The sequence below is a fragment of the Streptomyces sp. NPDC085866 genome (assembly GCF_044541035.1).
In the GTDB taxonomy this organism is placed as follows: domain Bacteria; phylum Actinomycetota; class Actinomycetes; order Streptomycetales; family Streptomycetaceae; genus Streptomyces.
Genome location: NZ_JBITSQ010000027.1, coordinates 55,229 through 96,010 on the forward strand (window position 1 = coordinate 55,229; position 40,782 = coordinate 96,010).

40 protein-coding genes (1 of these 40 running past the window's edge) are annotated in these 40,782 nt (G+C 70.9%); 27 read left to right on the forward strand and 13 right to left on the reverse strand.

Going from position 1 to position 40,782, the window contains the following annotated elements:
* The 9 genes from panC to ACIF83_RS42875 all read left to right on the forward strand — a co-directional run.
* On the forward strand, nt 1-613 hold the 3' portion of the coding sequence (gene panC, locus ACIF83_RS42835; protein WP_393484535.1) for a pantoate--beta-alanine ligase. 389 nt of this gene lie to the left of the window's left edge; 613 of the gene's 1,002 nt are visible here — the last part of the coding sequence; its start codon lies beyond the left edge, outside the window; its stop codon occupies nt 611-613.
* The gene (locus ACIF83_RS42840) at nt 610-2,337 is read left to right on the forward strand and encodes an L-aspartate oxidase (protein WP_398141354.1); all 1,728 of its coding nucleotides are present in this window, start codon (nt 610-612) and stop codon (nt 2,335-2,337) included. The genes panC and ACIF83_RS42840 overlap by 4 nt, the downstream gene beginning before the upstream one ends.
* Nucleotides 2,334-3,311, forward strand: coding sequence for a carboxylating nicotinate-nucleotide diphosphorylase (nadC, locus tag ACIF83_RS42845; protein WP_393484537.1), 978 nt, complete (start codon nt 2,334-2,336; stop codon nt 3,309-3,311). Before ACIF83_RS42840 ends, nadC begins: the two co-directional genes overlap by 4 nt.
* Before the next feature lie 5 nt (nt 3,312-3,316).
* Entirely contained in the window at nt 3,317-4,114 is a 798-nt protein-coding gene (locus ACIF83_RS42850; protein ID WP_393484538.1) for a type III pantothenate kinase, read from the forward strand.
* 195 nt (nt 4,115-4,309) lie between these two features.
* Entirely contained in the window at nt 4,310-4,981 is a 672-nt protein-coding gene (locus ACIF83_RS42855) for a hypothetical protein (protein WP_399735773.1), read from the forward strand.
* 57 nt (nt 4,982-5,038) lie between these two features.
* Nucleotides 5,039-5,218, forward strand: coding sequence for a hypothetical protein (locus ACIF83_RS42860; RefSeq protein WP_393484539.1), 180 nt, complete (start codon nt 5,039-5,041; stop codon nt 5,216-5,218).
* A gap of 169 nt (nt 5,219-5,387) precedes the next feature.
* Nucleotides 5,388-5,783: a BlaI/MecI/CopY family transcriptional regulator gene (locus ACIF83_RS42865; protein ID WP_386579565.1), complete on the forward strand. Its 396-nt coding sequence runs from the start codon at nt 5,388-5,390 to the stop codon at nt 5,781-5,783.
* 9 nt (nt 5,784-5,792) lie between these two features.
* A complete protein-coding gene (locus ACIF83_RS42870) occupies nt 5,793-6,326 on the forward strand; it encodes an amino-acid N-acetyltransferase (RefSeq protein WP_067006320.1) in 534 nt (177 codons plus the stop codon).
* 203 nt (nt 6,327-6,529) lie between these two features.
* Nucleotides 6,530-6,865, forward strand: coding sequence for an Lsr2 family protein (locus ACIF83_RS42875; protein ID WP_145885753.1), 336 nt, complete (start codon nt 6,530-6,532; stop codon nt 6,863-6,865).
* Here ACIF83_RS42875 and ACIF83_RS42880 read toward each other — a convergent pair.
* A complete protein-coding gene (locus ACIF83_RS42880; RefSeq protein WP_399735742.1) occupies nt 6,844-7,494 on the reverse strand; it encodes an SCO3374 family protein in 651 nt (216 codons plus the stop codon). The genes ACIF83_RS42875 and ACIF83_RS42880 overlap by 22 nt on opposite strands.
* Nucleotides 7,495-7,942: 448 nt before the next feature.
* Between ACIF83_RS42880 and ACIF83_RS42885 the strand changes: the two genes are divergently transcribed.
* Nucleotides 7,943-10,468: an ATP-dependent Clp protease ATP-binding subunit gene (locus ACIF83_RS42885; RefSeq protein WP_393484541.1), complete on the forward strand. Its 2,526-nt coding sequence runs from the start codon at nt 7,943-7,945 to the stop codon at nt 10,466-10,468.
* A gap of 111 nt (nt 10,469-10,579) precedes the next feature.
* Here ACIF83_RS42885 and ACIF83_RS42890 read toward each other — a convergent pair whose 3' ends face one another.
* The gene (locus ACIF83_RS42890) at nt 10,580-11,200 is read right to left on the reverse strand and encodes an HAD family acid phosphatase (protein ID WP_393484542.1); all 621 of its coding nucleotides are present in this window, start codon (nt 11,198-11,200) and stop codon (nt 10,580-10,582) included.
* A gap of 456 nt (nt 11,201-11,656) precedes the next feature.
* Between ACIF83_RS42890 and ACIF83_RS42895 the strand changes: the two genes are divergently transcribed.
* Nucleotides 11,657-12,208 (forward strand): M23 family metallopeptidase, encoded by a 552-nt coding sequence (locus ACIF83_RS42895; RefSeq protein ID WP_393484543.1) that lies wholly within the window; start codon nt 11,657-11,659, stop codon nt 12,206-12,208.
* Between the two features lie 22 nt (nt 12,209-12,230).
* On the opposite strand, the gene ACIF83_RS42900 is transcribed toward ACIF83_RS42895, so the two are convergent.
* Entirely contained in the window at nt 12,231-12,830 is a 600-nt protein-coding gene (locus tag ACIF83_RS42900) for a TetR/AcrR family transcriptional regulator (RefSeq protein ID WP_393484544.1), read from the reverse strand.
* A gap of 122 nt (nt 12,831-12,952) precedes the next feature.
* Between ACIF83_RS42900 and ACIF83_RS42905 the strand changes: the two genes are divergently transcribed.
* The 4 genes from ACIF83_RS42905 (at nt 12,953) to ACIF83_RS42920 (ending at nt 16,518) form a co-directional block, all read left to right on the forward strand.
* Nucleotides 12,953-14,551, forward strand: a complete 1,599-nt coding sequence (locus ACIF83_RS42905) for an MDR family MFS transporter (protein WP_393484545.1) — start codon at nt 12,953-12,955, stop codon at nt 14,549-14,551.
* Nucleotides 14,552-14,738: 187 nt separating this feature from the next.
* On the forward strand, nt 14,739-15,215 hold the full coding sequence (locus ACIF83_RS42910) for a helix-turn-helix transcriptional regulator (protein WP_393484546.1): 477 nt from the start codon (nt 14,739-14,741) through the stop codon (nt 15,213-15,215).
* Nucleotides 15,212-15,646, forward strand: coding sequence for a VOC family protein (locus tag ACIF83_RS42915; protein WP_393484547.1), 435 nt, complete (start codon nt 15,212-15,214; stop codon nt 15,644-15,646). The genes ACIF83_RS42910 and ACIF83_RS42915 overlap by 4 nt, the downstream gene beginning before the upstream one ends.
* A 23-nt stretch (nt 15,647-15,669) precedes the next feature.
* Nucleotides 15,670-16,518: a class I SAM-dependent methyltransferase gene (locus ACIF83_RS42920; RefSeq protein ID WP_393484548.1), complete on the forward strand. Its 849-nt coding sequence runs from the start codon at nt 15,670-15,672 to the stop codon at nt 16,516-16,518.
* A 30-nt stretch (nt 16,519-16,548) separates the two neighbouring features.
* On the opposite strand, the gene cseC is transcribed toward ACIF83_RS42920, so the two are convergent.
* From cseC to ACIF83_RS42945, 5 genes are all read right to left on the reverse strand, one after another.
* Nucleotides 16,549-17,910, reverse strand: coding sequence for a two-component system sensor histidine kinase CseC (cseC, locus tag ACIF83_RS42925; protein WP_393484549.1), 1,362 nt, complete (start codon nt 17,908-17,910; stop codon nt 16,549-16,551).
* A gap of 11 nt (nt 17,911-17,921) precedes the next feature.
* On the reverse strand, nt 17,922-18,623 hold the full coding sequence (gene cseB / locus ACIF83_RS42930; RefSeq protein WP_393484550.1) for a two-component system response regulator CseB: 702 nt from the start codon (nt 18,621-18,623) through the stop codon (nt 17,922-17,924).
* Between the two features lie 41 nt (nt 18,624-18,664).
* Complete coding sequence (locus ACIF83_RS42935; protein WP_393484551.1) at nt 18,665-19,330, reverse strand: hypothetical protein; 666 nt, start codon at nt 19,328-19,330, stop codon at nt 18,665-18,667.
* On the reverse strand, nt 19,318-19,857 hold the full coding sequence (locus ACIF83_RS42940; protein WP_067006350.1) for a SigE family RNA polymerase sigma factor: 540 nt from the start codon (nt 19,855-19,857) through the stop codon (nt 19,318-19,320). The genes ACIF83_RS42935 and ACIF83_RS42940 overlap by 13 nt, the downstream gene beginning before the upstream one ends.
* A gap of 273 nt (nt 19,858-20,130) precedes the next feature.
* Complete coding sequence (locus ACIF83_RS42945; protein WP_393484552.1) at nt 20,131-21,006, reverse strand: A/G-specific adenine glycosylase; 876 nt, start codon at nt 21,004-21,006, stop codon at nt 20,131-20,133.
* A 191-nt stretch (nt 21,007-21,197) separates the two neighbouring features.
* On the opposite strand from ACIF83_RS42945, the gene ACIF83_RS42950 reads away from it, so the two are divergent.
* Nucleotides 21,198-22,004 carry a hypothetical protein gene (locus tag ACIF83_RS42950; RefSeq protein ID WP_393484553.1) on the forward strand — a complete coding sequence of 269 codons (807 nt, stop codon included), beginning with the start codon at nt 21,198-21,200 and terminating at the stop codon, nt 22,002-22,004.
* 228 nt (nt 22,005-22,232) lie between these two features.
* On the opposite strand, the gene disA is transcribed toward ACIF83_RS42950, so the two are convergent.
* Both disA and radA read right to left on the reverse strand, forming a co-directional pair.
* Entirely contained in the window at nt 22,233-23,357 is a 1,125-nt protein-coding gene (disA, locus tag ACIF83_RS42955; RefSeq protein ID WP_393484554.1) for a DNA integrity scanning diadenylate cyclase DisA, read from the reverse strand.
* 81 nt (nt 23,358-23,438) lie between these two features.
* On the reverse strand, nt 23,439-24,848 hold the full coding sequence (gene radA, locus ACIF83_RS42960; protein WP_393484555.1) for a DNA repair protein RadA: 1,410 nt from the start codon (nt 24,846-24,848) through the stop codon (nt 23,439-23,441).
* A gap of 200 nt (nt 24,849-25,048) precedes the next feature.
* Between radA and ACIF83_RS42965 the strand changes: the two genes are divergently transcribed.
* Nucleotides 25,049-26,713 (forward strand): hypothetical protein, encoded by a 1,665-nt coding sequence (locus ACIF83_RS42965; RefSeq protein ID WP_399735754.1) that lies wholly within the window; start codon nt 25,049-25,051, stop codon nt 26,711-26,713.
* Nucleotides 26,714-26,824: 111 nt separating this feature from the next.
* Here the strand turns inward: ACIF83_RS42965 and ACIF83_RS42970 are convergent, their stop codons facing one another.
* Nucleotides 26,825-27,706 (reverse strand): hypothetical protein, encoded by an 882-nt coding sequence (locus ACIF83_RS42970; protein WP_398141359.1) that lies wholly within the window; start codon nt 27,704-27,706, stop codon nt 26,825-26,827.
* Nucleotides 27,707-27,777: 71 nt separating this feature from the next.
* Between ACIF83_RS42970 and ACIF83_RS42975 the strand changes: the two genes are divergently transcribed.
* The 4 genes from ACIF83_RS42975 to ilvD all read left to right on the forward strand — a co-directional run bounded on the left by ACIF83_RS42975 (nt 27,778) and on the right by ilvD (nt 32,291).
* Nucleotides 27,778-28,710, forward strand: a complete 933-nt coding sequence (locus ACIF83_RS42975) for a Ppx/GppA family phosphatase (RefSeq protein ID WP_393484558.1) — start codon at nt 27,778-27,780, stop codon at nt 28,708-28,710.
* Between the two features lie 151 nt (nt 28,711-28,861).
* Entirely contained in the window at nt 28,862-29,674 is an 813-nt protein-coding gene (locus tag ACIF83_RS42980; protein ID WP_399735759.1) for a sugar phosphate isomerase/epimerase family protein, read from the forward strand.
* Nucleotides 29,671-30,276 (forward strand): TetR family transcriptional regulator, encoded by a 606-nt coding sequence (locus ACIF83_RS42985; RefSeq protein WP_386579601.1) that lies wholly within the window; start codon nt 29,671-29,673, stop codon nt 30,274-30,276. The genes ACIF83_RS42980 and ACIF83_RS42985 overlap by 4 nt, the downstream gene beginning before the upstream one ends.
* Before the next feature lie 161 nt (nt 30,277-30,437).
* Nucleotides 30,438-32,291, forward strand: coding sequence for a dihydroxy-acid dehydratase (ilvD, locus tag ACIF83_RS42990; protein ID WP_393484560.1), 1,854 nt, complete (start codon nt 30,438-30,440; stop codon nt 32,289-32,291).
* 53 nt (nt 32,292-32,344) lie between these two features.
* Here ilvD and ACIF83_RS42995 read toward each other — a convergent pair whose 3' ends face one another.
* Nucleotides 32,345-34,474 (reverse strand): serine/threonine-protein kinase, encoded by a 2,130-nt coding sequence (locus ACIF83_RS42995; protein WP_399735763.1) that lies wholly within the window; start codon nt 34,472-34,474, stop codon nt 32,345-32,347.
* 181 nt (nt 34,475-34,655) lie between these two features.
* On the opposite strand from ACIF83_RS42995, the gene ACIF83_RS43000 reads away from it, so the two are divergent.
* The 6 genes from ACIF83_RS43000 (at nt 34,656) to proC (ending at nt 39,153) form a co-directional block, all read left to right on the forward strand.
* Nucleotides 34,656-34,979 (forward strand): SH3 domain-containing protein, encoded by a 324-nt coding sequence (locus ACIF83_RS43000; protein WP_393484562.1) that lies wholly within the window; start codon nt 34,656-34,658, stop codon nt 34,977-34,979.
* Nucleotides 34,980-35,021: 42 nt separating this feature from the next.
* Nucleotides 35,022-35,540 carry an EamA/RhaT family transporter gene (locus ACIF83_RS43005; RefSeq protein ID WP_393484563.1) on the forward strand — a complete coding sequence of 173 codons (519 nt, stop codon included), beginning with the start codon at nt 35,022-35,024 and terminating at the stop codon, nt 35,538-35,540.
* A gap of 175 nt (nt 35,541-35,715) precedes the next feature.
* Entirely contained in the window at nt 35,716-36,513 is a 798-nt protein-coding gene (locus ACIF83_RS43010; protein ID WP_393484564.1) for a class I SAM-dependent methyltransferase, read from the forward strand.
* Nucleotides 36,514-36,649: 136 nt separating this feature from the next.
* Entirely contained in the window at nt 36,650-37,462 is an 813-nt protein-coding gene (locus ACIF83_RS43015) for an ABC transporter ATP-binding protein (protein WP_399735767.1), read from the forward strand.
* Entirely contained in the window at nt 37,459-38,259 is an 801-nt protein-coding gene (locus ACIF83_RS43020; RefSeq protein ID WP_393484566.1) for an ABC transporter permease, read from the forward strand. Before ACIF83_RS43015 ends, ACIF83_RS43020 begins: the two co-directional genes overlap by 4 nt.
* Before the next feature lie 81 nt (nt 38,260-38,340).
* Entirely contained in the window at nt 38,341-39,153 is an 813-nt protein-coding gene (gene proC / locus ACIF83_RS43025; protein ID WP_393484567.1) for a pyrroline-5-carboxylate reductase, read from the forward strand.
* 46 nt (nt 39,154-39,199) lie between these two features.
* Here the strand turns inward: proC and trpS are convergent, their stop codons facing one another.
* Nucleotides 39,200-40,234, reverse strand: coding sequence for a tryptophan--tRNA ligase (gene trpS, locus ACIF83_RS43030; protein ID WP_393484568.1), 1,035 nt, complete (start codon nt 40,232-40,234; stop codon nt 39,200-39,202).
* Between the last annotated feature and the right edge of the window lie 548 nt (nt 40,235-40,782).

Below are 40,782 nucleotides of genomic sequence, written 5' to 3' on the forward strand. Positions count from 1 at the left end.
CACCGTCGTCGCCAAGCTGCTGCACCTCAGCCGCCCCGACGTGGCCCTGTTCGGGCAGAAGGACGCCCAGCAACTGGCCCTGATCCGGCGCATGGTGCGGGACCTGAACTTCGGCATCGAGATCGTCGCCGTACCGACCGTGCGCGAGGAGGACGGGCTCGCCCTGTCCAGCCGCAACCGCTACCTCTCGCCCGACGAGCGCCGTACCGCCCTCGCCCTGTCCCGCGCGCTGTTCGCCGGCCGCGACCGGCACGCCGCACAGGAGGCGCTGCGCGCGCGGGCCCGCGAAGTGCCCTCCACGCGCGCGCGTGCCGAGGCACTGAGCGCCATAGGGGAGTCCCGAGCGGCGGCCGACGCGCACGCCGTGGCCACCGCCGCGCCCGGCGGTCCGGCGGCCGTCCGCGCGGCCGCCCGCCAGGTCCTGGACGAGGCCGTCCGCCTCGACCCGCCGCTCCAGCTGGACTACCTCGCCCTCGTGGACCCGTCCGACTTCACCGAGATCGGTGATGGCTTCACCGGCGAGGCCGTCCTCGCGGTGGCCGCCCGGGTGGGCACCACCCGGCTGATCGACAACCTCCCTCTCACCTTCGGATCCCTCGGAGCCGCCTCGTGACCAGCACAGGCATACGACTGCACGCGCCCGCACCCGGGTGGTCCATCTCCGCGGACGTGATCGTCGTCGGCTCCGGAGTGGCCGGCCTGACCGCCGCCCTGCGCTGCGAGGCCGCGGGCCTGACGACGGTCGTCGTCACCAAGGCCCGCCTGGACGACGGCTCCACGCGCTGGGCGCAGGGCGGCATCGCCGCCGCCCTCGGCGAGGGCGACACCCCGGAGCAGCACCTCGAGGACACCCTGGTGGCGGGCGCGGGCCTGTGCGACGAGGACGCCGTACGGATCCTCGTCACCGAGGGCCCGGGCGCGGTACGGCGGCTGATCTCCACCGGAGCCCACTTCGACACCGACGACGAGGGCGACATCCAGCTCACCCGTGAGGGCGGCCACCACCGGCGCCGTATCGTGCACGCGGGCGGGGACGCGACCGGCGCGGAGATCTCCCGCGCGCTCGTGGAGGCCGCACGCGCGCGTGGGGTGCGCATGATCGAGAACGCGCTGGTCCTGGACCTGCTCACGGATGCCGAGGGCCGCACCGCGGGCGTCTCCCTGCACGTGATGGGCGAGGGCCAGCACGACGGCGTGGGCGCCGTGCACGCCCCCACGGTCGTCCTCGCCACCGGCGGCATGGGCCAGGTGTTCTCCGCGACCACCAACCCGTCCGTGTCCACCGGCGACGGCGTGGCGCTGGCGCTGCGCGCGGGCGCGGAGGTCAGCGACCTCGAGTTCGTCCAGTTCCACCCGACCGTGCTCTTCCTCGGCCCGGACGCCGAGGGGCAGCAGCCGCTCGTCTCCGAGGCGGTGCGCGGCGAGGGCGCCCACCTGGTCGACGGGGACGGGGTGCGCTTCATGGTCGGGCAGCACGAACTGGCCGAGCTGGCGCCCCGGGACATCGTCGCCAAGGGCATCATGCGGCGGATGCAGGAGCAGGACGCCGAGCACATGTTCCTCGACGCCCGGCACTTCGGCGCCGACATGTGGGAGCACCGCTTCCCGACCATCCTGGCCGCCTGCCGCGCCAACGGCATCGACCCGGTCACCGAGCCCATCCCGATCGCCCCGGCCGCCCACTACGCCTCCGGAGGCGTCCGCACCGACGCGCAGGGGCGGACGACCGTCCCCGGGCTGTACGCGTGCGGCGAGGTCGCCTGCACCGGCGTGCACGGCGCCAACCGGCTCGCCTCCAACTCCCTCCTCGAAGGCCTCGTCTACGCCGAGCGGATCGCCGCCGACATCGCGGCGGCCCACGCCGCGGACGGCCTGCACGCGCGCGTGCCCGAACCGGTCCCGGACCCGGAGCGGCCCGCGTACCCGCTGCTCGCCCCCGAGGCCCGCTTCGCCGTCCAGCGGATCATGACCGAGGGCGCGGGCGTGCTCCGCTCGGCGGAGTCGCTGGACAAGGCCGCGGACCAGCTCCAGCGGCTGCACACCGAGGCCCGCGACGCCCTGGAGGAGAACGGCAAGACCGCCGAGCCGGGCGTCGACACCTGGGAGGCGACCAACCTCCTGTGCGTGGCCCGCGTCCTGGTCGCCGCCGCGCGGCTGCGCGAGGAGACCCGCGGCTGCCACTGGCGCGAGGACCGCGCCGAGCGCGACGACACGAACTGGCGACGCCACATCGTCGTGCGGCTCAATCCCGACCGGTCGCTGGCCGTACGCACCACGGACACCGCAGACTTCCCCCCGACCCGGCAACACCAGCGCCCTCAGGAGCAGAACAAGTGAGCACCGACGACCTTCCCCTCGCCCCGACCGGCGGCTGCGGTGACGGCTGCGCCTGTGGCGCCGAGGGCGACGAGGAGTACCTGGAGTGCGGGCTCGACCCCGCCCTCGCCGAGCTGCTGGCCGCCGCCGGACTCGACCCCGTCGAGGTCGAGGACATCGCGAACGTCGCCATCCAGGAGGACCTGGCCGGCGGCGTGGACGTGACGACCGTCGCGACCATCCCCGAGGAGGCCGTGGCCACCGGCGACTTCACCGCGCGCGAGGCCGGCGTGGCAGCGGGTCTGCGGGTCGCCGAGGCCGTGCTCTCGGTGGTCTGCACGGACGAGTTCGAGGTCGAGCGGCACGTCGAGGACGGCGACCGTGTCGAGGCCGGGCAGAAGCTGCTGTCGGTCACCACGCGCACGCGTGACCTGCTCACCGCCGAGCGCAGCGCCCTCAACCTCATGTGCAGCCTCTCCGGCATCGCGACCGCCACGCGCGCGTGGTCGGACGCGCTGGAGGGCACCAAGGCGCGCGTGCGTGACACCCGCAAGACCACGCCGGGGCTGCGCTCGCTGGAGAAGTTCGCGGTGCGCTGCGGCGGGGGCGTCAACCACCGCATGTCGCTCTCCGACGCCGCCCTGGTGAAGGACAACCACGTGGTGGCCGCCGGCGGCGTCGCCCAGGCCTTCAAGGCCGTACGGGAGGCCTTCCCGGAGGTGCCGATCGAGGTCGAGGTCGACACCCTGCACCAGCTGCGCGAGGTCGTCGAGGCGGGCGCCGACCTGATCCTGCTGGACAACTTCACGCCCGACGAGTGCGCGGAGGCCGTCGGAATCGTCCGCGGGCGGGCCCTGCTGGAGGCCTCCGGGCGGCTCACCCTCGACACCGCGCGCATGTACGCCGACACCGGCGTGGACTTCCTGGCCGTCGGCGCCCTCACCCACTCCTCGCCGATCCTCGACATCGGCCTGGACCTGCGCGAGGCGGAGTAACGGCCATGCTGCTCACGATCGACGTCGGTAACACGCACACCGTGCTCGGCCTGTTCGACGGCGAGGACATCGTCGAGCACTGGCGCATCTCCACGGACGCGCGCCGCACGGCGGACGAGCTGGCGGTGCTGCTCCAGGGTCTGATGGGCATGCACCCGCTGCTCGGTGAGGAGCTGGGCGACGGCATCGACGGCATCGCGATCTGCGCGACCGTGCCGTCGGTGCTGCACGAGCTGCGCGAGGTCACCCGGCGCTACTACGGCGACGTGCCCGCGGTGCTGGTCGAGCCGGGCGTGAAGACGGGCGTGCCGATCCAGTTCGACAACCCCAAGGAGGTCGGCGCCGACCGCATCATCAACGCGGTCGCGGCGAACGAGCTGTACGGCGGCCCGGCGATCGTCGTCGACTTCGGCACGGCGACCACCTTCGACGCGATCTCCGCGCGCGGGGAGTACGTCGGCGGGGTCATCGCCCCCGGCATCGAGATCTCGGTGGAGGCCCTCGGGATCAGGGCCGCGCAGCTGCGGAAGATCGAGGTGGCCCGGCCCAGGAACGTGATCGGCAAGAACACCGTCGAGGCCATGCAGTCGGGCGTCGTGTACGGCTTCGCCGGGCAGGTCGACGGCGTGGTGGGCCGGATGGCCCGGGAGCTGGCCGACGACCCCGAAGACGTCACCGTGATCGCCACGGGCGGCCTCGCGCCGGTGGTGCTGGGCGAGTCCTCGGTGATCGACGAGCACCAGCCGTGGCTGACCCTGATCGGCCTGCGCCTGGTGTACGAACGGAACGTGTCCCGGATGTGAGGCACCGGCGCCCGTGGCGGGCGCCGGCTCTCGCGGGCGCCCGCCCGCCCGGTTGGCACGCGACACGCGCACGGGTGACCCCGGTCGGGGGAAACCCGGCAGCGACACGCGACGACACAGCATTCCGATTCGTCACTTTTGTCCGATTAGCGGTAGCGTCGCCGCATGCCCACGCCATACGGATCCCGCGGCGGCATGGCGTTCGGCGCGGAGGAGCTGCGTGTGCTCCGCCGTGCCCTCGCCCTCGCCCTTCACCCCGGCCGAGCGTCCGCCGAGGACGTCAAGGACTGCTTCCGCCTCGCTGCGTCCCTCGACGAGGCGATGCGCGAGGGGGCCAGGCTGCGCGCCTTCCTGGTGGCCGACCTGGGCCGGTACCGTGCCGCCCTGCCGGGCACCGCCACCGGCTACCTCACCCTGCTCGAGGAGGCGCTGGGCGCCGGGCACCGGCCGACGCCGGACGACCTCGCCGCGCTCCGGGCGCTGCGCGGGAACCCCGTGGCGGCCGTCCTGCTGGACCGCTGCCAGGCGCTCGCCGAGCAGGACGTCCGGGCGCGCTTCGCCCAGGGCGCCCGCAAGGTCCCGGCCCCGGCCGTACCGCCCTCCAGGACGCGCCTGCTGGCCCTTCCCGGCGGCGCGGGCGAGACCCTGGCCGCAGAGGCCGACGACGCGGAGAAGCCCGCCCAGAAGCCCGCACCGAAGCCCGGCAAGACCCCTCCCGCGCGTCCCGCCGAGCGCCCGGCCTCCGAACCGGCCGCCCCGAAGCGCCCCATCCCCACGCCGGGCGAGGTCTTCCCCCGCCGCAAGCCGCCGACACCGCCCGCCGCCCCGGCCGAGACCGCCGCCACGCGGCAGCTCGCCGCCGGCTGAGCGCCGGTTCGCCCACCCCGCCCCTTTCGCCCCGACCCCGCTGGCTACCCTGGAGCCATGGACTACGTCTCCGCGCTCGTGCCCCCGGTCGTCATGGCCGTGTTCTTCATCGGTGTGGTCAGGGTGATCGTGAAGACCCAGGGCGGCGCCGCCAAGGCCAAGGAGGACGCGGCCGTGGACGCCGCCCTCGCGCGCGTGGAAAGCGCACGTCAGGCCTCCGCCGCCGGTGACGCCTGAGCCGTACGGCTCAGGGCGCACGACTCCTCGCACCCCGGTGCTTTCCGAGTCGTGCGCCCTTTTTGTTCGCGTTTGTAACCTAAGCGCACGTCCGGCACGCCATTGACGGGATCTCCCACTATTGTTCTGAACTGTGCCTCGCCCATTGGGAGAACTCGAAGACGCGGTCATGACGCGGGTGTGGAAGTGGAACCGCCCGGTGACCGTTCGGGAAGTCCTGGAAGACCTGCAGCAGGAACGGTCCATCGCGTACACCACCGTGATGACCGTTTTGGACAATCTCCATCAGAAGGGCTGGGTGCGCCGTGAGGCCGAAGGGCGTGCCTATCGATATGAGGCCGTCTCCACCCGAGCCGCCTACGCCGCCGCTCTGATGAACGACGCCTGGTCGCAGAGCGACAACCCCGCCGCGGCTCTCGTCGCCTTCTTCGGGATGATGAGCGAGGAACAGCGCCAGGCCCTCAGGGACGCCGTACGCATCGTCCAGGGTCCGGAAACCCAGGAAGCCCCCCAAGCCCCGCAAGTGGAGAACCCCGGCGCGGCGGGGGAGGCCGCCGGGCGATAGCGTCCGCTCATGTCAGCAGAGCGTCCCGAAGTCACCGCAAAAGCCATCACCGTCCGGCGGGCCCGGACCAGCGATGTCCCGGCCGTGCGCCGCCTCCTCGACGCCTACGTCCGCGACCGTATCCTGCTCGACAAAGCCACGGTGACGCTTTACGAGGACATCCAGGAGTTCTGGGTCGCGGAACGCGACGACAACGCCGAGGTGGTCGGCTGCGGGGCGCTGCACGTCATGTGGGAAGACCTGGCGGAAGTCCGCACTCTCGCGGTGAAGCCCGGCCTCAAGGGCGCCGGTGTCGGTCATCAGTTGCTGGAGAAGTTGGTGGAGACAGCGCGCTGGCTCGGCGTTCGGCGCGTTTTCTGTCTCACCTTCGAAGTGGACTTCTTCGGGAAGCACGGCTTCGTGGAGATCGGGGAGACACCGGTCGACACCGATGTGTACGCGGAGCTGTTGCGTTCCTATGACGAGGGTGTCGCCGAGTTCCTCGGTCTCGAACGAGTGAAACCGAACACCTTGGGCAACAGCCGGATGCTTCTGCATCTGTGATCGTCTTTGCCCCGGTTCCCTATGTCCGAAACGCGCATGTTTCCGGGCCGGGGCGGGCCCCTGGGCCTCTCCCAGGGGTTTGTGTTTTTCCGGCAAAAGCGGTTTGCTTTCCGACGTACTGCAGTACTGCATATAACAGGGGCGGCGAAACGGCGGGCGCCGCACACCCCCTGGCCCTCACGTTATCGATGAAAGGAAATCCGGTGGCACAGAAGGTTCAGGTCCTTCTTGTCGACGACCTCGACGGCGGCGAGGCGGACGAGACCGTGACGTTCGCGCTGGACGGCAAGACGTACGAGATCGATCTCACGACTGCCAATGCGGACAAGCTGCGTGGCCTTCTCGACCCCTATGTGAAGGGTGGTCGGCGTACCGGTGGCCGTGCCTCGGGCGGGCGCGGAAAGACGCGTGCCGCTTCCGGCGGCAGCCAGGACACCGCGCAGATCCGCGCCTGGGCGAAGGACAACGGCTTCGAGGTCAACGACCGCGGCCGCGTTCCCGCGTCCATTCGCGAGGCCTACGAGAAGGCCAACGGCTGATTTCGCCGACAGGCGGGCGGCCGGGCGCTCACGCGCCGCAGCCGGACCCGGTGGCACTGCGCTGCCACCGTGTCCACCAGTCGTACGAGATCGGGGGCGCCTCCCAGGCTCCCCATGGCCGGCAATGCCGGCAGCGAGGCCTCGACCTCGCCCCCCGGCCCGGGGGGCCGCAGCCATACGGCGGCCCCCTGCAGGGAATCTGCGGCGCAGGGCCCGTCGAGAAGCGGCCGAGCCCCGCTCCAGGCCCGCTCGGGCGGAACCGGCGCCTCCATCAGGCCGCCCGCGCCCAGGACCCGAAGGTCCAGCGCCAGCGCCCCCCATTCCAGCCACTCCAGCAGCCCGGGCAGTTCCTCCGCACTGCCGACGGCCAGCAGTAGCCGCATCCGATCGCCCCACAGGGCCACCGGAGAGTCCGGCGCGAGATGCCTGAGCGCCGCGGCTCCCGCCTCGGCCGGCACGTCCAGGACGTCGAACCGCAGCCCCGTGACCAACCGCAGCGGCCGTCCGGGCACGGTCGGCCAGCCCAGATCGTTCTCGTACCAGTGCCGGGCCCGTACTTCCGGGTTCTCCGGAAGGTCGGAGAGCTTCCGGTCGAGCGCTCGGCGAGGAAGGGGGACAGTGGAGGTCATGGAGACCGAGCCAGCCATGCCAAGTGCAACAGCCGAAGCGGGCCACAGGTTACGCTGGGTGCTCTGATCATTGCACAGAGTGCCCAAAAGGGGAGCGTGTGGGGGTCCGGGCAGGCGCAAGGTTGTTCGCCCATAGCGGAGGGAACCGGTGCGCGCGGCATGGAGTGTCAGTCCCTGCGGGTAAGACATGCCTAGTGGGAGGGGGCGACGCGCAGAACGGGCCGTCTCACGTTCGCCATCGGCGTAGTGGCGAGTGGGGTAACTGCCTGGCCTGCGGGAACATCGTCTCGCACCATCGGGTTGGAGCAGATGTCGGCGTTCGGGGTCAGGAGGCCAAGGACGGTGTCGGCAGTTGGAATGAGCGGTCCCCGCTTGCGGGACTAAGCTGCGGAAGGACAGGGAGGGGAAGTTCCCCCCACTGCCTGACCGCTCTGAGGAGCGATTAACGATGTTCGAGAGGTTCACCGACCGCGCGCGGCGGGTTGTCGTCCTGGCTCAGGAAGAAGCCCGGATGCTCAACCACAACTACATCGGCACCGAGCACATCCTCCTGGGTCTCATCCACGAGGGCGAAGGTGTCGCCGCTAAGGCCCTGGAGAGCCTCGGCATTTCGCTTGAGGCGGTCCGCCAGCAGGTGGAGGAGATCATCGGCCAGGGCCAGCAGGCCCCGTCCGGCCACATCCCCTTCACTCCCCGTGCCAAGAAGGTCCTGGAGCTGTCGCTCCGCGAGGCCCTTCAGCTGGGCCACAACTACATCGGCACGGAGCACATCCTGCTCGGCCTGATCCGTGAGGGCGAGGGCGTCGCCGCCCAGGTCCTGGTCAAGCTGGGCGCAGACCTCAACCGGGTGCGGCAGCAGGTCATCCAGCTGCTCTCCGGTTACCAGGGCAAGGAGACCGCCACCGCCGGCGGCCCGGCCGAGGGCACGCCCTCGACCTCCCTCGTCCTGGACCAGTTCGGCCGGAACCTCACCCAGGCAGCTCGTGAGTCCAAGCTCGACCCGGTCATCGGGCGCGAGAAGGAGATCGAGCGGGTCATGCAGGTGCTGTCCCGCCGTACGAAGAACAACCCGGTCCTGATCGGTGAGCCCGGTGTCGGCAAGACCGCCGTCGTCGAGGGCCTCGCCCAGGCCATCGTCAAGGGCGAGGTGCCCGAGACGCTCAAGGACAAGCACCTCTACACGCTGGACCTCGGCGCCCTGGTCGCCGGCTCCCGCTACCGCGGTGACTTCGAGGAGCGCCTGAAGAAGGTGCTCAAGGAGATCCGCACCCGCGGCGACATCATCCTGTTCATCGACGAGCTGCACACGCTGGTCGGTGCGGGTGCCGCCGAGGGCGCCATCGACGCCGCCTCGATCCTGAAGCCGATGCTGGCCCGCGGTGAGCTGCAGACCATCGGTGCGACCACGCTGGACGAGTACCGCAAGCACCTGGAGAAGGACGCGGCCCTGGAGCGCCGCTTCCAGCCCATCCAGGTCGCCGAGCCGTCCCTGCCGCACACGATCGAGATCCTCAAGGGTCTGCGCGACCGGTACGAGGCCCACCACCGCGTCTCCATCACCGACGAGGCGCTGGTCCAGGCCGCCACCCTGGCCGACCGCTACATCTCGGACCGCTTCCTGCCGGACAAGGCGATCGACCTGATCGACGAGGCCGGTTCCCGGATGCGCATCCGCCGGATGACCGCGCCGCCGGACCTGCGCGAGTTCGACGAGAAGATCGCCGCCGTCCGCCGGGACAAGGAGTCCGCGATCGACTCGCAGGACTTCGAGAAGGCCGCCTCCCTGCGCGACAAGGAGAAGCAGCTCCTGGCCGCCAAGGCCAAGCGGGAGAAGGAGTGGAAGGCCGGCGACATGGACGTCGTCGCCGAGGTCGACGGCGAGCTGATCGCCGAGGTCCTCGCCACGGCCACCGGCATCCCGGTCTTCAAGCTGACCGAGGAGGAGTCCAGCCGCCTGCTCCGCATGGAGGAGGAGCTGCACAAGCGGGTCATCGGCCAGAACGACGCCGTCAAGGCGCTGTCGAAGGCGATCCGTCGTACGCGTGCGGGCCTCAAGGACCCGAAGCGTCCCGGTGGTTCGTTCATCTTCGCCGGCCCCTCCGGTGTCGGTAAGACCGAACTGTCCAAGGCGCTCGCCGAGTTCCTCTTCGGTGACGAGGACGCGCTGATCTCCCTCGACATGTCGGAGTTCAGCGAGAAGCACACGGTCTCGCGTCTCTTCGGTTCGCCCCCCGGCTACGTGGGCTACGAAGAGGGCGGCCAGCTGACCGAGAAGGTCCGCCGCAAGCCGTTCTCCGTCGTCCTCTTCGACGAGGTCGAGAAGGCCCACCCGGACATCTTCAACTCGCTGCTGCAGATCCTGGAGGACGGTCGCCTGACCGACTCCCAGGGCCGGGTCGTGGACTTCAAGAACACGGTCATCATCATGACGACCAACCTCGGCACCCGGGACATCTCCAAGGGCTTCAACCTGGGCTTCGCGGCCACGGGTGACACGAAGTCGAACTACGAGCGCATGAAGAACAAGGTCCAGGACGAGCTCAAGCAGCACTTCCGCCCCGAGTTCCTCAACCGCGTCGACGACGTGGTCGTCTTCCCGCAGCTGACGCAGGAGGACATCCTGCGGATCGTCGACCTGATGATCAGCAAGGTGGACGAGCGCCTGAAGGACCGGGACATGGGCATCGAGCTCTCCCAGTCCGCCAAGGAGCTGCTGTCCAAGAAGGGTTACGACCCGGTGCTGGGCGCGCGTCCGCTGCGTCGCACGATCCAGCGCGAGATCGAGGACACGCTCTCGGAGAAGATCCTCTTCGGCGAGCTGCGTCCCGGTCACATCGTGGTCGTGGACACCGAGGGCGAGGGCGACGCCGCCACCTTCACCTTCCGGGGTGAGGAGAAGTCGGCCCTGCCCGACGTCCCGCCGATCGAGCAGGCGGCCGGCGGTGCCGGGCCGAACCTGAGCAAGGACGCGTAAGCGTCACGGTCGACGAAAAGGGGCCGGTGCTTTCGAGCACCGGCCCCTATTCGCATGCACGGACTCCCACGGGGGGAGCACCGAATTCCGGAAGGGCGAATTCCGGACGGGTTACGACAACTGTCCGTTGTAGTCCGGCAGTTTGAACGTCTTCTCGGCGTGGCCGCCCGACAGGTCGGTGGCGCTGTTGCCGACGTTTGCGATGATCGTGTAGCCCTGGTTCTCGATGTCGACGCGCTGGGCGGTCTTGTAGGCGGCGACATCCTTGAAGAGGTCGAACAGGCCGCGGACGTAGAGACCGGAGACGTCGTAGCCGTCGTGCTCCAGGTTGTACTCGGTGGGCCAGTAGATGATGCCCGGGCGAGCCGTGACGAAGAACAGCGAGACGCCGTGCTCCTGGGCGTACTCGGCGACGTTCAGCACCGGCTTGTTGGCCGGCTGCGGGTAGCTGAAGCCGAAGTCGGTCTCCAGCGTGGTGTTGTCGATGTCGAAGACGATCGCCTGCTTCTCACCGGGCTTGGCGGCGGCGATGCGGGCCTTCAGATACGGCAGGGCCTGGTCCATGACCGACTGGCAGTCCTTCTGCCAGGTGGCGTAGTCGACCTTGGCGGCCGTGGCGGAGGCGCTGCTCGTGGTCGCGTCCGCAGCCTCGGCCGGGGCGGCCAGCGCGGTGAGCGCGGCCACGGTGACGGCGGTGGCGGAAATCCGGCGCGCCCAGGGGCGGTTGGTCATCGGTGGGGGTCCTCTCACGTCCGTACGCTGCACGGCCTGAACGGTTGGCTGTCAGGGGCATGATCTGTGGTGAGGGTGGCGCGAGGGGAACCGTAGGGTTACCGGCTGGTAGGTGACTAGGGGTGTGCGTCACATTTCTCGGGTCGGCGGTTTCGATGGCCGGTGATAAGCCGCACAGGCGAAATGTCCGTTACTAACCCACATAGTGGGACTCTCCATTCGGATAAAAAGGGACTTTTGGTCCGGAACCCTGCGTGAAAAACCGATGTCGTCGGGGCTGGTGCCCGGGGGTGGGCGTCCTGTCAAGAAGTGGATGGTTTTCGGTTTATCTACTAGCTTGTGCCGTACATGGGGGGTTTTGAGCTGGGATGGGGCGGTGGGTTACCAATGAGTGGCCAGCCCGGCGAACACCTGAGCGCCGGGCGGCGGTTATGTCCCCGAGCCCACGAGGTCCAGATGATCCAGCGCTTCACGTCCCGTTCTTCCCGTACGTCCTCGCTCCGCACCCGCGTGGCCGTCATGGCTGCCGGAGTGGGCGCCATGGCCGTGCTGGGGACCGGGGTCGCGAGCGCCGCCGCTCCGTCGGCGACCGCCTGGGTCGACCCGGTGAAGAAGTACACGCTCTCCGCCAGCTTCATGCAGGCCGGTAGCCACTGGGTCGCCAAGCACAGCGGCCAGGACTTCGCCGTCCCGAGCGGCACCGAGGTCGTCGCCGCGCACGGCGGCACCGTCGTCAAGGCCGGCCCCAACGGCGCCGGTGACGGCCCCGCCTACGGCAACGCCATCGTCATCAAGCACGGCAACGGCACGTACTCGCAGTACGCCCACCTGTCCCGGATCGACATAAAGATCGGTCAGATCGTCAAGACAGGCCAGCACATCGCCCTCTCGGGCAGCACGGGCAACTCCACCGGCCCGCACCTGCACTTCGAGATCCGTACGACCCCGAACTACGGCTCCGCGGTCGACCCGGTCACCTTCCTGCGCGCCAAGGGCGTGACCGTCTGATCCGGCCCTCCGGGCGGCGGGACTAGATCTCCTTGTGGGCGCCCCGGTGCGCCTGCGTGACGAGGTCCATGGCGACTTCGAGAACGGCCTCGTGCTTCTTCTCGGAGTCGCCTTCCACGTCCTGCATCACGAACATCCCCGCGTGCAGCGTGAACATCGCGCTGATGCAGCGGACCTGCTCCACCAGGGGTGCCTCGGGGTCGATGAAGATCTCCCGGAGGTCGCGCATGCGGTCCTTGAAGGTGTCGCCGATGCGCAGTTCCCGTACCGTCGCCTGGTTCTCCTGCATGAACCGGAAGAGCGGTTCCGCGCCGACCAGGGCCTGGCTGTAGCGCCGCAGGATCTCGTGCTTGGTCTCCAGGGTGTGCGGCTGGCTGCGGCCCCACTCGATCAGGTCCTGGATCGGTTGCGTCAGGTCCTCGAAGAGGCTGACGATGATCTCTTCCTTCGTCTTGAAGTGGTAGTACAGGGCCGCCTTCGTGACGTCGAGATGCTCGGCGATCTCGCGCAGCGAGGTCTTCTCGTAGCCCTGCTCGGCGAAGAGTTCGAGCGCGACGTCCTGGATGCGCTGGCGGGTGTTTCCGCGGCGCTGCTGCTTGGTGCCGTCCATGGTGACGCCCATCCTCGTACTCCTCGCCCCCCGGCGAAAACTTACTTGACGCCCGGCTAGTGACAGGTCTACCTTCCCCAGTGTAGTGAACTAGCCGGGCGGCAAGTAAGTAGCCGTCAGGGGGAGTGGGAGAGATGGCGGACACACAGGCGGCCGTGACGGCTCAGGGGATACCCGATCCACAGGAGAAGCAGCCGAAGAGCGTGCGCGTGGTCCTGCTCGCGCTCATGATCGCGATGATGCTCGCGATGCTCGACAACATGATCGTGGGCACGGCGATGCCGACGATCGTCGGCGAGCTGGGCGGGCTGGAACACCTCTCGTGGGTCGTGACCGGCTACACCCTCGCGACCGCGGCGGCCACCCCGATCTGGGGCAAGCTCGGTGACATGTACGGCCGCAAGGCCACCTTCCTGAGCTCGATCGTGATCTTCCTGATCGGCTCCGCGCTCAGCGGCATGGCCCAGGACATGGGGCAGCTCATCGGCTTCCGCGCGATCCAGGGCCTCGGCGCCGGCGGTCTGATGGTCGGCGTGATGGCGATCATCGGCGACCTGATCCCGCCGCGGGAGCGCGGCAAGTACCAGGGCATGATGGCCGGCGTCATGGCGCTCGCGATGATCGGCGGCCCGCTGGTCGGCGGCACCATCACCGACAACTGGGGCTGGCGCTGGTCCTTCTACATCAACCTGCCTCTCGGCGTGGTCGCGCTGGCGCTGGTCAGTGCCGTGCTGCACCTGCCGAAGAAGCGGGCCAAGGCCGGCATCGACTACCTCGGCGTCGTCCTGCTGACCGTCGGCATCACCTCCATCGTGCTGGTCACCACCTGGGGCGGCACCGAGTACGCCTGGACGTCCGCGCGGATCATGGAGCTGATCGGCATCGGCGTCGCCGCGCTGATCGGGTTCGTGTTCTGGCAGACCAAGGCCGCCGAGCCGGTCGTGCCGCTGCACATCTTCCGCAGCCGCAACTTCACCCTGATGTCCCTCATCGGCTTCATCACCGGCTTCGTGATGTTCGGCGCCACGCTCTTCCTGCCGCTGTACCAGCAGTCGGTGCAGGGCGCCTCCGCGACCAACTCCGGTCTGCTGCTCCTGCCGATGCTCGGCGCGATGCTGGTGACCTCGATGGTCGCCGGCCGGGTCACCACCGGCAGCGGCCGCTACAAGATCTTCCCGATCGTCGGCGGCGCGCTGATGATCGTCGGCCTGTACCTGCTGTCGCTGATGGACACGGACACGACCCGGCTGACCTCCGGCCTCTACATGGCCGTGCTCGGTCTCGGCATGGGCTGCCTGATGCAGGTCACCATGCTGGTAGCGCAGAACAGCGTGGAGATGAAGGACATGGGCGTGGCGTCCTCGTCCACCACCCTGTTCCGTACGCTCGGCTCCTCCTTCGGTGTCGCCATCATGGGCGCCCTGTTCAACCACCGGGTCCAGGACGTCATGGCCGAGCGGGCCGGCGCACTGGGCTCGAAGATCACCGAGAAGTCGGCCCAGCTGGACGCGGCGAGCCTCGCGAAGCTGCCGGCGCCGGCGCGGGAGGCCTACCAGCACGCGGTGTCCGCCGGTACGCACTCGGCGTTCGTGCTGGGCTCGGCGATCGCCGTGATCGTGCTGATCGCCTCCCTGTTCGTGAAGGAGGTGCCGCTCCGGGGCGGCCCGCAGAAGCCGGCTCCTGCGGAGGGCGGCGACGATGCGGTGCCGGCGCCCGTGATCGAGGCGGTGTGAGCCGTCCCTGAGCCGAAGGCCCCCGGTTGGTGTCCGCCCCGGGGGCCTTCGTCGTGTGCGGACCGTCGGCCGGGGGCTACCGCCCGGAGGCCCCCGCTTCGGCCCTGAACGGGCCTCGTCCCCAAACGCCGGACGGGCTGATTTGCCGACCGGCGCCACTGTCAGTCCCCCATGTCACCATCGGCCCATGGACAAGTTCCGCCAGTTGCGCCTGGCCAAGGACGCCATGGACCGTGACTGGGCCGACCCTGCCCTGGACCTGGACGCGGTGGCCGCACATGCCGGGTACTCGCGCTATCACTTCCTGCGCGCCTTCAAGGACGCGTACGGCGAGACGCCCGGGCAGTATCTGACCCACCGCCGGATCGAGCGGGCCGAGGAGATGCTGCGTGGGGCCAACCTCACCGTGACCGAGATCTGCACCCTGGTCGGCTTCAGCAGCCTCGGCACCTTCTCCGCCCGCTTCAAGGCCCGCACCGGGCTCACCCCGAGCGAGTACCGCACGAAGCACGTCGGCCGCGGCGCCTCCCTCATACCCGGCTGCTACGCCATGCTCTGGGCCGGCGGCTTCAACACCGCAACTTCGAAGAAGCGCGCCGAGCCCGCCCCTGCCTACGGTGACGAGCAGGAACAGCAGCCTGCCGACAGGAGAGCAGAGCCATGATCAAGGGCCTGGGCATCACCACCGTGTGGACCTTCGACCAGCAGCGCACGAAGGCCTTCTTCACCGAGAAGCTGGACTTCGAGGTGTGCAGCGACCTGGCCATGGGGGACATGCGCTGGGTCACCGTCGGCGCCAAGGACCAGCCCGGCGTGGAGCTGGCCCTGATGAGCCTGGACGGCCCCGGCCTGGACCCGGAGTCCGCCGAGGCGTTGAAGAAGCTCGTGGCCAAGGGGGTGCTGGGGGCCGGGGCGTTCCACACGGACGACTGCCGCGGGGACTACGAGCGGTTCAAGGGGCGGGGAGTGGAGTTCATCCAGGAGCCGAAGGAACGGCCGTACGGCATCGAGGCGATCTTCCGGGACGACAACGGCAACTGGTACTCGCTGACCGAGCGCAGCGAGGAACTCGACTTCTCGAAGGACTTCGGCTGACCGGCGGACGGGGAGGCAACGGCATGCACGAGCAGACGATCGCGGCGGACCACACGGCGGTGCGGGTCGCCCTGTGGCGGGCCCTGCACGTCCGGGCCGATCCGCCGCCGCATGTGATCGACGACGAGATCGGGCTGCGGCTGGCGGCCCCGGACGAGGACTGGCGCGGCCGCCCGGACATGGACGTCGAGGCCACGCGGCGCACCCGCGCCTCCATCGCTGCCCGCGCCCGCTTCGTGGAGGATCTCGTCGTGGACCAGGCCCGGCGGGGCGTCGGCCAGTACGTCCTCCTGGGGGCCGGACTGGACACCTTCGCCCAGCGTCGGCCGGACATCGCCGCCACGCTCCGGGTGTTCGAGGTCGACCGGCCCGGGCCGCAGGCCTGGAAGCGCCAGCGGCTGGCCGAGCTGGGGTACGGCGTCCCCGAGTGGCTGCGGCTGGTGCCGGTCGACTTCGAGGGGGACTGGTGGGGGCAGCTGGTCACGGCCGGCCTGGATCCCGGCCGGCCGGCGGTGGTGGCCGCCACCGGCGTCACGATGTATCTCACCGGGGAAGCGGTCGAGGCCATGTTCCGCCTCGTCGCCACGCTCGCCACGGGCTCCACGCTGGCCACGACCTTCCTGCGGCCGCCGGAGGAGGTCGAGCCGGAGCAGCGTCCGCAGCTCCAGGCCGCCGTGAACGGCGCTCGTGCCGCCGGGACCCCGTTCCTCAGCTTCTTCTCACCGCCGCGGATCCTGGCCCTGGCCCGCGAGACCGGCTTCCGTGAGGTCCGCCATGTCACGGCCGAGGAGCTCGGCGAGCGCTACTTCGCCGACCGGACGGACGGCCTGCGGCCCTCACGCGGGGAGGAGCTGCTCGTCGCGACCACGTGAGGGTGTCCCCTCAGGGACCCGGCTCCGTGCTCAGCTGCCGACGCCCCCGGACCGCGGCAGCATCGGATAGCTGCCCGTGTTCGTGGGCGCGTGTTCCGGGAGCCAGAGGACGGCCACAGCGCCCTCGGCAGGGAGGTGGTCGGGGGTGCCGACGGGACGCACGTTGCGGAAGGTCAGGCGGGCGCCCAGCACCCGGGCCTGGCCGGCCGCGATGGTCAGGCCCAGGCCGTGCCCCTGGCCCGCGCGGTCCGCGCTGCCGGTGCGGAAGCGGCTCGGGCCCTCGGCGAGCAGCGCCTCGGGGAAGCCGGGGCCGTGGTCGCGGACCCGGATGACCCGGCCCTCGACGGTCACCTCGATCGGCGGCTTGCCGTGCCGGGCGGCGTTGGCCAGCAGGTTGAACAACACCCGCTCCAGGCGGCGCGGGTCGGTGGTGACCTCCGACTCGTGCACCACCCGTACGGCGATGTCCGGGTCCTTGGCCGCCACGCGCCGGGCCACGAACTCGCCCAGCAGGATGTCCTGCAGCTCGGCCCGCTCGGAGGCGCTGTCCAGGCGGGCGACCTCCAGCACGTCCTCGACTAGGGTGCGCATCGCCTTCGCGCGGTCCAGGACCAGTTCGGTGGGGCGGCCGGGCGGCAGGAGTTCGGCGGCGGTCAGCAGGCCGGTCACCGGGGTGCGCAGCTCGTGCGCGATGTCGGCGGTCACCCGCCGCTCGGCCTCCAGCCGCTGGCGCAGCGCGTCCGCCATCGCGTCCACCGCGCGCGCGAGATCGTCGGTCTCGTCCCGTACGACCCCGCCGATGGCCTCCCGCACCCGTACGTCGGTCTCGCCGTTGGCGACCTGGCCCGCCGCGGCCGCCGCCTTGCGCAGCCGCCGCGACAGCTGCCCGCCGATCAGCACGCCGAGCGCGCTGCCGCCGAGCACGACGGCGATCGACCCGATGACCAGGGCCTGGTCGAGGTCCTTCATCACGTCGGTGGAGCGGTCCGGGAAGTGGCTGTGCAGGGACAGCACATGCCCGTTCTTGGCCGGTACGGCCGCCCAGATGTCCGGCACGCCGCCGCGGTGGTCGCTGACGTAGCTGGCCCGGCGGCCCTCCTCGACCTTCTCGCGCAGCACGAGCGGCAGCTCGGGGTCGTCGATCTTGATGTTGGGGAAGTTCATCCGCCCGTACCGCTCGTAGTTCCCCTGGGCCAACTGCACGCGCTCGTTGGCCAGGTCACGCGCGTTGTCCAGCATCGAGACCCGGGCGGCGTTGTGCACGACCAGGCTGAGCGCTATGGCGACCAGCCCGGCGACCAGGGCGATCGCCGCGCTGAGCTTCCACCTGAGCCCGGTCCGCAGGCCTGCGCGCTCCGCCCACCCCACCGGGCGCCTGATGATCCCCCGCATGTCCGCCTCGCTCAGGCCTTCAACTTGTAGCCGAAGCCGCGGACCGTCTCGATCCGGTCCTGGCCGATCTTCTGCCGCAGCCGCTGCACATGGACGTCGACGACCCGGGTGTCCCCGCCCCATCCGTAGTCCCACACCCGCTCCAGCAGCTTGTCGCGGGAGAGCACCGTGCCGGGCGCGGTGGAGAACTCCAGCAGCAGCCGCATCTCGGTCGGGGTCAGCGCCACCGGCTGCCCGGCCCGGCGCACCTCCATGCCCTCGGTGTCGATCTCCACGTCACCGAAGGTCAGCGGGCCGCCGTTCACCTGTGCCGGGTTCTCCTCGACGTGCACAGCGCCGGCGTGGCCGAAGCGGCGCAGCACCGCGCGGATCCGGGCGACCAGGACGGCACCGTCGAACGGCTTGGTCACATAGTCGTCGGCGCCCGCCTCCAGACCGAGGACGACGTCGATGGAGTCGGCCCGCGCCGAGAGCATGATCACCGGCACGGTCGACTCGTCCCGGATACGACGGCACAGGCTGACGCCGTCCAGGCCCGGGACCATGACGTCCAGCAGCGCGATGTCGGGGCGGTTCGCCCGGAACGCCTCCAGGCCGGACAGCCCGTCGGGCATGGCGGTCACCGCGAAGCCGTCCCGCTCCAGGGCGAGCTGGGTGGCCTCGCGGATGACGTCGTCGTCCTCGACGAACAGGACGTGGGTCTGGTCTGCCATCCCGGTGCTCTCAGTTCTGGGTGATTGGTCGGTGAGTTCGGTCAGGTGGCCGGAACGGGCGAGGTGTTCTCGGTGGAGTCGTCGCCGACGCCGGCGCCGTAGTCGTTGTGGACGGCCCGCCCCTGGACGAACCGCCCGTTCTTCCAGGTGTAGGGGATCACATCCTCGCTGGAAGGGCTCGAGATCGGGTCGCCCTTCTTGTACACCTGCTTGGTCACGGTCAGGACGCCCTGTTCGATGTCCGCGACGACCGGGGACTCCTCGTTCTTGAAGACGTTCCTGAACGTGCCGCCCTCGTCCCGGTACACATACGAGCCGAGGCCGATCCAGTCGTCGCAGGTGAGCACGTTGACGACGACGTCGTCCACGGAGCCGCCGGTCAGTGCGCCGTAGGAGACGTCCACCGGATAGTCGTCGCCGCTGCACGGCTTCAGGTCGCGCTTGACGGCCGACGAGACCGCGGGGTCCTCCTTGAGCAGGGCCACGGCGTCCACGCGCCGGTACGTCTCGGTGGGACTGGGCGGCGGGGAGGCGACCGCGCCGGCCACCGCGGAAGCGTGTGCCGGCCCCTCGTCCCGGGCGCCCGTGCCCCCGGTGCCGCACGCGGCGACGAAAAGGGCGAGGGCGGCGAGCGCGGCCGCAGCCGCGATCACCGCCTGTGTACTGCCTCGGGCCTCGCTGGGCCCGGCCCCGGTCAGGCCGCGCAACGCTCCCGCTCCTCACGCTCCAGCGCGCGTGCGTCCAGATCGCGGGCCTCCAGCTCCTCGCGGAGCCGGGCGAGCGCCCGGTGCAGCGTGCTCTTGACCGTACCGGCCGACATGCCGAGGGCCGCGGCCGTCTCCTCAGTGGACATCTGCTCCCAGTGTCGCAGCACCACGACGCTGCGCTGCTTCGGAGCGAGCACCTTCATGATGTCCATCAGCAGGGCCCGGTCGGCGTGCTGCTCGGTGGAGTCGTCCACGGAGGCGTCCGGCAGCTGCTCGGTCGGGACCTCCTCCAGCTTGCGCGCCCGCCACCACTCGGTACGGGTGTTGATCATCACCCGGCGCAGATAGGCGTCCGCGAGCCGCTTGTCGGCGATGCCCTCCCAGCGGCCGTACGTCCGCACTAGCGCGGTCTGCAGCAGGTCCTGGGCGTCGACCGGGTCCGGTACCAGCCGGCGGGCGCTGCGCAGCAGCGCGTCCTGCCGCGTGCGGACGTACTCCTCGAACTCGAGCACCTCACCCTGCGCCATGATCAACCGCCTCCGTTCCCCGTGTACTCCGGCTCCCCGCCTGAAGTCCCCTTGTCCCGCTCGCCCGTGGTCTGCCGGGCACGAGAAAGAAGTTACGGAGCTGTTGTCACGGGGCTGTGCGGAGCAGCCTGCGGCTAGCAATCGGCTGTCCGTCGGTTGTGTAACGGAAGTGGGTTCGGGGTAAGGGAACTGGCTTGTATATCCCTTTATGGGGCGGTTTGTATGGTGGGAGGGTCCGTAACGAAGGCCCGTACGCCGTGACTTGGCTGTGCGTCAGGTCAGCGGCAGCCGATACAGATTGCCGGGCAGCGGCTCCACCAGACCGTCAGTGACGAGCCCGTCGAGCGCGCGGGCGCGCTGCACCGGCTCGTGCCACACCCGGTCCAGCGCCGCCTGCGGCACCGGCACGTGCGCCTCCCGCAGCACGGCGAGCAGCTTGCCGCGCACCTGGCGGTCCGTGCCGGCGTACGTCTGCCCGCGGCGCGGCGGCCCCTCGTGCTCCGGCTTGCCCGCCAGCCGCCAGGCGCACTGCACGGCGATCGGGCAGCGATGGCAGCCCTCGTTCTTCGCCGTGCACACCAGCGCGCCCAGTTCCATGGACGCGGCGGCCCAGCGGGCGGCGGTCCCCTCGTCCTCCGGCAGCAGCTCGCGGGCCAGCTTGCGCTCGGCGGCCGTGGTGGCGTTCGGCGGGTACTGCACTCCGGTCACCGCACGCGCGAAGACCCGGCGCACGTTCGTGTCCAGCACCGGGTGGCGCTGCCCGTACGCGAAGGAGGCCACCGCGGCGGCCGTGTACTCGCCGATGCCGGGCAGCGCCAGCAACTGGGTGTGATCCGTCGGTACGTCCCCGCCGTGCCGCTCCGTTATGGCGACCGCGGCGCCGTGCAGCCGCAGGGCGCGGCGCGGGTAGCCGAGCCGGCCCCAGGCGCGCACCGCCTCTCCGGGGGCCTCCTCGGCGAGGTCGGCGGGGCGCGGCCAGCGGGCGAGCCACTGCTCGTAGACGGGCAGGACCCGGCTGACGGGGGTCTGCTGGAGCATGAACTCGCTGACCATCACGCCCCAGGGGCCCGCCTCCGGGCGGCGCCAGGGGAGGTCGCGGGCGTGAGTGTCGAACCAGGCGATCACGGGGGCGTGAAGCTTCTCAGTCATGGCCTTCCGATCCTGCCACGGGTCGGGCGGGCAGGGTCGACGACAGCGCGGTCGCGAAGCGTTGCGTCTGGTCGCGGTGCGTGAAGGACCCTTTCTCCTGCGGCAGTTGCCGGGATGATGATCCGGAAAAGTTGGAGTCGAGGCGGCGGGTGGCGCAAGCAAGCGCGCCGATCTCTCGTACAGTTTGCGCCGTGGGATCTCTGCGCAATCCGGTCGGGCCGCTTCCCTCCTCCATCTACTGGCGACGGAGGGTCGTCATGGTGTCGGTGGTCGCCGTGCTGGCGCTGCTGATCACCTGGATCGTCACGGCCGGTGGCGGGGGCGGCAAGAAGAACACCGACGCGTCCAACGGCAAGAACCCCGTGTCCACGATCACGCCGGGGCCCTCCCCGTCCGGGTCCGCGATCAGCCAACATCCGGGCGGGCGCGACGAGTCGAGCGGCGGGGGAGACGCCGGCGGGACCGGGTCCGGATCGGACGGCAAGGGCGACTCCGGCTCGGCGGGGTCCGACGGCGGCTCGGGCGGTGACTCGGGTTCGGGGTCCGGTGGGGGCGATGTCGGTACGGGCGACACGCTCCCGGCGTCCTCCTCGCTGCCCAAGTGCTCGGCCGGGGCGGCCACGTTGACCCTGCGCAGCCGCCACAACTCGTACTCGCCGGACCAGGCGCCGACGTTCGAACTCGTCGCGAAGAACACGTCGTCCAGTGACTGCAAGGTCGATCTCGGGCCGAAGAGCGCGGTGTTGACGATCACGCCGGCCGACAGCAGTGACGCCTACTGGTCCTCGGGCGACTGCCCGAAGGGTGCCGCGAGCCTGGTGTTCCGGGTGCCCGCGGGGCAGAGCATCACGTACGCCGTGAAGTGGGACCGCAAGCCGAGCGCTCCCCAGTGCGGGACGCCTCCGGCGGGGTCGGCAAAGGCGGGGACGTACTTGCTGGAGGCCAAGGCGCCGGGGTTCGCGAAGGCCCAGGCTTCGTTCGTGCTGTCGGCTGATTAGCGGGGCTGCCGGGTTCGTCGTAGCTGCGGGCCGGGGGGGGCTGGTCGCGCAGTTCCCCGCGCCCCTGGGGAGTCGTGGCGCCGTCGGCCGCAAACGCACTGTGTGTAGCTGCATACGGTGCGGCGAGTACTTGGGGCGCGCGGGGCTGTGCCGATATGCGGCTCCGCCGCGTGGGTGCGACCAGCCACGTACTGCCCGCGGCTTACGACGGACCCAGCGGCTCCCCGATCAGACGTACCGCTCCAGGATCGACGACTCGGCCAGCCGCGACAGGCCTTCGCGCACGCTCCGGGCCCGCGCCTCTCCGACTCCGTCCACCGCCTGGAGATCGTCCACGCTCGCAGCAAGCAGCTTCTGCAGGCCACCGAAGTGTTCCACCAGGCGGTCGATGATCGCCCCCGGCAGCCTCGGCACCTTCGCCAGCAGGCGGAAGCCCCGCGGGGACACCGCCGAGTCGAGGGTCTCGGGGGAACCGGTGTAACCCAGTGCGCGCGCCACCGTGCCCATCTCCAGCAGTTCCGCGTGGGAGAGCGCGTCCAGCTCGGACAGCGCCTCCTCGACCGTGCGGGAGCGCTTCGCCGTGGGCTCGGGGACGTAGTCCCGGACGACCAGCTCGCGGTCGGGCTCCACCCCGGCGATCAACTCCTCCAGCTGAAGCGCCAGAAGCCGACCGTCCGTGCCCAGTTCGACCACATACTCGGCGATTTCGGTGGCAATGCGCCGAACCATCTCAAGACGCTGGGCGACCGCCGACACGTCCCGGACCGTCACCAGGTCCTCGATCTCCAGCGCCGACAGCGTGCCCGCTACCTCGTCCAGCCGGAGCTTGTACCGCTCCAGGGTGGCCAGCGCCTGGTTCGCGCGGGACAGGATCGCCGCCGAGTCCTCCAGCACGCGCCGCTGCCCGTCGACGTACAGGGCGATCAGCCGCATGGACTGGGAGACGGAGACCACAGGGAAGCCGACCTGCTTCGAGACCCGGTCCGCCGTGCGGTGCCGCGTGCCCGTCTCCTCCGTCGGGATCGTCGGGTCCGGCACCAGCTGCACGCCGGCCCGCAGGATCTTCGAAAGGTCGGAGGAGACCACGATGCCGCCGTCGAGCTTGCACAGCTCCCGCAGGCGCGTGGCCGTGAACTCGACGTCCAGGACGAACCCGCCCGTACACATCGACTCGACGGTCTTGTCGGAGCCGAGCACGATGAGCCCGCCGGTGTTGCCGCGGAGAACCCGCTCGAGGCCGTCACGCAGGGCCGTGCCCGGAGCCACCGCGCTCAGTGCGGCGCGCATCAGGCCCTCGGCACCGGAACTCCCACCGGACTTTCCGGGAGCTGCCGCCCGGTCGTTGGCTGCCACTGCACTCCTCCGGTCGCAGGTTCTGAGGCGCTCCCGTTTCGCGCACTCGGTTCGTACGGACGGGCGAGACCTGGGCAAAGTCTACCGGCGGTCCTCCGCCTCCCGTGGGGCCTCTCGGTGACGGGAGCGCGGCAGGACCCTGAGCGCGTCCCCCATGTCGGCGACTTCCAGGACCTTCATCCCGGGCGGGACCTTGCCCGGGTCGCCCGGCACGAGCGCGTGCGTGAAGCCCAGCCGGTGCGCCTCGGCGAGCCTGCGCTGCACGCCCGTGACCCGTCTGACCTCGCCCGCCAGGCCGACCTCGCCGATCGCGACGAGGTTCTTGGGCAGCGGGGTGTCGCTGGCGGCCGAGGCGAGGGCGAGGGCGATCGCGAGGTCGGCGGCCGGCTCCGACAGCTTCACGCCGCCCACCGTCGCCGAGTAGATGTCCCGCTTGCCGAGCGCGCTGATCCGGCCCCGCTGCTCCAGCACCGCGAGCATCATCGACACCCGGGAGGTCTCCAGACCCGAGGTGGTCCGGCGCGGGGAGGGGATCTGGGAATCCACGGTCAGCGCCTGCACCTCCGCCACCAGCGGGCGGCGGCCCTCCAGGGTGACCGTCAGGCAGGTGCCGGGGACCGGTTCGTCACGACGGGTCAGGAAGAGTCCGCTGGGGTCCGCGAGGCCCGTGATGCCCTCGTCGTGCAGTTCGAAGCAGCCGACCTCGTCGGTGGCGCCGTAGCGGTTCTTCACGCCCCGCACCAGGCGCAGGCGTGCGTGCCGGTCGCCCTCGAAGTGCAGGACGACGTCCACCAGGTGCTCCAGCAGCCGGGGGCCGGCGATCGCGCCGTCCTTGGTGACGTGGCCCACCAGCAGCGTGGACATGCCGCGCTCCTTGGAGGCGCGGATCAGGGCGCCGGCCACCTCGCGGACCTGGGCCATGCCGCCGGGCGCGCCGTCGATCTCCGGGGAGGCCACCGTCTGCACCGAGTCGAGGATCAGCAGGGACGGCTTCACCGCGTCCAAGTGGCCGAGGACGGCGGCCAGATCGGTCTCGGCGGCGAGATACAGATGGTCGTCCAGGGCGCCGATGCGGTCGGCGCGCAGCCGGACCTGGCTCGCGGACTCCTCGCCGGTCACATAGAGGGTGCGGTGCTCCTCGCTCGCCGCTTTGGCGGCCACGTCCAGCAGCAGGGTGGACTTGCCGACGCCCGGCTCGCCCGCGAGCAGCACGACCGCGCCGGGCACGAGACCGCCGCCGAGCACCCGGTCCAGCTCCGGCACGCCGGTCGAGCGGGCGGTGGCCCGGCGGCCGTCGACCTGGCCGATGGGCAGCGCGGAGCTGGTGACCCGGCCCGGAGCCGTCGTACGGACTGCGGGCGCGCCGTACTCCTCGACCGTCCCCCAGGCCTGGCACTCGGGGCAGCGGCCGAGCCACTTGGCCGTCTGCCAGCCGCACTCGGTGCAGCGGTAGGACGGTCGGTCCTTGGTGGTCTTGGTACGGGCAGCCATGCGGAAACCGTAGCCCGCGGTACTGACAACGCCTGCTCGGGGCGCATGTGGGTGGATCGGTATTGGCCACTGCCCGTCGGGTTCGAGCCGCGGAATAAAGGGTTCCTGTCCCCTTATGAGGGATCGTTTCACCCGTACGGATTAAAAGTGCTCAAGGTGCAAGAAGGTGCACTCCGTAGCCGCCTACGGTCGCACGGGTGATGAGCAGCAGTCCTCGGACCACGACCCGCACCACCGGCGCGCATCGGGCGCATCGAGAGGCGCGTGATCGAGCCGCCGCGCGCACCCTCGCCCAGCGGCCGCCGGCACGCTACGAGCCGTACCTGGACGGTCTGTTCACCTACTGCCTGTCGGTGCTGTGCGACCACGACGCGGCCACCGCCGCCCTCGGGGACGTCCTGGTGCTGGCCGAGCGGCGTGGGCAGCGTGCCCCGGAGGCCCCCGCCGACCGCAGGGCCTGGCTGTACGCGCTGGCCCGCTGGGCGTGCCTGCGGGGGCTCGCCGAGGCCAAGCAGAAACGTCAGGCCACCCATGCGGCGGGCCGGCCCGCGGCCACGAGACAGGCGCCCGATCCGCCCGTCGCCCCGGAGATCCAGGAGCAGCGCCGCCGCGAACTGGCCCTGCTCGCGTGGCCGGAGGCGGCAGGTACCACCCCCGAGCAGCGCGAGGCCCTGGAACTCGCCGTCCGCCACCACCTCGCCGCCCCCGAGGTCGCCGCCGTCCTCGGCATGGAGACCGCCGCCGCGCGCGAGCTGCTCGCCTCCGCTGCCTGTGAGGTCGAGCGCACCCGCGCCGCGCTCGCCGTGGTCGAGACCGGCGGGTGCCCGAGCGTGGCCCATCTGACCGGAGACAGCCAGCTGGTCCTCAGCACGGCCCTGCGTCGCGAGCTGGTCCGGCACGTCGACGACTGCCCGCGCTGCCGCCGTACCGCCGAGCGCGCCGTGCCCGGCCACTGGCCCGGCGCCACTGTCACCCCGGCCGAGCTGCCCGTCCTGGAGGCACCCCGCGCGGCCCTGCACGTCGTCCTCGAGCACCAGTCGCGCGCGCGGGGCGCGGCCGTGCCCCGCTTCGACCGGCGCGGCTTCCCGATGGATCCCAAGGACCGCGCGGCCCGTCGTGACCGCCTACGCGCGCGTGCCGTCACCACGACCGTCGTCGCCACCGTCGTCGCGGCCCCCGTGCTCGCCCTGTGGGCCGCCTACCGGGGCACCCCGGACGCCGAGGACGGTCGCTCGGCCACCGCGCGCGAGGCGCAGGGGCCCGACGCGCTCGGCAGCGACACCGCAGGCGGCTACGAGAACGCCGGAAACGCCAGTGTGAAGCCCGGCGGCCCCGGCAAGGGCGGCAAGTCGGACGTCTCCGTGGAGGTCATCAGCGTCTCCGGAGGAGACAAGAAGGGCGCGGGACAGCTCGCGGTCAGCGCCGCCAACGACGGCGACACCACGCTGATCACCCTCACGGCCTCCGGCTCGGGCCCCGTCCGCTGGTCCGCCGCCACCTCCGCGGCCTGGCTCTACTTCAGCCAGTCCACGGGATCCCTCGCCCCCGGCGAGACGTTGACGATCAAGGTGTACGTCGACCATCTCCGCGAGCCCTCCGGCCACTGGAACGCGCAGGTGGCCGTCTCACCGGCCGGCGCCGTGGTCACCATCGACGGCTACGGCACCGCCCCGACCCGCCCGACGACCCCGCCCCCGGCCCCCGACCCGAGCCCGTCGTCCTCAGCCCCGACGGACCCGCCGTCCAGCCAGTCCCCGACCCCGGCCGACCCGAGCCCCAGTCCCAGGGACCCCACCCCGTCCGACCCCCCGAGCCCGTCCCCGTCCCCGAGCGACGACGGAACTCCGAGCCCGGCGGACAGCTAGAGACGCGGCGGTCCGGTCGGCGCGGGGCCGCGCAGCTCACCCGGCCCGGCCCCAGACCCTCCCGCCGTCCCCACAGACAGCGCGGCGCCCCGGAAGGCGCCCCCGGCGGCCCTACGCCGGATCCGCCGGATGCGGTGCCACCAGGGGCAGCTGCGAGGCCAGTCGCTGTTCGCACAGCTCGACCAGACGGTCGTAGCCGGCCTTGCCCATCAGTTCGGTCAGCTCGGCGCGGTAGGAGACGTACACCGGCTCGCCGGCGCCGTGTGCCGAGGTCGCCGACGTGCACCACCAGTGCAGGTCATGGCCGCCCGGGCCCCAGCCCCGGCGGTCGTACTCACCGATGGAGACCTGCAGCACGCGGGTGTCGTCGGGGCGGTCGATCCAGTCGTAGGTGCGCCGGATCGGCAGCTGCCAGCACACGTCCGGCTTGGTCTCGAGCGGCTCCCGGCCCTCCTTCAGGGCCAGGATGTGCAGCGAGCAGCCCGCGCCGCCGGCGAACCCGGGACGGTTCTGGAAGATGCACGAGCCCTGGAAGGGCCGGGTCTGACGGGATCCGTCCTCGTCCTCGGCGATCCAGCCGCCGCGCGTGCCCTCGTCGTGGTGCTGCCAGATCTCCGGGGTGAGCCTCGCCACGTGCTCGGCGACCCGCTTCTCGTCGTCCTCGTCGGAGAAGTGGGCCCCCAGCGAGCAGCACCCGTCGTCCGCGCGGCCCGCCTGGATGCCCTGGCAGCCGCTGCCGAAGATGCAGTTCCAGCGCGAGGTCAGCCAGGTCAGATCGCAGCGGAAGATCTGCTCGTCGTCCGCCGGATCCGGGAACTCCACCCAGGCTCGCGCGAAGTCGAGGCCCTTCTCGTCGCTCACCTTCGGGCCTTTCCTGGACGTCGACGCCTTCACCTGCGAGGGATCCTTCGACCCCTTGGAGGATTTGGGCGCCTTGCCCGACTTGGCGCCCTTGGCGCTCTTGTCGGAGTTAGCCTTTTTCGTCTTTGGCACCCGTCCAGGGTAAGTCGCCCGAGGCCGCTTCGGGGACCGAGGACAGCGGTTCTGGCAGTAGCGTTCCGTACATGAGACTCGGTGTCCTGGACGTGGGTTCGAACACGGTGCATCTGCTGGTGGTGGACGCTCACCCCGGCGCGCGCCCGTTGCCCGCGCATTCGCACAAGGCCGAACTTCGGCTCGCCCAGCTGCTCGACGACAGCGGTGCCATAGGTGATGACGGTGTCGAGAAGCTGATCGCGGTCGTACAGGACGCACTCCAGGCCGCCGAGGACAAGGGCGTGGAGGACCTGCTGCCGTTCGCGACCTCCGCGGTGCGGGAAGCCACCAACGCCGACGAGGTCCTCACGCGCGTGGAGGACGAGACCGGCGTACGACTCCAGGTCCTCACCGGTCCGGAGGAGGCCCGGCTCACCTTCCTCGCCGTCCGCCGCTGGTTCGGCTGGTCCGCCGGAAAGCTGCTGGTCCTGGACATCGGCGGCGGCTCCCTGGAGATCGCCTTCGGTATCGACGAGGAGCCGGACGCCGCCGTCTCCCTTCCGCTCGGCGCCGGCCGCCTCACCGCCGGCTGGCTGCCCGGCGACCCGCCCGACCCCGAGGACGTCCGCTCCCTGCGCCGCCACGTGCGCGCGCAGATCGCCCGGACCGTCGGCGAGTTCCACCGCTTCGGCACCCCCGACCACGTGGTCGCCACCTCCAAGACCTTCAAGCAGCTGGCCCGCATCGCCGGCGCCGCCCGCAGCGCCGAGGGCCTCTACATCCAGCGCGACCTCAAGCGGGAGTCCCTGGAGGCCTGGGTTCCCCGCCTGGCCGGCATGTCCACGCAACAGCGCGCCGAACTCCCCGGAGTCTCCGACGGCCGAGCCGGCCAGCTGCTGGCGGGGGCACTGGTGGCCGAGGGCGCGATGGATCTTTTCGGGGTGGAGAGCCTGGAGGTCTGCCCGTGGGCCCTGCGCGAGGGCGTGATCCTGCGGCGCCTTGATCACATGGGCTCGGCTTGACTGCGTGAAGGGGTGCGGGCCGTGTCGGTAGGCGGCTCCGCGGCGTGGGCGCGGGCGACCACAGCACACCCGCACCCGCTCGAATGGCGATCGTCACAACGGCGAACGGGCACCCCACCCCCTCACCACTCGACCCCGTAAGGTGACGGACGTGGCTGAACCAAGGGACGTGTCCGTCGCGCTGTCGACAGCCTCCGTTTACCCGGAGTCGACGGCGACGGCCTTCGAGATCGCCGCGCGCCTCGGGTACGACGGCGTCGAGGTCATGGTCTGGACCGACCCGGTCAGCCAGGACATCGAGGCCCTGCGCCGCCTGTCCGACTACCACGGCATTCCGATCCTGGCCGTCCACGCCCCCTGCCTGCTGATCACCCAGCGGGTCTGGTCCACAGACCCCTGGGTCAAGCTCCAGCGGGCACGGGCGGCCGCGGAGAAGCTGGGCGCCTCCACCGTCGTCGTACACCCGCCCTTCCGCTGGCAGCGGCAGTACGCCCGCGACTTCGTCTCCGGTATCTGGCGGATGGCGCACGAGACGGACGTGCGGTTCGCCGTCGAGAACATGTACCCGTGGCGCTACCGCGACCGCGAGATGCTGGCCTACGCGCCCGAGTGGGACGTCACCAAGGACGACTACCGGCACTTCACGATCGACCTCAGCCACGCGGCGACGGCCCGCGCGGACGCGCTGGCCATGCTCGACCGCATGGGCGACCGCCTCGGACACGTCCACCTCGCCGACGGCCGGGGCTCGGCCAAGGACGAGCACCTGGTCCCCGGCCGCGGCACCCAGCCCTGCGCCGAGCTGCTGGAGCGCCTCGCGCGCACCGGCTACGACGGCCATGTCGTCATCGAGGTCAACACCCGCCGGGCGATGTCCAGCGCCGAGCGCGAGGCCGACCTCGCCGAGGCCCTGGCCTTCACCCGCAAGCACCTGGCCGCCGCCGTGAAGGTGCCCCGGCGATGACCGGGGCGACCGCACGCCGAAGGGGACGGCCGCCGCGCGCCGAGTCCGCCGACACCCGCGACCGGATCCTCGCCGCGGCCCGCGAGGAGTTCTCCGAACGCGGGTACGAGAAGACGTCCGTACGCGGTATCGCCAAGGCCGCCGGGGTCGACTCCGCGCTGGTCCATCACTACTTCGGCACCAAGGAACAGGTCTTCGAGGCGGCCATCGAGGTCGCCTTCGCACCCGCGCTCAACGCGCCGAACGCGGTGGCCGACGGCCCGCTGGAGGGAGTGGGGGAGCGGCTGACCCGCTTCGTCTTCGGCGTCTGGGAGAACCCCACGACCCGTACCCCCCTCCTCGCGATCCTCCGGTCCGCCGTGAACAACGAGACCGCGGCCGCCGTCTTCCGCCGCCTCGTCGCCGCCCAGCTGCTGCGCCGCATCGCCGCCCAGGTGGACCTGCCGGACGCGGAGCTGCGGGCCGAGCTGGCGGCCGCACAGCTGGTGGGCACGGCGATGATGCGTTACGTGATCAAGCTGGAGCCGTTGGCCTCGGCGGACCTGGAGCAGATCATCGCGCGGGTGGCGCCGGTGGTGCAGGGGCATCTGACTCAGCCCTGAGGGTGACGCGGTCCTGAGGCCGGCGCGGTCCCGACCTCGGCGTTCCGTGAAACACGCGTCCCGCATTCCGGACAGCCTTGTCCAGCCCTTGGAGGGGCGGCGTACGCTTCGTAGGGAGTCAGAAGTCTCTCTGATCGCAGTCTCTGAAGGAGCGAGCGACGATGCCCGAGCTGAGGTCCCGCACAGTCACCCACGGCCGCAACATGGCGGGCGCCCGCGCCCTTATGCGCGCCTCCGGTGTACCCGGTGCGGACATCGGCCGGAAGCCGATCATCGCCGTCGCCAACTCCTTCACGGAGTTCGTCCCGGGCCACACCCACCTGCAGCCGGTCGGCCGGATCGTCAGTGAGGCGATCAAGGAGGCCGGCGGCATCCCGCGCGAGTTCAACACGATCGCGGTCGACGACGGCATCGCCATGGGCCACGGCGGCATGCTGTACTCCCTGCCCTCCCGCGACCTGATCGCGGACTCGGTGGAGTACATGGTCGAGGCCCACTGCGCCGACGCCCTGGTCTGCATCTCCAACTGCGACAAGATCACCCCGGGCATGCTGATGGCCGCCCTGCGCCTGAACATCCCGACGGTCTTCGTCTCCGGCGGCCCGATGGAGTCCGGCCGTGCCACCCTGGTCGACGGCACGGTCCGCACCCTCGACCTGGTCGACGCGATCTCCGACGCCGTCAACGACAAGATCTCCGACGAGGACATCCTCCGGATCGAGGAGAACGCCTGCCCGACCTGCGGCAGCTGTTCCGGCATGTTCACCGCCAACTCGATGAACTGCCTGACCGAGGCCATCGGCCTCTCCCTCCCCGGCAACGGCTCGGTCCTCGCCACCCACACGGCCCGCCGCCGGCTCTACGAGGACGCGGCCCGCACGGTCATGGACCTCACCCGCCGTTACTACGAGCAGGACGACGAGTCGGCCCTCCCGCTCAACATCGCCACCTTCGCGGCCTTCGAGAACGCCATGGCCCTGGACATCGCGATGGGCGGATCCACCAACACGATCCTGCACCTGCTGGCCGCCGCCCAGGAGGCGGGCGTCCCGTTCGGCCTGGAGCAGATCGACGCCGTCTCCCGCCGCGTCCCCTGCCTGGCCAAGGTCGCGCCCAACGTCGCGAAGAACCGCACGTACTACATGGAGGACGTGCACCGCGCCGGCGGCATCCCCGCCCTCCTCGGCGAACTGCACCGCGCGGGCCTGCTGAACGAGGACGTCCACGCGGTCCACAGCCCCTCGCTGGCCGACTGGCTGAAGACCTGGGACGTCCGCGGCGGCTCCCCGTCCCCCGAGGCCGTGGAACTGTGGCACGCGGCCCCCGGCTGCGTCCGCTCCGCCGAGGCCTTCTCGCAGTCCGAGCGCTGGGAGTCCCTGGACGACGACGCCGAGAACGGCTGCATCCGCTCCGCCGAGCACGCGTACTCCAGGGACGGCGGCCTGGCGGTCCTCAAGGGCAACCTGGCGGTCGACGGCTGCGTCGTGAAGACCGCCGGCGTGGACGAGTCCATCTGGACCTTCGAGGGCCCGGCCGTGGTCTGCGAGTCCCAGGAGGAGGCCGTCCAGCGCATCCTCACCCAGGAGGTCAAGGAGGGCGACGTCGTCGTCATCCGCTACGAGGGCCCCAAGGGCGGCCCCGGCATGCAGGAGATGCTCTACCCGACTTCGTACCTGAAGGGCCGCGGCCTGGGCAAGAGCTGCGCCCTGATCACCGACGGCCGCTTCTCCGGCGGCACGTCCGGCCTCTCCATCGGCCACGCGTCCCCCGAGGCGGCCTCCGGCGGCACGATCGCCCTGGTCCAGGACGGCGACCGCATCCGCATCGACATCCCGAACCGCACGATCGAGCTGCTGGTCGACGAGGCGGAGCTGACGCGACGCGAGCAGGCCCTCGGCGGCGTCTACGCCCCCAAGAACCGCGAGCGCAAGGTCTCGGCCGCCCTGCGCGCCTACGCCGCGATGGCGACGAGCGCGGACAAGGGCGCGGTGCGGGACGTGGACAAGCTGGGCTGACCGGTTCACGGAAAGGGGCCGCCTCCCGAAGGGGGACGGCCCCTTTCCCCACGTCACCAGGCCGAGGGCTCGCGTGCGTCGAGGGCGAAGACGGTGCCGTCGGGGGCGGTGGCGCACACGCGATGGCCGACGACGACCGGTGCGGGCGGTGCTCCCGCAACCCGGGCCGAGTGGCTGCCGAGGCGGGCTCCGGTCTGCCCGACGAGCCTCCCCTCGGCCGTGTCGACGGCGAGGAGCCGCCCGTCACCCGCGCTGAAGTACACCCTCGCGCCGTCGGTGACCGGTGCCGACCCCCGGGTCACGGAGGTCTCGAGCCGCCACAGCTGCTTCTGTGCGTCCAGGTCGACGGCGACCAGGGAGCCACCTGTGGCCAGGAGGTAGACGAGGGAGCCCCGCACGGTCGCGTGAGCGTCGTCGAGCGCGACGGGCAACCTCACCCGGCTCGTCTGCCTGGAGGCGGCCGTGTAGCGAACGACCTCCTTGGTCTGTCCGTAGACGCTGTCGACGGAGAGGAAGAACACCGAGCCGCCCCGGGCACCGAACGGCCTCAGAGCTCCGGCGAGCCGGACGTCCCACCGTACGTGCCCCGTGCGCGGATCCACCGCGGTCACCTGCGTGCTGGAGCCGTCACCGGACGTACGGGCCGCGTAGACCGACGAGTCCCCCGGGAACGAGAGGAAGGCGGGTGCGCCCTGACCGGTGAACCCGCGCTGCCACTTCGCCGCACCGGTCGCCGCGTCCACCCCGGTGACCGTCCCGTCGGCGCGCGTGAGCAGGGCCATGCCGCCCGCGTAACGGATCGTCGTGTCCGGGGGCAGGCTCCGCTCCCAGACCTGCTTGCCCGAGGCGGGGGCGAGAGCCGCCAGACGTGACCCACCGTTCGTATAGGGCTGCACGAGACCGGCGGAGACCACGGGCGGTTCGCTCGTGGTCTGCGTGGCGACGGAGTGCCGCCACAACAGGGTGCCGTCGGCGGGGGACACGGCGAACACCGCACCGGGCTGGGCGCAGATCAACTTCCCGGCTCCGTAGGAGCATTGCGGCATGCCCTTGTCCGCCCCGACCGGTTCGGCCGTCCAGCCGGCGGAGGCCGTCGACACCGTCCGCGGGCTCCCGTGCTGCGGTGTGGGCCGGCTGCCCTCGAACAGCCGTACCGAGACCAGGGAGCCGAGCAGGGCCAGGCCGAGCACCGCGGCGCCCAGGGCTGCCACTCGCCTCCCCGGGCGACGGCGTCTCGCGGACCGCTCCTCGGACCGCTCCGCAGGGTGTTCCACGGCCTGTTCGGCTCCGGCCTTCGGCTCTCGGCCGTCCTCACTCGCCCGCTGCGCCGGTATGAACGCCTGTGTGTCGTACGAGGCGGCCACCGACCGCAGCTCCCGCATCAGCTCGTCGGGAGTCGGCCGATCGTCGGGTTCCTTGGCGAGGCAGCGAAGGATCAGCGGCGCCAGACTCTCCGGCACCCCGGTCAGGTCGGGCTCGTCGTGCACCACCTGGTAGGCGACCACATACGGGCTGTCGGAGTCGAACGGCCCCCTCCCGGTCGCCGCGTGCACCAGCACCGACCCGAGGGCGAAGATGTCCGCCGCCGATCCCACTTCCCGCGGCCGCCGGAACTGCTCGGGCGCCATGAACGGCGGTGTCCCGATCAACTTCCCGGTCTCGGTCCGCAGTTCGCTGTCCTTGGGTCGGGAGATGCCGAAGTCGATGACCTTCGGCCCGTCCTCGGCGAGCAACACGTTGCTCGGCTTAAGATCCCGGTGCACGACCCCCACCCGATGGATGTCGCGCAACGCCTCGGCGAGCCCGGCCATGAGCCGACGCAGCTGCGCCGCCGGCATCGGACCGTTCCGCTTCACATGTTCGGAGAGGGTCGGACCGGGAATGAACAGCGTGGCCATCCAGGGCCGTTCGGCCTCCGGGTCGGCGTCCACCACCGGCGCCGTGAAGGCACCGCTCACCCTCCGAGCGGCCGCCACCTCCTGCCGGAAACGCCCCCTGAACTCGGGATCCCGGGCGAACTCGGCGTGTACGACCTTCACCGCGAGCCTCAGTCCCGAGGTGCTCCGGGCCAGATGCACCACGCCCATGCCACCGGAGCCCAGACACGACTCCAGGTGGTACTGACCGGCGTACTCGGGAAGTTCCGCTTCCGCGCCCGCTCCGGTGTTGCGCTGTGGCGTCATGGACCACCCCCGTGCTGTTCGTCCGCGCGCGCGACGCACGGAGCCTAGTCGATGACTCGTACGAGACAGAGGCGGCTTGCTAGCGTCTGCATGCGAGTTGCGTACAGGTGTTTCGCAATTCGCTTCAGGGGAATCAACGTGACCCCATGACAGTCATGGGGACAATGGGGGGAGGCACTCGATGTCTGTCGAGCGCGTCGAAGAAGTCGAAGAAGAGGACAACAGCCGCGCGACGGCCGCGGTCGCGACGGAGTCCCTGCGCTACTACTCGGTCGCCCCGGGCGTACGCCTGAACGTCCGCAGCGGGCCCGGCACCAGCTACAACCTCGTCCGCGTCCTGCCCGAGGGTGCCAAGGTCCACATCTACTGCCAGTCGCCGGGCACCACCATCGCCGGCCCGTACGGCACCTCGAACATCTGGGACAACATCGGCAACGGTGAGTACGTCTCGGACGCCTTCGTCCAGACCGGCAGTGACGGCTACGTCGCCGCTCGCTGCAGCTGACCCGGCGAAGAGCCCGCCCCCGCCCGGAGCCATAATCGTCCCGTGAGCGACGAGACCGGCACCCCGGACACCCCGGCGGGCTCCCCGGGCGGCACGGCCCAGGGCGGCCCCCGCCCCGAGCCCCTCCGCTTCTTCGGCACCTCCTGGGTGAACCACGACAACGGGTACGCGGCCCGCCGAGCCGGTGTGGCCGTCGGCTCCCTCGCCGCGGCCGCCGTCTCCTGCCTGGTCCTGAACTTCGCCTACGAGGGCATCCAGATCGCCGACACCGGCGCCTTCGTGACCGTGCTGGTCGTCGTCATGTTCGCGATCTGCAGCGCGCTCGCCTTCCGCAACACCTGGGCGGGCTTCGGTCGGCGCCACGATCCCCAGCGCCAGGCCTCCCTGCGCGGCCTGCTCGCCATCGGCTTCGTCGGCTCCCTGCTCGCCTACTTCTTCCGCTCCCTCACCGAGGCCCCGGGCGAGAAGCTGCATCGCGAGGAGTACGAGAAGGCCCGCGAGGAGTACGAGCGCCGGTCCTCCCGGCGCACGGGCAACCCCTCGAAGAAGAAGCGGCGCTAACCCGCGACGGACAAAGGTGAACCGTAAAGCCGGTAAGTCGTAAAGCCGGTAAGCCGTAAAGCCCGTGAACCGGCAAGCGGTGTGTCCGCACAGAGCGATGTGCCTGGCCGAAACGCGCTGCTCTCGCCCACAAACCCGCTGTCTCCTCCCACCCAGCCTCGCGCACTATGGCGCCATGACCACGACCTCAGCCACCCCGGAACCGGCCGCCCCGTCCCCCGCACTGCGCGCGCACTCCTTCAACGCCGCAGCCGCCCAGTACGCCGCGAACCGCCCCTCCTACCCGCCTGCCCTCTTCGACACCGTCGAGGAGCTGGCCGGCCGGCCGCTGTCCGGGGCCCGGGTCGTGGACGTCGGTGCCGGGACCGGGATCGCGACCACCCTGCTGGACGCCCGCGGCGCCGACGTCCTCGCGGTCGAGCCCGGCGAGGGCATGGCCGCCGAGTTCCGTCGTGCCCTGCCGCACATCCCGATCGTGCGGGGCAACGGCAACGCCCTTCCCGTCGCCGACGCCCAGGCCGACTTCCTCACCTACGCCCAGGCCTGGCACTGGACCGACACCGCGCATTCGGTGCCGGAGGCGCTGCGCGTGCTGCGGCCGGGCGGTGCGCTGGCACTGTGGTGGAACACCGACGCCCTCGACATCGAGTGGATCGCCGAGGCCGCCGACCGCACCGGCCGGTTCTTCGGGGTGGACATCGCCGCCGAGAAGCGCAAGGCCGGAGACCGCACCGAGGGCGCCGACCCCAGCGGCCGCCTCCGGTTCACCCGCCGCGAGGTCCGCTGGAGCCGTCGTGTCCCGATCGACACCCACCTCGCCAACATCGGCAGCCACTCGGCCTTCCTCGTCACCGCCGAGGAGCGCAGGAACGCGTTCCTGGAGGAAGAGCGCGGCCATCTGCTGAAGGTCTTCCCGGACGGTGTGGTCGAGGAGACGTACGACGTGCTTCTGCTCGTCGCGACCAAGCCCTGATCCGACACCTCGTCAACCTCGTCAACCTCGCCGGTGGCAGCGGCGGCCCGGTTCCTTCCCGGGCCGCCGCTTTCGTGTGCGGCACACCTACTTCCTCCCCTTGACGGCACCGGCCGCCGGGAAGATTATTCACCGCATGATGAATTATGCGCCCGATCCACCCCACCCCACCGCACCGGACGCCGTCCACGCCGAAGAGCTCACCGTCGTACGCGGCCCCCGCACCGTCCTCCACCACCTCCGCTTCACCGTCCCGCGCGGCCAGATCACCGGCCTGCTCGGCCCCTCCGGATGCGGCAAGTCCACCCTGATGCGCTCCATCGTCGGCACCCAGGCCAAGGTCGCCGGCACCCTCGACGTCCTCGGCCACCCCGCCGGCCACCCCACCCTGCGCAGCCGCGTCGGCTACGTCACCCAGGCCCCCTCCGTCTACGACGACCTGACCATCCGCCAGAACCTCGACTACTTCGCCGCGATCCTCGACCCCGGCCGCGCCGCCCCCGAACGCCGCCAGGACGTCGCACGCGTCCTCGCCGACGTGGACCTCACCAGCCACGCCGACGCCCTCGCCGGCAACCTCTCCGGCGGCCAGCGCAGCCGCGTCTCCCTCGCCGTCGCCCTCCTCGGTACGCCCGAACTCCTCGTCCTCGACGAACCGACGGTCGGCCTCGACCCCGTCCTGCGCCGAGACCTGTGGAACCTCTTCCACGACCTCGCCGCCCGAGGCGCCACCCTCCTCGTCTCCTCCCACGTCATGGACGAGGCCGAGCGCTGCCACCGCCTGCTCCTCATGCGCGAAGGCCGGATCCTCGCCGACGACACCCCGGACGCCCTGCGTACCCGTACCGGCACCGACACCGTCGAGGCCGCCTTCCTCCGCCTCGTCGACGAAGCAGACCGAACAGACGACGCCGACGCCGCGGACCGCACCAAGGAGACGACCCGATGAGCCCGACCACACCGGCAGCGCCCGCCGCTCCTGCCACCCCCGCCGCGCGCACCAGCGCCCTGAACGCCGCCCGCACCACGGCCACCGCGGCCCGCGTCCTGCGTCAGCTCCGCCACGACCCGCGGACCATCGCGCTGCTGATCCTCGTCCCCTGCCTGATGCTGATCCTGCTGCGCTACGTCTTCGACGCCAGCCCGCGCACCTTCGACAACATCGGCGCCTCCCTGCTCGGCATCTTCCCGCTGATCACGATGTTCCTGGTCACCTCCATCGCCACCCTGCGCGAACGCACCTCGGGCACCCTCGAACGCCTCCTCGCCATGCCCCTCGGCAAGGCCGACCTCATCGCCGGCTACGCCCTCGCCTTCGGCGGCCTCGCCATCGTCCAGTCGGCCCTCGCCACCGGACTCTCCGTCTGGCTCCTCGGCCTGGACGTCACCGGCTCAGCCTGGCTGCTCCTGCTGGTCGCCCTGCTCGACGCCCTGCTCGGCACGGCCCTCGGCCTCTTCGTCTCGGCCTTCGCGGCCTCGGAATTCCAGGCGGTCCAGTTCATGCCCGCGGTGATCTTCCCCCAGCTCCTCCTCTGCGGCCTCTTCACCCCGCGCTCCAACATGCACCCCGTACTGGAGGCCATCTCCGACGTCCTCCCGATGTCCTACGCCGTCGACGGCATGAACGAGGTGCTCCACCACACGGACATGACGGCGACGTTCGTACGGGACGTCTCGATCGTGGCGGGCTGCGCGGTGCTGGTCCTGGCACTCGGGGCAGCGACGCTGCGACGGCGCACGGCATAGCCGCGGGCCCACCCGCCGACCGACATTCCGCCTGCCGGACAACCGACCCGCACACCCGACCCCGGTGCCAAACTGAACCGCATGAGCCAGAAAGTCGCAGTCCTCGGCACCGGCAAGATCGGCGAAGCCCTGCTCAGCGGAATGATCCGGGCCGGCTGGGCCCCCGCCGACCTCCTGGTCACGGCCCGCCGCCCCGAACGCGCCGAAGAACTCCGCAGCCGCTACGGAGTCACCCCGGTCACCAACCCCGAGGCCGCCAAGACCGCCGACACCCTGATCCTCACGGTCAAGCCACAGGACATGGGCGCCCTCCTGGACGAACTGGCCCCGCACATCCCCGCCGACCGCCTGGTCATCAGCGGAGCCGCAGGCATCCCCACCTCCTTCTTCGAGGAGCGCCTCGCCGCAGGCACCCCGGTCGTCCGCGTCATGACGAACACCCCCGCCCTCGTCGACGAGGCCATGTCCGTCATCTCCGCCGGCAGCCACGCCACCGCCGAACACCTCGCCCACGCCGAGGAGATCTTCGGCGCCGTCGGCAAGACCCTCCGCGTCCCCGAGTCCCAGCAGGACGCCTGCACCGCCCTGTCCGGCTCCGGCCCGGCGTACTTCTTCTACCTGGTCGAAGCCATGACCGACGCCGGCATCCTGCTCGGCCTGCCCCGCGACAAGGCCCACGACCTCATCGTCCAGTCCGCGATCGGCGCCGCCGTGATGCTCCGCGACAGCGGCGAACACCCCGTCAAGCTCCGCGAGAACGTCACCTCCCCGGCGGGTACGACGATCAACGCCATCCGTGAACTGGAGAACCACGGCGTCCGCGCCGCGCTCATCGCCGCACTCGAGGCCGCCCGCGACCGCAGCCGCGAACTCGCCTCCGGCAAGAAGGACTGACACCCACGACACCGCGAAGGCGGCGGGCCACCCCGCCGCCCCACGGCTAGCGAGCGGCGCCCAGTGAGCTCAGCGAAGGCTCCGCCACGGGCGGCAGCAACCCGATCGCCCGATAGGCGGTGTCGACGATCGGCCGGGCCATCGCCCGGGCCTTCTCCGCACCATCCCGCAGCACCCCCTCCAGATAGCCAGGATCCGCACACAGCTCCCTGTGCCTGGCCTGCACGGGCCGGAGAACCTCCACCACGGCCTCGGCGGTGTCCTTCTTCAAAGAGCCGTACGAGTCGTAAACGGCCGCCAGTGACTCAGGGTTCCCACCCGTGCACGCTGCGAGAATCTCCAGCAGATTCGAGACCCCCGGCCGGGCCTCCCGGTCGTACTCCACGTCCTGCCCGCTGTCGGTCACGGCCCGCATCACCTTCTTGCGCACCACGTCCGGCTCGTCCAGCAGATAGACGATCCCCGGCCCCGAGTCGTCCGACTTCCCCATCTTCGACGTCGGGTCCTGCAGGTTCATCACCCGCGCGGCCACCTTCGGCGGGGTTGCCCTCGGCACCACGAACGTGTGGCCGTAGCGCTGGTTGAACCGCACCGCCAGATCCCGCGTCAGTTCGACGTGCTGCGTCTGGTCGTCCCCGACCGGCACCTCGTCCGCCCCGTACGCCAGGATGTCCGCCGCCATCAGCACCGGATACGTCAGCAGCGACAGCCGCACACTCCCACCGCGCTCACGCTCCCGCGCGGACTTCTCCTTGTACTGGATCATCCGCCGCATCTCGCCGTCCGTCGCCACGCACTCCAGCACGTACGACAGCCGGGTGTGCTCGTCGACATGGCTCTGCAGGAACACGGTGCACAGCTCGGGGTCGAGCCCTGACGCCAGCAACAACGTCGCCGCCTGACGACTGAGCCTGCGTACCCGGGCCGGATCATGGACCACGGTCAGCGCGTGCAGATCGACGATGCAGAACAGGGAGTCCGCCCGGTGCTGGTCCACCGCGGCCCACTGCCGCATGGCCCCCAGGTAGTTCCCCAGCGTCAGATGTCCGGTCGGCTTGACCCCGCTGAAGACTCGCGTCATCTCTACTCCACCTCCAGGTCGAGACCGCCGTCCCGGTCGGCCGGCCCTCGGAGTCCTGGAGGGAGATACGAGAACGGCCGCCGAGGCGGCGGCCGTTGAGTGCATACGTGAGTACGGCCGCCTGTCAGGCGGCCCACCAGAGCTGGGTGCACGTACGCGTCATCACGTCGGCCAGCCTACGCCCGCAGGGGGCCCGCCCGCAGCGAGTTGACACACCCCGGCCCGGTACGTAATGTTCTCCGAGTTGTCCGACGTGAGCGCCGACTCCGGTCGGTCCCCGGACAGCCATTCCGCAAGTATCAGCCAGCAATCGGCGACCCGTCGTCGTGTGTTTTGGCGTGCATATTTGCGAAATGAGGAATCCGCGTTCGAAAGGACGCGGCCCCCGATTAGCTCGGGGGCCGGGAATCCGCTAAAGTCTCACTCGTCGGAACGGCCCAACAGCCGGGAAGACAATCCCGCCGACCGGGAATCGGACGCCGAAAGGATCTGATAGAGTCGGAAACACCGAAGGGAAGCCCGGAGGAAAGCCCGAGAGGGTGAGTACA

Excerpts from the sequence above, each read along its gene's own strand:
- ACIF83_RS42860 (WP_393484539.1), top strand. The coding sequence starts at position 5,039 with ATGGACTACGTCTCCGCGCTCGTGCCCCCGGTCGTCATGGCCGTGTTC.
- ACIF83_RS42880 (WP_399735742.1), bottom strand. The coding sequence starts at position 7,494 with ATGACCTCCACTGTCCCCCTTCCTCGCCGAGCGCTCGACCGGAAGCTC.
- ACIF83_RS42920 (WP_393484548.1), top strand. The coding sequence starts at position 15,670 with ATGCACGAGCAGACGATCGCGGCGGACCACACGGCGGTGCGGGTCGCC.
- ACIF83_RS43000 (WP_393484562.1), top strand. The coding sequence starts at position 34,656 with ATGTCTGTCGAGCGCGTCGAAGAAGTCGAAGAAGAGGACAACAGCCGC.
- ACIF83_RS42890 (WP_393484542.1), bottom strand. The coding sequence starts at position 11,200 with ATGACCAACCGCCCCTGGGCGCGCCGGATTTCCGCCACCGCCGTCACC.
- ACIF83_RS42995 (WP_399735763.1), bottom strand. The coding sequence starts at position 34,474 with ATGACGCCACAGCGCAACACCGGAGCGGGCGCGGAAGCGGAACTTCCC.
- ACIF83_RS42945 (WP_393484552.1), bottom strand. The coding sequence starts at position 21,006 with ATGACTGAGAAGCTTCACGCCCCCGTGATCGCCTGGTTCGACACTCAC.
- ACIF83_RS43020 (WP_393484566.1), top strand. The coding sequence starts at position 37,459 with ATGAGCCCGACCACACCGGCAGCGCCCGCCGCTCCTGCCACCCCCGCC.
- ACIF83_RS42905 (WP_393484545.1), top strand. The coding sequence starts at position 12,953 with ATGGCGGACACACAGGCGGCCGTGACGGCTCAGGGGATACCCGATCCA.
- ACIF83_RS42865 (WP_386579565.1), top strand. The coding sequence starts at position 5,388 with ATGACGCGGGTGTGGAAGTGGAACCGCCCGGTGACCGTTCGGGAAGTC.
- ACIF83_RS42870 (WP_067006320.1), top strand. The coding sequence starts at position 5,793 with ATGTCAGCAGAGCGTCCCGAAGTCACCGCAAAAGCCATCACCGTCCGG.
- ACIF83_RS42895 (WP_393484543.1), top strand. The coding sequence starts at position 11,657 with ATGATCCAGCGCTTCACGTCCCGTTCTTCCCGTACGTCCTCGCTCCGC.
- ACIF83_RS43010 (WP_393484564.1), top strand. The coding sequence starts at position 35,716 with ATGACCACGACCTCAGCCACCCCGGAACCGGCCGCCCCGTCCCCCGCA.
- cseB (WP_393484550.1), bottom strand. The coding sequence starts at position 18,623 with ATGGCAGACCAGACCCACGTCCTGTTCGTCGAGGACGACGACGTCATC.
- proC (WP_393484567.1), top strand. The coding sequence starts at position 38,341 with ATGAGCCAGAAAGTCGCAGTCCTCGGCACCGGCAAGATCGGCGAAGCC.
- ACIF83_RS42850 (WP_393484538.1), top strand. The coding sequence starts at position 3,317 with ATGCTGCTCACGATCGACGTCGGTAACACGCACACCGTGCTCGGCCTG.
- ACIF83_RS42915 (WP_393484547.1), top strand. The coding sequence starts at position 15,212 with ATGATCAAGGGCCTGGGCATCACCACCGTGTGGACCTTCGACCAGCAG.
- ACIF83_RS42855 (WP_399735773.1), top strand. The coding sequence starts at position 4,310 with ATGGCGTTCGGCGCGGAGGAGCTGCGTGTGCTCCGCCGTGCCCTCGCC.
- ACIF83_RS42910 (WP_393484546.1), top strand. The coding sequence starts at position 14,739 with ATGGACAAGTTCCGCCAGTTGCGCCTGGCCAAGGACGCCATGGACCGT.
- ACIF83_RS42885 (WP_393484541.1), top strand. The coding sequence starts at position 7,943 with ATGTTCGAGAGGTTCACCGACCGCGCGCGGCGGGTTGTCGTCCTGGCT.
- trpS (WP_393484568.1), bottom strand. The coding sequence starts at position 40,234 with ATGACGCGAGTCTTCAGCGGGGTCAAGCCGACCGGACATCTGACGCTG.
- ACIF83_RS43015 (WP_399735767.1), top strand. The coding sequence starts at position 36,650 with ATGATGAATTATGCGCCCGATCCACCCCACCCCACCGCACCGGACGCC.
- ACIF83_RS42985 (WP_386579601.1), top strand. The coding sequence starts at position 29,671 with ATGACCGGGGCGACCGCACGCCGAAGGGGACGGCCGCCGCGCGCCGAG.
- ACIF83_RS42900 (WP_393484544.1), bottom strand. The coding sequence starts at position 12,830 with ATGGGCGTCACCATGGACGGCACCAAGCAGCAGCGCCGCGGAAACACC.
- ACIF83_RS42940 (WP_067006350.1), bottom strand. The coding sequence starts at position 19,857 with ATGGCGCAGGGTGAGGTGCTCGAGTTCGAGGAGTACGTCCGCACGCGG.
- cseC (WP_393484549.1), bottom strand. The coding sequence starts at position 17,910 with ATGCGGGGGATCATCAGGCGCCCGGTGGGGTGGGCGGAGCGCGCAGGC.
- ACIF83_RS42965 (WP_399735754.1), top strand. The coding sequence starts at position 25,049 with ATGAGCAGCAGTCCTCGGACCACGACCCGCACCACCGGCGCGCATCGG.
- ilvD (WP_393484560.1), top strand. The coding sequence starts at position 30,438 with ATGCCCGAGCTGAGGTCCCGCACAGTCACCCACGGCCGCAACATGGCG.
- ACIF83_RS42975 (WP_393484558.1), top strand. The coding sequence starts at position 27,778 with ATGAGACTCGGTGTCCTGGACGTGGGTTCGAACACGGTGCATCTGCTG.
- radA (WP_393484555.1), bottom strand. The coding sequence starts at position 24,848 with ATGGCTGCCCGTACCAAGACCACCAAGGACCGACCGTCCTACCGCTGC.